The following is a 57671-nucleotide window of genomic DNA, read 5'->3' as shown; positions in this document are numbered from 1 at the left end:
CGGCAGCGTCAGCACGTCTTCAATGCTGATGGCGACGAGGACGCCGTTGATCGGCTGGCGCGACCGGCTTTTCTTCAGGATGTCGAGGAATGCCAGCCAGCTGTCCTTGTCGGCCTTGCTGTTGGAATCCTGGGTGGTGTAGCGGCCGGCGGTATCGATCAGCACCGCTTCCTCGGTAAACCACCAATCGCAGTAGCGGGTCCCACCGACCCCGGCGATCGCCGCCGGCGTCGCCCCGCGCGCGAGCGGAAATTTGAGCCCGGAATTGACCAGCGCCGTGGTCTTGCCGGCGCCGGGCGGACCGATGATGACGTACCAGGGCAGATCGTAGAGATAGCCCGACTTGTTTCCGCTGGCGGTCTTCAGCGTCGCGAGCGCGTCCTTCATGCGCTCCTTGAGCACCGGCTCGTCGCTGACGGGCTGATCCGCACCTGCGATGCCGTTGGCGATCTCCTTGGCATTCTTGCGCCGCTTGAACAGATTGAGGCCAATGATTCCTGCCACGGCCGTGGTGAGCAGCAGAATAGCGATCTGGCGGACGATATGGTTCTCCAGCGGCCGCCAGTCGCCGAACGCGATGAAGGGACCGGCGAAATAGATCACCGCTCCGAGCGAGCTGAGCCCGACTCCGTAGAGAACAATGCGGAGAATGTCCTTGGCGAGCATCTAACGGTACCTGTCGCAAACCGCGTGAACTGGCGGCATCTGCTTATTCGCTGCGTTCGATAAAGATTTCGACGCGCCGGTTCTTGGCGCGTCCCTCAGGTGTCGTATTGCTGGCGATTGGCCCATCGGCTCCCTTGCCCTCGACGTCGACGCGCGAGGCATCGGTCAGGCCAGGCTTCAATGCGGCGGCAACCGCCTTGGCGCGTTCGACCGACAACTCGAAGTTCGAAGGGAACCGCACCGTGCGGATCGGCGAACTGTCGGTATGACCGACGACCCGGATACGTCCCGGCTCCTTGTCGAGGGTTGCGGCGACGCGGACTGCGACCGGCTTGAAGCCGTCGAGGATGGTAGCCTGCCCAGACGCAAACAATGCCAGGTCACAGACCCTGATCACGATGAAGCTCGCGGTCTGGTCCGCCGTCATGGCACAGGCCGTATTCTCCTTCGCCAGCGCGTTGCGGATGCGCTGCAACTGGGTGATGCGGTCCGGTGGCGGCGGTGGTGGTGGCGGAGGCGGTGGCGCAACGACCCGCCGCTTGAGCTCGATCGGGCCGTCCGGATGAAGCGCGAGCGCCACCTCGGCAGCATTCTCCGCCCGGCCGGCGAGCAGCGTCCGCAGGACGAAATAGGACCCGGTCAGCAGCGCGGCGATCACGGCCGCCACCAGCCAGACTGGAACACGCAGACGCTGCCGGCGACCAGCCAGCGCCTGCCCGCGCCAGTTGGGCGACAGGTCGCTCACCGTCTTGGGCCGGACCCGACGCAACAGTTCATAGAGGTTGCGCTGGATCACCTGCAGGTTCGCAAGCCCGCCTGCCGATGTGCGGTGAATGCCCTGAAAGCCGAGCGCCAGGCAGGCGTGCTGAAGCTCGAGCACCGGATAGTTGACCAGCGGATCGGCCTTCAAATGGTCAAGTATCTCGAAGAAGCGGACGCCGCCGACCCGCTCGCCGAAGAACCGGCTCAGCATCGAGTATTGCGTCCAGACGTGGCGCTCCTCGGTCGGGATGTGCTGCACGATATCGTCGGCCGTGGCGCACAGGATGTACTTCGCTGTGTTGGCCTGATGTTCGGAAATGCCCGCTGAACGGATATCCTTTTCAAAAAACTTGATGGCGTCGGCGACCTGCTCCATCAGGCTCGCGAATGACGCACGCATGAGCGCCACCCGCAACCGGCCAAGCAGTTGCAGCAATGGGCCCGCAGCGCGCATCACCGGATTGGCATTTGGCGCGACCAGATCGTCGACGCGCAGCGGCGGACCGGGCGGCAATATCGGCTGCGGCGCCTGGCTTTGCGCCGGCGTCGAGATCCATTCCTCCGCCGGATGGCTGGTCGGCGGGGTGGCGTAACCCGAGCCCTGCGGGATGGGAGAAAAGGATGGCGGCGCGGGCGAAGGCGCGCCGGGAGAAGGAACGGGCGACGGCGAATAGGCCGGACGTGCTGCAGGTCCCTCGCCCGCCGGAAGCTGCGGGGTCGGCGCCGGCGGCAACTTCCCGCCGGGGTTGGGACGGATGATCGTCCGTTCGCCCCGACCGAAAGGATTGACCGGCTTGTCCCTGTCGCTCATGGCCTGTCTTCCAGGATGGCCCAAAGGTACAGCTCAAGCTCCGGCCAGTCGCCAGAGAAATGCATCCCGATTGAGGCCGCCGTGCTGAATTCGGGCCACAGCGGCGACTTGCGGTCGAGATAGAAATACACGTGGTCCGTGATGGCCCGAATGTGCGGCGGCGGCGTCGGCAAATGCACCAACGTCAGACCTGGCAGGTTGGCGTGCACGATCTCGTTCATCTTGGTATTCGGCCCGACCTTGAAAAGGTGCGGGAAATCGTTCTGGATCTCCACGAGCGGCCGCCGTGCGGCAACCTCCAGCACCAAGGTCGCATTTCGGAACAGCGCCCGATCGCGGATCGGCGACACGAACGCATTCTGCGCGCGTTCGATGATCTCGAGGCGAATCGCCCGCCGGCCCAGCCGCGCGCTCAGGAAATCCTGGATATCGCTCACCAAGGGTGTGAAGACATTCTCGAGATCGTCGTGATCGTACGCCGGATAGTTACGCGCGCGCCGTTCCGCCGTGGCAAACGTCGCAAGCTCACCCGCGAACCTCAGCAACTCCTCGTACAGCCGCTCGGGGTGCACGCTGCCGGAACGCTGAAAATGAGTCAGCACGGGAATGGTGCGGTTCAGCACCTGCAGCACCAGATAGTCGACGCTCTGCAAGCCGCCGCCGGACGACGGATCGACCGCATAGCGCGCCAACTCGTCGAGCTTGGTCTCGACCCAGCCGATGATGCGATTGAGCCATCCCTCGATGATCGGATGGGCGGCGCAGACCAGCATCGGCGGCACGAACTTGTCGTCGAACAGGATGTTTTTGTCGCGCACCTCCAGGATGCGCGCGATACCGAGACCCATATATCCGGGCTTGCTGGTCTTGCGCAGTTCGAACGACAACCGCGGATAGGCTATGTCGATCTCTTCTTCGATGCGCAGCGCGGAAGTCGAGTCGATGAAGGTCTCCGAAGTGCGAACATAGCGACTGGCGCTATCGCTGCGGTCCTCGTCGACCTCGCGGGTGTTCGGCGCCGCGACCGGCATCATGAGCCAGACGATCTGGCCTGCGGCCGAATCCGGTACTTCGATCGCTTCAGGAATTGAGCTGTCCGCAGGAATGTCGAACGGCGTTCCGTCCGGCATGACGCCGGACGCGTTGCGCACCGCGAATTTGCTCTGCTCGGTAAGGTCCTTATCGATCTCGAGCTGGGCAAATCCCCAAGGATACGGCGTTGTGTAGCGAACGCGCTTTTCCAGCAAATGTTCGATGTAGCGATCGTTCTGCTGCAGATGATGCGGCCGCAGAAACAGACCTTCTGACCAGAAAACCTTGCTGTACCAAGACATTCCATCCACTCAGCAATTGTCGGCGACTGCGTGGTCGCCGATAGTTCACTTTGACCCGGCCTTGTCGGCGCGGTCGTAATAGTTCGAGAAATGCAACATAAAGGTATCGATCGGCGCGCTGCTGTCGCGGCCTAGATGCGCCTTCCAGCGCGTCAGGAATTCGTCCCAGAGTTTGCTTTTGTTCGTGCCGAGCCAGGAGCTTGCGCCACGCTGAAGCTCGAGCTCGCGTGCCATCAGCGTTGGATCGATACCAGCGATCAGCTCATGGACCGCGTGCTGCATCGCCATGTACGTCTTCAATTGATGTGACTTGAGATCACCGAAGCCCTGTGCGAAGGCGCGTTGCGCGTCGAGGTAGCTACGCGTCGGCGGTCCGAACAGAATGCGCATCGCCTCTTCCGAAGTCGGCGAGAATTTCAACGGATTGTTCTCGATGGCCTGGACTGTGGTCTGACTCGTGCTGCGGGCTAGTTGCTTCGCCTGGGTTCGCGCCTGCAACAGCGCCATCAGATTGTCGACGGTCACCCGCAAGATGATACCAAGCTGTTCAGCGAGTTCGGCATCGGTCTGGTTGGCAAAGAAATTGTCCGGCAATCCGGCAGCGCGCGCCACCAGCAGCGCAAACTCGGTACCGCCGACCGGCATGGCGGTAACCGGTCCCTCGTCTGCCGGCGGCGCCGGGCGGGGCATCTCAGCCCGCGACGGCGATAGCGGCTGGGCAGGCGCCGGTTCATCATCCGTCCACACCGATGGCCGACGCGGGGTCGGCATGGCGGGCGGTCGCTCGACTGGCGGTTTCGGCGCGACGACCGGACCGGCGGCCCAGCTCATGTCATCCCGCACGGACGGCTGGTAGGGAGGCATTGCCGATGAACGTCGAACGGGATCCACGCCCGGGGCCGGGATGCTCGCCGCCCAATCCAGGAACTCCGGATTGACGGGCCGCGCGGCCTCGCGCGGCGTCTTCAAGTGTTGCGGGTCGATCGGCGGCGGCACGTCCCGATCTGCCGCCCAAAGCTCCTGGTAATTCGCATGCTGCCGGACCGGGGGTGCGTGCAGTTGCGCGTCATGGTTGGGGGCGGCCCCCCCAGCCTCATCCTCCAGCGAAACTCCAATGATGTAATGGCCAATGGTAAGCCGATCGCCGTCACGCAGCCGGTGCGGCCCCCGCATACGCTGATCGGCGCCATTGAGAAAAGTCCCGTTCGTCGAGACGTCGTGCAGCCAGTAGCCGCCATCGCGAAAGTGAACCTCGCAATGCTTTCCCGAAATCATGCGCGCCGGATCCGGCAGTGTCCAATCGAGGTGACGGTCCCGGCCAATGTCGATCGAACGCCTGCCGGTGACCGAAAATGACACAGGGCCGCCGTCGGGAAGGTTCGGTTCGTTCTCGATATGAAAGCGAAGCACCATCACATCGTCTCGTTAGCGTGCAGAACGCGGTTCGCCGCGCGCTAATTGAATACCATCCTCTAGGCATGCCGTCATTATCCGGTCCCGGGAGTCACGGGAGAGCCGGCAAAGGCCGATCAGCAGGGCTGCACGCACCGCCCGCGCGGCTTGATCCGGCTTGGCTTCGACCGGCGCAAATTCCGCGGGAACCACGCTTCCACCGGACCAGCCGGCCGCCAGCGCCAGCCACGTCGCCGGCTGCTCGGGGTCGTTGGCATTGCCGACGGCGAGCGCCTTGTTCCGGGATTGCTCATCCGATTGGCGGACCCAGGTCTCCGCGAAATTCAGCGACCTGCTGTCGTTGGCGTCGAAATGGTCGAACATCCGTCGCAACGAGCGGCAGCCCCAGGCAACAGCCACACGCCTAGGCAGAAGATAGGCGCAAAACGATACGGCCTGATGCCAGTTGCGCGCGTCGGTGGCCTGCTCAAGGAAATCCAGTGAAGGCTTCCCGGCATCGGCCTTGCCGACGTCATGGCGCGCCATGGGATAGGCTTGAAGCAGATCCTGAACCGTGGCGAACCGAACCTGACCCATGATCGTCAGCCGACAAGAGTTGGAGTGCCGTGGGCGACCAGCGGACCGCCGGCTGAAAGCGCCATGGCGGCCTGCGCCGTCATGGCGATGGTCGGCGCGTTGATGATGATGCCCCCCGGGGTCAGAATAATCTGGCTCGGACCAACCTGCAGGGTGATGTTGGCATTGGCCGTCAGCGCGATGCTGATGCCCGCGTTGACAGACTGGTCCATGGCCAGCGTGACGTGCTGACCGCCCAATTCGATATCCAGCTTGTCATTGCCGTTCTTGAGCGTGGTCTTCCGGGTGTCACCGCCGAATGCAGCTTCACCGATGGTCCTCGTCTCGGTGTCGCGGACCGTCACGTCGTGGTCCTTCTCGGCATGCACCGTGATCTTCTCGGATCCCTTCTTATCCTCGAAGTTCCACTCGTTGAAGCCGCCGCCACCCTTGGTCGAGTCAGACTTCAATCCGGCAATCGTCTTCTTCGACGGCAGATCGTAGGGTAACTTGTATTCGTCGTTGTACACGGTGCCGATCACCAGGGGTCGGTCCGGATCGCCTTCGAGAAATTCGACGACGACTTCCTGTCCGACGCGCGGAATGATCTGACCGCCCCAGCGCTTGCCGGACCAGACCTGGGCCACGCGCAATCGGCACGATCGCTTCTTCTTGCGATCCCAGAAAAACCGGACATAGATTTCGCCCAACGACTCGACGTCAATTTCCTCGCTCGAATTGTCGTCTTTGGTCACCACCTTTGCCGTCTGGATGCCGTTGATCCTCGGCTTCGGCGTCATCATCGGCGCTCGAAACGGCCGGTCGCTTGGCAGAAACTCGAAGCTACCGAAATAGACATGTTGCCCGGCATCACTGGGACCGCCAGTGCGGTAGGATTCGATCGAGAACGAATGCGTTGCTCGCACCACGAGATATTCGACGTTCTGCGAGTCCTTGGCGTGCTTTTCGAGCTTCGTCAGCCCGCCGGGGAACAGGTTGACGGCGTCGCCGTTGCCGCGGCGCCGCCGATCCATCGCCTGCTCGGCCTGGAGCTGGATCTTCGCGTAGCGCTCGCCGTCGGACTTTTCCTTGAACTTGCCAGGATAGTCGTAAAACTCCATCTCTGACCTGGTGTAATGCTCGGAGCCCTTGGCATCGCTGATCATCTGCGCATTGGGCTTCTGGTAGTTGTAATCGTTGAGCTCGATCTTGCCGGTACGAAACCGACGCTCCGAGACCCATTCGTAGATATGCTGCTCGCCTCGACGGTCGGCACCAGTCAGCGGGATGTAGGGAATCGTGGCAAGCCCGTTGATCGGGCTGTGCGACGACTTGGAGTCCGCAAGCACCAGCGTGTGCTTTCCGCCATCATGCTTGAAGAAATAGTAGATGCCGTGCTGTTCCATCAGCCGGCAAACAAAGTTCAGGTCGGTCTCGCGGTACTGAACGCAATACTCGAGCTTCGGACAGGAGCCCTCTTCGGTCAGCTTGGATTCATAATCTGTGAAGCCGCGCTCATTGAAGACCTCCTTGATGATGTCGGGTGCCTTCTTGTCCTGAAAGATCCGGCAATCGGTGGTGCGCGACAACAGCCACAACCAGGGCCTCAGGACGATCCGGTAGCTGAAATAGTCGTTCTTCACCCCGAGCCACTGGGCTTCCGTAAGGATGCCACTGAACTCGCGTTCCTTTTCATGCAGCTTGATCGTCAGCGTGCACTGCTGGCCGATCGCACGATCGAAGTCGAGGTCGGCATCCTCGCTGAGACACTCGATACGATACTCGAACAGTTCGCTGAGGCCTTCCGAAGCCTCGAACCCGACAAAAACCAGAACGTCCTTGCCGAGAGGCGTCTTGAGTTCGCAGAGGCGGGTATCCTGGGTAAGCTGGCCCATGTGGGCTTAAACTCCCTCCTTCGATCGCATGATCGGCTGCAAGTGCAGATCAGGCGTCATGCAAGAATCGCGGAAGTCCTGCCGCCACTGGCAATGCCGGAAAGTCCGCCCGGGGGCCGCCCCTCCTGACGCGCCACAGCAGCCGTCAAAGGAACCACCCCGGCCCTCAAGTAGTCGGCTCCAAGAGCTTGCCGGTTCACGCGAAAATGTCATGATCGTCCGGAATGAACCGGGACCTGCAAGGGTCTAACCCATAAGTCATCGGATCATGATCCCCCTGCGTGATCCGCCAGATGCCAATGGCTCTGCAGAGGGCCATGGCCGAGGAGATATGGACGATCTCGCATGCTTGATGTCATCGCCCTGACGCAGCCAATAACGGCCAACGATCCCTGCGGGCCGGATCTCGACGCCGTCGGAGACGTCCAATATCTCAACTTCTTCGCATCTGCGGAATCCCTGCTGCCAATGTCGTTCTTCGAAGTCGTCAACGCCAACGGAGAGCGCGGGCGCTTCGATCCGAAGGCGGTCGATTTTGCCGGCCAGTTCGCCGCCGCACAGCCCCTTCTGGCTCGTACCCGCGATCTGCGCCTGAACATGCTGCTCGCCAAGTTCTCCATCCTCAACCGCGATCTCGACGGCTTCCTTAGCTGCCTGAAGGCGACAAATTTGCTGCTGCGCGAGCAATGGGAAGCTGTGCATCCGAGGGGCGAGGACGGCGACTTTGCGCTTCGTGCTGTCACGGTCGAAGCGATCGACGTGTTTCCGACCGTGATTAACCCGCTCCAATTCCTTCCCCTGATCGAAAACCGCAGGCACGGCAGCCTCAACTACCGCGCCTATCAGGTTGCCAACGGCGAAATTTCCGCCGGCGACGCCGATATCGACGGCCCCGATCTCGCGACCATCGAACGCATCGTCAGCGAAACTGACCTCGACACACTCAAGAGCACCAGCACACGGTGCTCCGCGGTCGCCGCTGAAATTGCAGACCTCAAAGCGATCTGGCACGAAAAGTTGAACTCGGGGCAACCCATCAGCCTCGACAGGCTCTCCGCGATGGTTAACGGCATGGCCGCGTGGCTTGCGGGCCTTGTCGCCGCGCGTGATCCGACCGCGATCGCCGCTCCTGCGGGAGAAGATGCGGCTTCCGTCGATGCGCCAGTTCCGCTTGACGCGACCGGCGCACTCGCTTCCTCGGCGCAGGCCTCCGCGGCGCTCGCGGCGGCGGCCGAATATTTTTCGCGAATGGAACCGTCCAACCCGGCGCTGTTGCTGGTGCGACAGGCGCAGGAGATGGTCGGCAAGTCATTCATTGAGGTGATGCGGATGCTGGTGCCCTCACACGTGGAGAGCGCTGCGATCAACATCGGGCGGGACAAGGTTTTCAACCTGCCGATCGAACGGATGGCGGAGCTCGCGACCTCATCTTCGCCCGCGCTCGAGACCGACAATCAAGATATTGTTTTTTCAGTAGAAAACAGAGCGCAGGCTTTGGCCCTGCTGGCGAAGGTCGCGGCGTTTTTCCGCACCGCGGAGCCATCCAGCCCGATCCCGTTCTTGGTCGACCGCGCGCGCGATCTTGCACAGCGAGACTTCCTCAGCCTTTTGAATGACGTCCTGCCCGAGGGCGCGCTGAAAACAATCGACAAATCGCATTGAACCCGCGTTTCCCTCGAAGGGACTAACTGGACATAAGGAAGCTTTGCCGACCGCGAGTTGAAGCACCTTATCAACCTGCGTCGCGCAAGTCGGCCTCTCAAGCGATTTCGTAAAGAGGGAACCCATGGCTACCGATAGCGGTCAAAAATTCATTCGACGCAACCGCGCACCGCGCGTGCACATCACATACGAAGACCCCTACGACGCCGAGCGGCTGATCGAGTTGCCGTTCGTCATGGGCGTCCTCTCTGACCTCTCCGGCAATAACCCCGGCGTCGAGAAGGCGAAGGTCGAGGAACGCAAATTCCTCGAGTTCGACATGGACAATTTCGACAACCGCATGGCGGCAATCCAGCCTGGCGTGACGGCGCGCGTCGCCAATCGTCTCACCGATGGCTCGGACGAAAAACTCTCAATCAACCTGCGCTTCAACAAGATGTCCGACTTCACGCCGGTCGCGGTCGCCCGCCAGGTACCGGCTACGGCCAAGCTTCTCGAGGCGCGCGAACAGCTCGCCAACCTGCTGCGCTACATGGATGGCAAGGTGGCCGCCGAGGATCAGCTGAAGAAACTTCTCGCCGATCCTCAACTAATGGCCGCGCTGCGAGAGCGCGCGACGAGCGGCTCTACCGAGCCCGGCACTGAGAACTAAGGGGAGGAATGGGGACCATGGCAAAGGAAGCTGGTCGTAAAGAGGCCATTACCCAGGTCGGAACCGTCGAGGCGGACGAGTTTGCTGCTCTGCTGAAGCAAAGCTTCAAACCGCGCACCGAGCGTGCGGCGACCGAAGTCGAAAACGCGGTATCCACGCTCGTTCAAGAAGCGTTGAAGGACACCAGCGTCATCAAGTCGGACGTGCTCGACACGATCGAGGAGATGATCGCGCGGATCGACCAGAAGCTGACCGCGCAGATGAACGAGATCATTCACGCACCCGAGTTCCAGGCGATCGAAAGTGCCTGGCGCGGTCTCCACTACCTCGTCTTCAATTCCGAGACCGACGCCAGCCTCAAGATCCGGGTGATGAACGTCTCGAAGAACGAGCTTTATCGGAACCTGCGGCTTTACCCCGATGCGCGCTGGGATCAGAGCCCGCTGTTCAAGCAGATCTACGAGTACGAATTCGGCCAGTTGGGCGGCGAGCCGTTCGGCTGCCTGATCGGCGACTACTATTTCAGCCACCTCCCCACCGACGTGCAGTTGCTGCGCGATCTCAGCAAGATCGCAGGCGCCGCGCACGCCCCGTTCTTCAGCGGCGCCGAGCCGACGCTGATGGGGATGGACTCGTGGACCGAGCTGTCCAACCCGCGCGACATCGGCAAGGTGTTCGACACGCCGGAATATGCCGCATGGAAGGGACTGCGCGATCAGGACGACTCGCGCTATCTCGGCCTGTGCATGCCACGAGCGCTGGGTCGCCTCCCCTACGGCGCCAAATCGGAGCCGGTGGAGGAGTTCGCCTTCGAGGAGGAGACGGACGGTCACACCGGTGACAAATACGGCTGGATCAACGCCGCGTATGCGATGGCAGCCAACATCAACCGCGCCTTCAAAGAGTTTGGCTGGTGCACGCGCATCCGCGGTGTGCAGTCCGGCGGCGAGGTCATCAACTTGCCGACGCACACATTCCCGACCGACGATGGCGGCGTCGACCTGAAATGCCCGACCGAGATCGCGATCAGCGATCGCCGCGAGCACGAACTTGCGAAGGCGGGTCTCATCCCGCTGATCCATCGCAAGAACACCGACAAGGCCGCCTTTATCGGCGCCCAGTCGCTCTACAAGCCGAAGAAATATTTCGGCGAGAAGGGCGTGGATGCAACCGCGTCCGATAACTTGTCGTCACGACTGCCCTATATGTTCGCCGTTTCCCGCTTTGCGCACTATCTGAAGTGCATGGTTCGCGACAAAATCGGATCCATGAAGGAGAAGGATGAGCTGACGGTCTGGCTGCAGACTTGGATCAACGAGTACGTTGATGCCAACCCGGCCCTGTCGTCAGAAGCTCAGAAAGCGCGCAAGCCGCTGGCCGCTGCGAAGGTAGAGGTCATAGCAAACGAGGAGAACCCGGGATATTACAACGCGCGCTTCTTTCTCCGTCCACACTTTCAGTTGGAGGCGATGGACGTCGGCCTCAGTCTGGTTTCACGCCTGCCAGGCCCCAGCTCCTGACGCCGCATCATCGCAACCGTGAACATACAGAAATTTGAGAGGACCACGCTATGGCTGTCGACATTTTCCTGAAACTCGATCCGATCAAGGGCGAGTCGCTGGACGACAAGCACAAAGACGAAATCGATATTTTGAGCTGGTCGTTCGGCGAGAGCCAGACCGGCACTTTCCACAGCGGTTCGGGCGGCGGCGCCGGCAAGGTCAGCGTCCAGGACCTCCACTTCACGCACTTCGTCGACAAGGCCACGCCGGAACTCTTCAAGGTTTGCGCGAACGGCAAGCACATCGACACGGCGATCCTCACCGTCCGCAAGGCGGGCGAACATCCGCTGGAATATCTCAAGATCGAGATGAAGCACGTTCTGGTCACCAGCGTATCGACGGGCGGCTCGCACGGCGAAGAGCGTCTGAGCGAAAACGTGAGCCTGAACTTCGCGAAGGTCAAGATGACCTACAAGACCCAGACGGACAAAGGCGGCGGAGGAACCTCGCCGACGTTCGGCTGGGACGTTCCCGCCAACAAGGAATGGGTCTGATTTTCAGCTCCTCGCCTGGCGCCGGTTGCGGGTAGCGCGAACGGCGCCAAGCGCTGCGATTTTGATCGTACCTCTCGTCCGGCCCGGTCGAGGCCGTCACCTCGGCGACGAACTGGCGCCCTACCGAATTGCGTGCGAGCCGGGCGTCATGGGGACCGTAAATGACCATTACACCCAAGCGGGATCGGCTCTCTCCTCCATTGATGCTGGCGTTTCGCTCAGCTCATGAAGCGCGCGATGCGCGCAAGAAGCTCAATCTGCGCGATGAGTTCGGCGAGCGGATCATTGCCGGGCGACGCAGCGCGGGTCGATTTCCGGTCTCGGAAACGCTGCTCCGGCGCGAGGTTTCCCATGACCTTGAAACGCTCCTCAATACCATCGCTCTGGAATCCACTCTGGATCTCAGCGCCCGGGACTGCGTCCGTACATCGATCCTGAACTTCGGTTTCCCCGATATTGCTCACCGTTCGATCGACGAAGTCACCGACGATGAGCTCACCGACGCGCTGCGCACGACGCTGACGACTTATGAACCAAGGTTGGATCGCAAGACGATCCGGGTCCGCCGCGACGGCTCGGTTGGCCCCGAACAGCTCAAGCTGCGCTTCATCGTTCACGCCGATCTGAAGGCCGAGCCACTCAACGTTCCCGTGGAATTCGTCGCTGACGTCGACCTCGACAGCGGCGACATCCAAATCAACCGACTCTAGCATGAATCGCGAATTCCTGGATTTCTACAATCGTGAACTGTCACTGCTGTACGAGCAGGCAGGAGATTTCGCCGAGGAATATCCCGGCATCGCAGAGCGCCTCGGCGGCCTGATCCGGGATCGCTCGGATCCGATGATCACGGGGCTGCTGGAAGGCGCCGCGTTTCTCGCCGCCCGCGTCCAGCTCAAGCTCAAGCACGAATTCCCGGAATTCACCGCGAACCTGCTCGAGCAACTGGTTCCGAACTACCTTGCCCCTACCCCGTCGGCCATGCTGGTTACGGCGCGGCCACCTTATGCCGACCCTGCGCTACGCGATGGAAGGAAGATTGTGCGCGGCGCCTATTTCGACGCCGCCTACCGCGAGCGAGAGCGAAGTCTTTCCTGCCGATTTCGACTTTGCCGCGATATCGTGCTCTGGCCGTTTGACGTCACCGGCGCCGAGTACTTCTCGACTGCAGGCGCGCTGCAGGCACTTGGGATTCCGGTCGGCGGCGACGTCATCGCCGGGCTGAGGTTGTCGTTGACCCATCGTACCGCGGCCCGGCTCGACGAGGAATTGCCGGACGCAGAGGCCCGAGCCAAACCGGAACTCTGGTTTGCAGGCTGCCGCGTGAGCGAACTCCCGATCTACCTCTCCGGCGCGGAATCCGACGCCATCGCGCTTTACGAACAATTGATCTCGAATTGCAAGGGCGTTTACTTCCGCCATCTCGACGACTTCGGCGACCCGGTGGTCACTCGTGCCCCCTATGACTGCGTGCAGCAAGTCGGCTTCGACGAGAACGAGTCTCTGTTTCCCAACGACAACAGGATCTTTCGCGGCTCGGAGCTGTTGCGGGAATATTTCATGTTTCCACGCAAGTTCCTCGGTATCAACCTGACGGGACTTCGAGCCGTGATGCCACGGCTGCGCAGCAAATCGATCGATATCGTCTTCGCCTTCGACGAACACGATTCGCGGCTTGCCGCCTCGGTACGCCCCGATACCTTCAGGCTCTATACTGCGCCGGCGATCAACCTGTTCGAGAAGACGAGCGATCGCATTCCCGTCAAGTCTAATACCCATGAGTACCATGTGGTGCCCGATCGCAGCCGCTATCTCGAGTACGAACCGCACCAGGTGCTCGAAGTCTACGCCCACTTTCCGGCAGAGAAGGACAAGCGACCGGTACGCCCGCTGTATTCGGCTGCTGTCGATCGGACCAGCGGATCGGTCGAGGGGCTTTATTTCACGATCCGCCGCTTGCCCCGGCGCCGCACAGTGGAAGAGAAGACGTACGGCGCATCCTCCGACTACACCGGGACGGATATGTTCCTGTCGCTGCTCGAGCCCGGCGAACTGAGCGGCGAAGGATCCGTTGCCGAACTCAGCGTGAAGGCACTGTGCTCCAACCGACACCTCACCGAGCACTTGCCGGTCGGCCAGGGCGGCGCCGACTTCCGCCTGCTGGACGATACCTCCCTTGATTTGATGTGCGTTGCTGGTCCCACCCGGCCGCGAGAGCCAGTGGTGGCCCAGATGCGGAGCCGCAGCGAGATCGCCAACAGCGGGATTGTCAGCTGGCGGCTGATCAACATGCTGAACCTGAACTATCTTGGCCTCGTCGAGCGCGGCGGCGGCAAGAACGCCGGAGCGCTGCGCGAGATGCTGTCCTTGTTCGCCGACCAGTTCGACGACGCCACGGAGCGCAAGATTCGCGGCGTACGCAGCATAGAGAGCCGCCCTGTCGTGCGCCGGGTGCGCGAGCGCACCGGCAGCGGCGCAGCGCGCGGCCTGGAGATCACCATCACGCTCGACGAGAAAGCATTCGAGGGCAGCGGCGTGTTCTTGCTCGGGGCTGTGCTGGAGCGTTTCTTCGCCGACTATTCGGGCTTCAACACCTTCACCCAGACGGTCATCTCGACGCCGGAGCGCGGCGAGATCATGCGGTGGCCGCCGCGTATGGGCACGCGGAGACCGCTGTGACGCTGATCGAGCAGATGAAGGCCGAGCCCTGGAGGTTCGATTTCTTCAATACGATGCGCCAGCTCGAGCGGGCCAACCCGGATCGGCCGCGGATCGGTGACAGTGCCGCACGCCGCGAGGAGTATATCGACCTCGGCCAAGTGCCCTATCTGGAGTTCCCCGCCTCCAACCTCGCGGCGGTCGACGACCAGAACGGCCGGCTCAGGATACTCGTCAAATTTCTCGGTCTCCTGGGGCCGCAGGGCGCGCTACCGCTAGCCACCACCGATGAAAGTCTCGGCTGGTGGCTGATGCGGGATGATGCCTTCCCGCGCTTTCTCGACCTCCTCAACGGACGCTTCCTGCAACTCTTCTTTCGCGCCTGGGCTGACGCGCGGCCAATCGCGCAGCATGACCGTCCGGCGGAGGATCGGTTCGTCGCCTATGTCGGCTCCTTCACTGGCCTGGGCTCCGACGTTTTCGCCGATCGAGACACTGTGCCGGACATGGCGAAGCTCAGCTTCGCCGGACTGATCGCACCCAGGGCGAAATGTGCGTCGCGGCTGACGCGATTCCTCCAGGGCCTGTTCGACGTCAAAGTCGAGATCGACGAATTTGTCGGCACCTGGCTCCTGTTCGACCCAAGTCACTGCAGCCGGCTTGGCGGGACGCATTCCCGGCTCGGCCGAGACGCTCTTCTAGGTTCACGCGTGTTCAGCGTCGAGGACAAGATCAGGGTTCGAGTCTTCGTCAAGAATTTTGCCCAGTACCAGCAGTTCCTGCCGACCGAAACCCCAAACCTGTCGGAGCCACTGGCGGATGCCATCTACTTCTATATCGGCGACGAACTGGAATGGGAGGTGGAGCTCGCCATTCCAGCAGGAGAGGTGGTCCCGGTCAGGCTCGGACAGAGCGGACGACTTGGATGGACCACCTGGGTCTCGCCGAACTGGACCTCTACGGAAGAATATCGCCGCGATGCCCGCTTTCAGCTCGGCGAGCGCTTGAGGACCCGTCGGAGCGCCGCAGCGAATCCTGCGGTGATTTGAACCTATCTACTACGCCGATCGCCTAACACTATGGGATTCGAAGCAGTTTCCTCTTGGTGCCAAGCATCTTGAGCAGGAGGGGCCACCGTGGCCGACATCAGCCTTGAAGCGGTAACAGGCAAGCTGAACCGGGCCGGCTACGATGCTTTCATACAGGCCCTGCGCCACGCCAAGAGCGCCGGTAACCGCAACGTCGAGCTCGCGCACTGGCTGTTTCATATCCTGCAGCAGGAGCGTACGGACCTCAGCCTTTCGGTGGATCATTACAAGCTCGACCGGTCACGGTTGTTGTCGGACCTCGCCGGAGTCATCAATGGGTTTCGCAAGAACGAGACCGACATGCCGGGCGTCGCCAATCCGGTCATCGATCTCCTCGATCGCGGCTGGCACTATGCGACGCTCTTCTTCGGCGAGACCCAGATCCGCACCGGCCATCTGCTGGTGGCAGGTCTGAAATCGAACGATATCCGTCGCACGCTGAACAACCTCTCGCAGGAATTCGCTAAGGTCAACGTCGACGCACTGGCCGCGGAGCGCCGCGCTGTCTGGGCCGGCTCCGACGAGGAGACCATGCGGCCGATGGACGGCTCGGGATTGGTCGGCGCCGGCACGGAGGGCGCGGACCAGGCCGGTCCCAAAGGAACGACACCGCTCGACCGGTTCTCCCAGGATCTCACCGCCAAGGCCAGGTCGGGTCAGATGGACCCAATTCTCGGTCGGGATGAAGAAATCCGTCAACTGATCGACGTGCTGATGCGCCGGCGACAGAACAATCCAATCCTTACTGGCGAGGCCGGCGTCGGCAAGACCGCCGTGGTCGAGGGCTTCGCCCAGCGTATCGCCGCCGGCGACGTGCCACCGCCATTGCGCAATGTAAGACTGTGCGCGCTTGACATCGGCCTGATGCAGGCCGGCGCCTCCATGAAGGGCGAGTTCGAGCAGCGCTTGCGCTCGGTGATCGATGAGGTCCAGAGCTCACCTTCTCCCATCATCCTGTTCATCGACGAAGCACACACGCTGATAGGTGCCGGCGGCGCGGCCGGTACCGGCGATGCGGCCAATCTCCTGAAACCTCCCCTCGCCCGTGGCACGCTGCGTACGATCGCCGCCACCACATGGGCGGAATATCGCCAGTATATCGAGAAGGACCCCGCGCTCACGCGACGCTTCCAGCCGATCCAGATCGATGAACCCAATGTCGAGACCTGCTGCGTCATGTTGCGCGGGCTACTCGGCCCGATGGAAAAGCACCACGGTGTTCGCATCTCCGATGCCGCAATCGTTGCAGCAGTCAACCTGTCGCACCGCTACATTCCTTCGAGGCAGTTGCCGGACAAGGCGGTCAGCCTGCTTGACACCGCATCGGCACGCGTCGCCATCAGCCAGAGCGCGACGCCGGCCCTCATCGAGGACGCCCGCGTCGCGATTACCGCTCGTGAGGCGGAAAAAACTGCGCTCGTCGCCGACGGCGATCTGGGGATCGAGGACAGCGAGCGCATTCTCGCGATCGACAACGACATCGTAGCACTGAAGCACAAGTTGGCGAGCCTCGAAGCCGATTGGGCCGCGGAACAGGAGCTCGTCAAGGACATCCGCAGCATTCGTGAGATCCTGTCCGAGCCCCACGAAGGCGAGGATCCGGCTGTCAGGCGCGAGGAGCTGCGTGGCAAGTTCGAAACGCTGGAGGGCATAAACCCGGAAAAGCGGATGGTCTATGCCCATGTGGACCAGCAGTCAGTGGCGTCCGTCGTGTCCGACTGGACCGGCATCCCGGTCGGCCGGATGATGCGGGACGAGATCGAAACCGTGCTGAAGCTGCCGGAGATTCTCAACCGCCGCGTCGTCGGCCAGTCCCACGGGCTGACAATGATCGCGAAGCGAATTGAGACCAGCCGCGCCAAACTGGACAACCCGTCGAAGCCCATCGGCGTGTTCATGCTGGCAGGACCGTCCGGCGTTGGCAAAACCGAAACCGCCCTGGCGCTTGCCGAGACCCTCTACGGCGGCGAGCAGAATATGATCACGATTAACATGTCGGAGTTCCAGGAGGCCCACACCGTTTCGACCTTGAAGGGTGCGCCTCCCGGCTATGTCGGTTATGGCGAAGGCGGCCGCCTCACCGAGGCGGTGCGGCGCAAGCCCTACAGCGTCATCCTGCTCGACGAGGTGGAGAAGGCCCATCCCGACGTCCATGAAATCTTCTTCCAGGTGTTCGATAAGGGAACCATGGAGGACGGCAACGGGCGGCGGATCGACTTCAAGAACACCCTGATCATTTTGACCACCAACGTCGGCACTGATCTGATCATGGGCCTGTCGCGCGACCCGAAGTATCGCAACGAGCCGGAAGAGCTCGCCAAAATGCTCAGGCCAGAATTGCTGAAGGTGTTTCCGGCCGCATTGCTCGGACGCATCGTCTCGATCCCCTACTTCCCGCTATCGGACGAGATGCTCGCCGGGATCGTCCGGTTGCAGCTCGACCGGATCGGGCGACGCCTCCGCGACAATCACAATGCGGCCTTCAGCTACGACGATGCTGTCGTGGAGCACATTGTGTCACGTTGCAACGATCCGGATTCCGGCGGACGCATGGTTGACAACATCATCACCAACACTTTGCTGCCTGAGCTGTCGCGCGAATTCCTCAGCAAGTCGCTTGCCAAGGAGGAAGTGAAGCAAGCACGGGTCTCGGTCGAGAACGACAAGTTCGCATATTCGTGGAATTGAGGACGATGAACATTCAAGCCGAGCATCGCCGCCCGACCACCGGCCCCACACCATATGACGAGGTTTACTACCCCGGTCACGTCTATGGGCTTACTCACCCCAACCACCTCGCAACCATTGCTGCCGTTTACGGTATGCAACCGGCTCCGGTCGAGCGCTGCCGAGTGCTGGAACTGGGCTGCGGCGTTGGCGGCAACCTGTTGCCCATGGCCTTTCAATATCTGGACAGCGAATTCGTCGGTGTCGACCTGAGCGGCGTGACGATCGAGCGCGGCCAGCGAAATATCGCGACATTGGGCCTGAGTAACATCAAGCTCCTGCATTGCGACATCATGAATGTCGACGCAAGTTTCGGGCAGTTCGACTACATCATCGCGCACGGCGTGTATTCATGGGTGCCACCGGCGGTGCGCGAGAAGATGATGACGATCTTCAAGCAGAATCTGGCGCCAAGCGGGATCTGCTACGTCAGCTACAACGCGCACCCGTTCTCTCATCTTCGCGACATGGTCCGCGACATGATGCGGTATCACACCCGCCGCCTCACCAGCATGAAGGAGAAGGTGGGACAGGCCCGCGCGATCCTGAAGTTCCTGAGCGAAGGCTCGAAGGCCAACTCGGTGCACGGCGCGGTGATGCGCGACCAGTGCAACCGCGTCCTCAAGGCCCCCGACGAGCTGCTGTTTCACGACGATCTCGACGAGAGTGCCGAAGCCTTCCTGCTGCACGAGGTCGTCGAGGACGCGGGCCGCCATGGTCTGCAATATCTGAGCGACGCTGATTTTTCCCGACGCTATCTCGCCGGCTATTCCGAGGAGGTTCGCGCAACGCTGCAACGCTTCCCGGAGAGCGAGTTCATGGCGCGTGATCAGTATCAAGACTTTGTCGACGGTAACGGGTTCCGTCGGACCTTGCTATGCCACGACAGCCTTTCGCTCTCACGCCGGATCGACGTCGATTTCGTCACCCGGTTCCATGTGCTGAGCACCACCAGCCCGGTTGATCCCGACGCCTGCGTGACTGACGATTCCGCGATGGAGTTCGAGAACCAGGACGGCAGCAGGGTCACGGCGACCAATCCACTCTTGAAAGCTGCGCACGTATGTCTCGGCCGGGCCTGGCCGTGCGCGTTGTCCTTTGACGAGCTGCTTGATGGCGCCCGTGCGCTTCTGGACGGCCGGCGGGCAGATGACGACCAGAAAGTGCTGACGGAGGCGATGTTCATCCTGGTCTGCAGCGGCGAGGTCTCCTTCCTGCTATCACGACCCTTTCTGTTGAAGGAAGCCACCGACCATCCGCAGGCGAGCCTGCTCGCGCGTAGACAGGCGCAAACGGGTCCCTTGGTCACCAACCTCCTCCACCAAACCGTGCAGTTGGAGGACGATCGAACCCGGGATTTCCTGCAGTTGCTCGACGGTGCCCGAACCATCGACCAGATCACTGCCGAGATGACCGAAAGATTCGGCCCTACCATCCGGGTGGACCAGAAGGACATCGCCGGGCAGCCCGCCGAGCCGTTACTGCTGTCAACGCGAGAAAGCGTTCAACGTTCGCTTGCGATGGTCGGTAAGCTTGGCTTGCTGGTCGCCTGACGGGTTCAATTGCATCGACCTGAAGCGAAGAAGTGGCAGCAAGGAGCCGCCTCTTGGAATGGAGACGGTTTCGGCGGATCAGCCATCGTGGGTGTATTGCTGGCCGAGGAGCCAACCGGTGACAATGCCGCCGGGGCCGCTGGCATAGACCGGATCAAAGCCGACACCTGCGCGCAGCATCCGCCATTCATGCTCGCCGACCCAGGGAATTCCGGGATCGCCCTTCTGATATTGCGACAGCAGCGTTCGGGCCACCTCTGCGGCATTGGCGTAGATCGGACCGTTGGCCCAACGAGGTCGCGGTAGGCCTGTCATGCGGCAATAGAGCGCTGTGCAGACGTAGGCGGACGCCTCTTCCGCATTGCCGTCAAGGCCGGTGCGCAACAGGTCGTAGGCGGCATGCAGGGCCTCGTGGACGATATAGGCCTCGTCCATCCGTCCCCTCGCCGACACGACCTCGAGCGTATTCGCTGCGACCGCTGTGCCGTCCGCTCGGGTTCGCGCGACATCGTTATATTGCGCTGCAACGCCTGCCGCGAGATCGGTCGGAATCCTCACGGTGACCTGTCCCAACCTGATCGCGCGTGCAACGTGATGGAAGGTTTGCGGCGCAATCGTCACGTGGCTGCCGCGGATCGGAAACCGGAAGCGGATGCGCGCGACCGCCGGGCCATTGAGTACGTCCAGCACCCTGCTCCGCAGTGACATTGGATGGTCCTCGCTGCTGACACCACCTCACGCATGTTTGTCGGCGTTTCTCGTTGGGGGGTTCAAGCGAATCTGCGCCGGCCCCCGAGATGATTTAGGCGAGGCCAGCGGCACCGTTCAGCGAGTCAGTTTTGAACCCGGCCTCCGCCGGGCCAGACCAATTGGAGACTAGGCTTGACTCGGAGGCGGCCCGCGATGACCACCAGTCCGACGACGACCGACACGTACCGGAAGATCGCGGCGCGGCTCACCATGTTTCGGCCGCAGATCGATCTCACGAATTACTTCGCGGGATCCAACCCGGATGTGCGCCTTTATGACGAAAAGCCCTACATCCGGCACCAGCTCCAGAAGTACGGTGTCGCGGCCGCAACGAACACGCTCGACGGCGTTACCTTCCTGCCGAAAAACTGGGAAGACCTGATCAAGAAGCTGCGCATTGCCAAGACGCCGGACGGATTCGACGCCTTCGCCGAAGGCAAAAGCCCGGAGAAGCCGTCGCATTGGGCCCTGGATCTGTCGATGGCCGCGACGATCGGCATCGGGTTTCGGGAGATCTGGCGCCCAAAGCTGTCCGAGAGGCCACTCTCAACACGAGACCTCCCAGGCCGCCACGGCTTTGGGCTCGGACGCCACCGCGGGCAGTGGAGCGACGCCTACAGTTCGCAGTTCGGTAAGGAACCGCAGCCGCAAGACATCACGTCGCTGCATTTCGCAGTAGCACCCGATCGGGTGAACGTTCACATCGACGAAACGGGCTTCGTGTTCGAGGGCGCGAACGGTGCACTCACGGTCGGGCCGAATTTCGCGCACCACGCCGGCAATGAGCTGTTCTGGAAGACCAGCCTACCACTGCCGCGCTGGGCGGCCGAACACATCGACCTGATCCTGCCGAACAGCGCGAATGACTTTTCGCGCCTGGGCATTTCGGTCGACATCTACCGGCGCAAGGACTTGCGCGTGACAGTCACCGGCTCCTGCGGAATTTTCGGCGGATTCGAGTGCTCGGGAACGGTGAGCATCAGCGGGACGCACAACCTGTTCGGTTCGAAGCCGAAGGGCGCGCGCTGAAGCGGAACGGGATTTGCGAGCTTTCGGACAGCTAGCGGCACTGCGAAGGATTCGCACTGCCAGCTCGGAACACTTGCTTACATTCCCTGTAGGAAGATTATGTGTCGCGATGATGAAAGAGGGGCGACCGCCTCTCTCGGGATACGGCAGGTAGGTGACGCAGAGACGCATGTCCCTGCGAGGCGCCATGGCGCCGACTAGACGAAGCTGGCAAAGGCGTCCCGTTGCGCCGTCGTCAGACGCAAGCCATGCTTGGTGCGCCGATCCAGGAAATCGCCGGGCCTTTTGGCCCATTCGGTCTCGCGCAGAAACGCGGCCTCACGTTCGTAGAAGTCTCCTCCGAAATGCCGGCCGAGATCAGCCGAAACGCGGGCCGGACCCAGCAGCTCGCGCGCCCGCGTGCCGTACAGGCGGGCGTAGTGGTGGACCAGCTTGCGCGGCAGATCGGGATATTCGCGGGCCAGCTGGACGATGAAGGCATCGAAGTCGCTGCCGATATCACCCCCCGGCAACGGCCGTCCCGCCGTCCAGGCCTGCGCCATCGTCGGGAACCACGGCTTGAGACGCTGCAACGCCTGCTCTGCGAGCCGACGATAGGTCGTGATCTTGCCGCCGAAGATCGAGAGCAGCGGCGGCGCCTCTGGCCCACCATGAACCTCGAAAACATAGTCGCGCGTCACCGCCGACGGATTGGCGGCATTGTCATCGTAAAGCGGCCGGACGCCGGAAAAGGCATGGACGATCTGCCGCTGGTCCGGGGGGACGCGAAAGTAGCGGCGCAACACGCCGAGCAAATAGGCGACCTCGCCGTCGTCGATCGCGACATCCTCCGCACGGCCGTCATAGGGGATGTCCGTCGTGCCGATCAGCGCCAGATCTTTCTCGTAGGGATTGACGAAGATGACGCGCTGGTCCTCGTTCTGAAGCAGATAGGCCTGCGCTCCGCTCCAGAATTTCGGCACCACGATATGGCTGCCCTTGACCATCCGCACATTGTGCGAGGAGTTCAGCCCCACGACATCCTGGACGACATCCTGGACCCACGGCCCGGCTGCATTGATCAGCGCGCGCGCCCTGACGATCTGCACCCCGCCGTCATCACCCTGCATCTCCAGCTGCCATGCGTCCCCTTCCAGGCGCGCGCGCAAGGCGCGGGTGCGAGGCAGGACGATCGTGCCGTTGCGCGCGGCATCGACCAGATTGAGGATCACGAGCCGGGCGTCATCGACCCAGCAATCCGAATATTCGAAGCCGCGGCGAAATTCGGGACGCAGCGGCGCGCCCTCAGGCGCATGCGTGAGATCGAGACCACGGCTCGGCGGCAGAAGCTTGCGGCCGCCGAGGTGATCGTAAAGAAACAGGCCGGCTCGAATGAGCCAGGCCGGCCGCTGCTTCGGCGAATGCGGCAGCACGAAACGCATCGGCCAGATGATGTGCGGCGCGGAGGCGAGCAGGACCTCGCGCTCGATTAAGGCCTCGCGCACGAGGCGGAACTCGTAATATTCGAGATAGCGCAGCCCGCCGTGAACGAGCTTGCCCGAGCGCGACGAGGTGCCCCCGCCCAGATCGCCCTTCTCGCAAAGCAGGACCTTCAGGCCGCGCCCCGCCGCATCGCGCGCGATGCCGGCCCCGTTGATGCCACCGCCGATAATCGCGATATCGACCAGCTCGTGATCCCTGCCCGCGTGCGGCGCAGTCTCGGTCATCACGTCCTGCTGCGCTTCTTCTCGACCCGTTGCCGCGCTGCCGCCTTTGCCGATGCGCCTGCCCTGCCCGGCTTCGGCTTGGATGCCTTGGGCTGCTGGAGCCCGTAGGTCGAAAATCCCTTCGCGGTGTCGGCGATCTCGGCTTCGCTGAGAATGTGCGGCGATCCCAAGGCAAGCGAGAGATAATATTGGCGAGCGATGGTCTCGAGCTCGACCGCCAGCCACATCGCCTTGTCGAGGTTGGCGCCAACCGCGATCATGCCGTGATTGGCCAGAAGGCAGCCGTTGCGGCCCTCGAGCGCAGCGAGCGCCAGCTCGGACAATTCCGCCGTGCCGTAGCGGGCGTAGCCGGCGCAGCGAATGTCATTGCCGCCGAACGCGGCCATCATGTAGTGGCAGGCCGGGATCGGCTTGCGTGCGATCGCAAGCACGGTCGCATAGGTCGAATGGGTGTGGACGACGCTGCCGACATCGGGGCGGCCGCGCATGATGTCGAGATGGAAGCGCCATTCGGTCGACGGCTGCAACGGTCCCTCCCAGGAGCCGTCATCGCGCGCGATCGGCATCGCGGCGATCATCTCCGGCTTCATCGCGTCATAGGGTGTCGCAGAGGGCGTGATCAGCATCCGATCCTCGTAGCGGGCGGAGATGTTGCCCGACGTGCCCTGATTGAGGCTCGATGCGTTCATCCACCGGCACTTGGCGATGATCGCCTCGCGCAACTGTCGTTCCTCGCGGGTCATGGCAAGATCCCTTTCGTCTTCAGCACGGATTGAGTGGCGGCTCGCCGGCAAGATAGCGGCGAACTTCTTCCGCCGCCTGATCGGCGGCAATGGTGACGGTGCGCAGCGAGGCCCCCGCAATATGGGGCGTCAGCGTGACATTGGGCAGTTGCAGGAGCGGCCAGTCGGCCGGCACAGGCTCCACGGCAAACGTGTCGAGCATAGCCCCGCCGAGCCGCCCGGCAGACAGCGCCTCGAACAGCGCCTGGTAGTCGACCAGGGGCCCACGCGCCGTATTGATGAAGATGGCGCCCGACTTGACCTGCGCCAGCGCCGCGCGATCGATGAAGCCGGTGGTCTCGGCGGTCACGCGCGCATGCAGGCTGATAACGTCGGCGCGCGCCAGGAGTTCGCTCAAACCAACATGCTCGACGCCGTCATTGCGATCCTGCGCGCTGAGCTGGACGTAGGGGTCCGTCACCAGGATCTTGCAGCCGAACGCCTTGAGCAGCTTAACCACGCGGGTGCCGATCGCGCCATAGCCGACGATGCCGACGGTCATCTCGCCGAGCTCGCGCCCGGTGCGATCGGCGCGATAGAGGTCGCCGCGCCATTCGCCGCCACGCAGGGATTCATGTCCGCTGCGGATCAGGCGCGTTTCGGCGAGAATGGCGCCGATGGTAAACTCGGCCACTGCGCTGGCATTGCGGCCGGGCGTGTTGACCACCAGCACCTTGTGATCGCGCGCGGCCTGCATGTCGATATTGACCGGGCCGCCGCGCGAGACCGCGATGAATTTGAGGTTCGGCAGACGCTGGAGCATCGATCGTGAGATCGGCGCAAGATGCGTCACCAGCAGCGCGGCGTCGCCAATGAAGTCGACGACCTCGTCGGGATCGCCCATGAACTCCTTCAGTCCATCGAGCTTGGATCCGGCATAGCCATGCTCCATCGGCTCGTCCGGCCATGGCTGCTCCAGAACGCGGAGGTCGATGGCATCGCCGCAGGCCGCCGTGATCCGTTCGGCAAAGACCTTCGGTAGCATGAAGCGGTCCCCGACGATGGCAATCTTGCTAGGCATGACCGGCTCCCGCACGCACGGCCGCGAGTTGCTTCCAGACCGGCCGCGCCGCGAGCCTGGCGTCCAGATAGGCCGGAAACAGCCGCCCATAATGCGATGCCAGTGCCGCGTCCGGCGTTTGCGGCGTCGCAAGATATGGCCGCACCCACACATCCGCGCAGGCCGTCATGTCCGGATAGAGGCCGGTCGCCACCGCCGCGATCATGGCGGCGCCCGCAGCCCCCGCCTCGCCGCGGCTACAGACGCGCACGTTGCATTCGAGCGCAGCGCCGAGGATCGCGCCGAGCGCGCGGCTGCGCGCTGCGCCGCCGGTGATGCGCACATCGCGCGGCAGAGCGCCCATGGCGGCGTAGCAATCGCGGGCGGCGAAGGCGAGCCCTTCCATGACTGCGCGCATCAGATCCCAATAGCCGTGACGGGTGCGCAGGCCCAGGAATTGCGCGCAGGCCTCGTGCGCGACGAAGGGGCCGCGCTCGCCGGCATCGGAGATGAAGGGATGAAAAAGCAGCTCGCCGGGATGCGCCTGCATGACCCGCTCATCGAGCCTCCCGATCAGGTCGGCGCGCGAGCGCGCGATACCCTCGGCGGCGAGCAGGTCGCGTGCGAGGTCCAGCAGCCAGTCGATGTTCAGCGTCGCCGCCATGTTGGATTGCATCTGAGCGTAGTGACCGGGGACCGGAAACGGCATGGTGTAGCCAGTCGCCTCGGCATTGAGGACTACCGCATCGGCGCTTGGCGCGAGGCGCATATGCATGCCGGTCGAGCCGATGATGGTGCAGCCGACGTCCGGCGCCGGATCGTAGAGGCCCGCGCCCAGCGCATTGCAGATCACGTCGACATAGCCGAGCGAGACCGGGACACCTTGCGGCAGGCCGATCTCGCGCGCTGCACCGGCATCGAGCGGATGCGTGGCCACGACGCCGTCGACGACGTCGGGAAACATGGCCATGCAATCGGCGATCCCGATCAGGCGGGCGGTTTCGGCGTCGAACCGGCGCTTGCGGAAATCGCCGCAGGAGAAGGTCGCCTCCGACGGATCGGTCGCGCGCTCGCCGGTGAGCAGGAAGTAGAGCCAGTCCTTGCAGTGGAAGGCGGTGCGGGCGCGCGACAGACTTTCCGGCGCGTGGGCCTGCAGCCATGCCAGTTGAGGCCCCTGCTGGCAGGCATTAAGGCCCGAGCCGGTTCGCCGATAGAGTACCTCGTTGCGTTCGCTGTCGCGGATCCGCTCGACGAGGCCGGCCGCGCGCGAATCCAGCCAAAGCAAGGCCGGTGCGACGGGACGGCCGTCGTCGTCGATCAGCCAGGTGCCGTCGCCCTGCCCGGTCACGGCGATCGCCGCGAGCCGCGACGCGAGATCGGGGACCGCCGCCACCAGGCCGCGCAGCGCGGCAACGGTGTCATTCCAGGTCCGCGCCATGTCCTGCTCGACATGCCCGCCGGCTGATGTCGTGTAGCTGTTCGGCAGTGCGTATTCGCCAAGCTGCCGGCCGTCGTGCGTGAACGCGACCGTCTTGATCAGGGACGTGCCGGCATCAATGCCGATGATGACGTCGCGGTTCGGCGAGGTACGCATGATCAGGCCGCCTCCGCGTGGCGAATGCAGGTGCCGTCGGCGCCGAACAGGTGGAGGTGCCGCGCCTCGAGTCCAAAGGGAATGATGTCCCCCGGCCGCGCCGCGATCTTGTTCGGCGTCACCGCGATGAGGAGACGGCCATCATATTCGCCCGCGACATGCGATTGGTCGCCCAGCCACTGGTTGGAGACGACACGCACGCGCACGCCGCCGCTGCCGACGGTAATCTTCTGCGGCCGGATGCCGACGCGGACACGTGCGGTCCGCTCGAGCATCTGCCGCGCGGTCTGCTCCAGCGTTCGCCCCTCGATCTGGCACGTCACATCCGCGCCGACCGACAGGCGGATGCCGCCGTCGGCGCTGCTGACCTCGGTCTCGAGAAGATTCATCGGCGGCTCACCGATAAAGCTCGCGACGAACAGGTTGGCGGGACGCTCCTTCAATTCCCTTTCGCTCGCGAATTGCTGAAGCACACCGTCCTCCATGACCGCGATGCGATCGGCGAGCGCGCTCGCCTCGGTCTGGTCGTGGGTGACGAAGATTGCCGTCATCCCGCGCTCGGCGAGCAACCCCTTGATCCGCCCGCGCAGCACCGCGCGGAGCTGGGGCTCAAGCTGCCCCATCGGCTCGTCGAGCAGATAGAGATCGGCGTCGCGCACCAGGGCCCGTGCCAGGGAAACGCGCTGCTGCTGCCCGCCGGAGATCGAGCGTGGATAACTGTCGAGAATGTCCTCGATTTCCACCAGCCGCGCGATCGCATCGACGCGGCGCGAGACCTCACCATGCGAGAGTTGCTGCGCCTTCAAGGCAAAGGCGATGTTCTCGCGAACGGTGAGCGGCGGGTAGAGCGAATAGCCTTCGAAGGCCATCGCCACCTTGCGCCGCGCTGGCGGCAACTCGTCGATCCGTCGCTGCCCTAGCGTAATCGCGCCCGATGTGACGCTCTCGAAGCCCGCGATCATCCGCAGGGTCGAGGTCTTGCCGCAGCCGGACGAGCCCAGAAGCGCGACGATCTCGCCCTTCCCGACCTTCATATCGAGCGCACGCACGGCATGGACCGGCGGCTTGCCGCGGCTCTGGTAGACCTTGTCCACGTTCCTGATCTCGAGCATGTCCATAGTCATCTTGCTCTTTTCACGCCGCCTGCCGCCGGTGCGGTAGGCCGACGCGCAGGCCCGTCGCACGGTCGAAGAGGAGAGCGGCTTCCGGCGCGAAGCGAACGAACACGCCGTCCTCGGCGCTCGCCATGGCTGAGTTCTGCGGCAGGGCCGCCAGCCATTCGGAGCCGTCGGAAAAGCGCAATAGCAGCACGGCCTTCTCATGCATCGGCGTGATTGCGACAACGCGCGCAGGGATCGCGTTCTCGCCCGCCTGGCGGGAGATGAGCAGATCGTCCGGACGAACGCCAAGCCAGCACGGACCATGATCCGCAACCTGGCGATCGGCGGCATCGAGGCGAACGGGCGTCCCCGCAACCTCTGCATTGAGAGATCCTTGCCCGGCGACCGGCTCGACCTCGGCGAGATTGATGCTTGGATCGCCGAACAGACGCGCAACGGCAACGGATGCCGGCCTTGCATAGATCTCCTCGGGACGCGCGACCTGCACCAGACGGCCGCCGATAAGGACCGCGATCCTGTCGGCGATCGCCATCGCCTCGCGGTAGTCCTGGGTGACATAGAGCACCGCAGCCGAACTCCGCCGCAACAGGCTCGGCAATTCCAGGCGCATCTCGTAGCGAAGCTTGGCATCGACGTTGCGCAAGGGATCGTCGAGCAGCAGCACCTCCGGATTTCCGATCAGCGCACGCGCGAGCGCGGTGCGCTGCTTCTGCCCGTTCGACAGCTCGCGGGGCATGTGACCGAGCACGTGCTCGATCTTCAGGAGCCGGCTGATCGACTTGACCCGGGCGGCGACCTCTCCGGCAGCCGCCCTCGCGCGCAGGCCGCTCGCGATGTTGTCCTGCGCGCTCATATGCGGAAACAAAGCAAAATTCTGGAAGGCCATGCCGATCCCGCGCCGCTCCGGCGGAGCGCCCACGATCGATTGGCCACCGACCAGGATGTCTCCTTCGTCGGGCTCGAACATGCCGGCAATCATGCGCAGGAGCACGGTCTTGCCGCTGCCGGACGGGCCGAACACCGCGACGATTTCGCCGGGCTCGACGGCCAGCGACAGATCCTCGGCGCAGCGGACCGGACCGAACGACTTGCCGACGGCGTTGAGTTCGAGACGCGCCATAGTTTTCAGCCTTTCACCGCACCGAGCGACAGGCCTTCGACCAGATAGCGCTGCGCGTATAACGCGAGCAACAGGGTCGGCGTGACCGAGAGCACGATCGCAGCTGCGATCTGGCCGTACTGAATGCCGGACGCGGTGACGAATGCCAGCGCTCCCACCGTGACCGGCTGCTTGTCGGCCGAGGCCAGGATCAGTGCGAACACGAAGTTGTTCCAGCAGAAGATGAAGGAGAGCAGGCCGGCGGCCGCGATGCCGGGGCCGGCGAGCGGCACCGCAATCCGCGTGAACGCCTCGCGCCAAGTGTGGCCGGCCAGACGATAGGCATGCTCAATGTCGGGACTGATGTCCTCGAAATAGCCGCGCACGATCCACAGGATCAACGGTAGCGCAATGAGCTGGTAGACCCAGACGATGCCGAAATAGGTATCGTTGAGACCGAGCTGCTGGTAGTAGAGCGACAGCGGCAGCAGCACGAGCAGCGGCGGGGCGAAGCGGAACGAGAGCAGCGTAAACGCGATGGTCTCACCGAGCCGGAACTTAAACCGCGCAAAGGCGTAGGCCGCGGGCACGCCAAGCAGCAAGGCCAGGAATACGGCCGCGCTCGACAGCGCAAAACTGTTTATGAGGTTGCGCATGAACGAGATTTCGAGATTGCCGGCCGCTGTCCTGAGCTGCCCCGAGATCAAGGCCTGGTAGTTCGCAAGCGTCGGCTCGAACAGGATATGCGGCGGGATCCGCAATATCTGCTCGTTGGTCTGGAACGACATCAGGAAGATCCAGACGATCGGAAACATGAAGAAGGCGAGCACGAGCGCAAGCGCGACGCCACGGAAGATGCGCCCTGCGAGACTGGAGTGATCCATCTCCGCCTCTCCTCCCTTAGGCGTGGCCGTGGGCGCGCGCCCGCAGCCGCAACCAGTTCTTGATGAAGATGTTCGACAGGATATTGGTGATCAGCCACAGGATCATCAGTAACGCCGCCGAACGGCCGACATTGGTGTACTGGAAGAATTCGAGGTAGGCTTGGACTTGGAACACCATGAGCCGATCGCCCGGGCCGCCCTGTGTCATCGCGTAGATGATGTCGAATTGCTGGATTGAATCGAGCAAGCGGAACAGCGAGGCCGTGATGATGTAGGGCGCGAGCATCGGCAGCGTGATGCGGAAAAACACGAAACTTGAAGGCACGCCATCGAGCGCCGCCGCCTCGAACGGCTGCCGCGGCAGCGAGCGCAACCCAGCGAGAAGCAGGATCATGATGAAGGGCGTGTAGACCCACATGTCGACCAGAACCACGGTGAACAACGCGCTGGACGGATCGGATGCCCATTTGAAGTCATGCACGCCGAACAGGCTCACGAGATAGGACAGGATGCCGAAGCTCGGGTTGGTCATGAGCTTCCACATCAGCGCGGCGATGGCAGGTGCGGTCATCAGCGGCAGAAGCAGGACGATCGACACTGCATTGTGAAATCGGGTCGGACGCCGCAGCAGCAAAGCTATGCCGAGGCCGAGCAGCAGTTCGAGAACCACCGTCAGCGCGGTATAGGTGAGCGAGATGCGAAGCGTGTTCCAAAAGGCGGGGTCGGAGAGGAAGTCGATGTAATTGTCGACCCCGATGAAGCCGCGCAGGTACGGCAGATTCAGCCGGTAGCGCTGGAGCGAATAGACCGCCGCGGTCACGAAAGGGACGAGGATGGCGATGCAGACGAGCAGAGCCGGCAGGCTCAGCAGGTAAGGCAGCATGCGCCCGCGCAGCCTCGTCGTGCGGCGCGGAAGCACATTTGTCTGGGATAGCTGGACCATGCTCATGATGATACGGGATCACGCGTTGGCTTCAACACCGCCGGCCCGGATCGGGTAGGCGTTCCGAACCGGCGGGTTGGCGTGGCGCGGAGGAATCGGCGCCACGCAAGGCGTCATGCGAGGCAGTCTAACCGAGGCCTGCCTGCTTGAGCTGGCGGTTGATGCTGTCGGCGAGCTTGTCGAGCCCCTCGTCGACGCTAACCTCTTTGGCCACCATCTTCTGCAGCGAGGCGGCCCATTCCGTCGTCAGGTCGAAGAACAGGGGCTGGGCCGTGAAGTAGATCTTGGCGCCCGGCGACGACACATCATGCTGTTCGAGATAGCCCGGATAGGATTTCGCGATGCGGTCGCGGAATTCGCTGTCCTTCCACACCGACGCGCGCACCGGATTGACGAAGTCCATCTTGCGGGCCCCGAAAAGATCGTGCTCGGTCGAAGCCGCCCACTGCATGAACAGCCAGGCCGCGTCCTTCTGCTTGGAGAAGCTGGAGAGAGCGAGCGACCAGATCCAGACATTGGGCGTCGGTGCCTTGGCGGCCGGGTTCGCGGCAAACGGCGCATAGCCGAGATGGCCCCTCTCCTTGTTCTCGCCGCCGTTCATGAAGTAGCCGAGAATATCGGCGTCGAAGATCATGCCGGAAGCGCCGGCGCCGAGATCCGTGCCGACCTGATACCAGGTGTAGGTCGACCAGTTCTTCGGACCCGAAGCCTGGATCATCTTGACCCATTTCTCGTGGAACTCCTTCGAGGCCTTGGTGTTCATGGCGGCCTTCAGCTTGCCGCCCTCCATCACGAAGTCCTTCTGGCCGAAATTCGAGTAGGCCGAGAGGAAGCCGGGATGGATCGTGGCCCAGGATCGCGAGCCGCGAACGCCGACGCCGTAAGGCCCGCCCGCGTCCTTGGTAATCTTCGCGGCCACATCCAGCATCTCGTCGAGATTCTTCGGCGGCTTGACGCCGACCTTGTCGAAGATGTTGCGGTTGTAGGCGATGTTGTTGAGTTCATATCCCCACGGGATGCACCACTGCTTGGCCTTGCCCGAGCCGAGCTCGGAGCCGGCAACGCCGTCCCATGCCGTCGAGGAACGAAGGCCTGGCAGCACGTCGTCCCAGGCAAAGGCGGGGTTGGTCTTGGCAGGATCCTTGATGTAGGCGTTGAGATCCTCGATCCAGCCGGCCGGACCGTAGGTCCAGGTCATGTAGGCGCCGGTCATGAAGGCGTCGTACTGGTCCGATTTCGAGGAGAGCGCCGCCGTCACCTTGTCGAAATAGACGTCCTCCGGGAAGATGTCGTAGGCAACGTTCATCCCCGTGAGCGTCTTGAAGGCTTCGATATCGCCGATCATCGCATCGACGTACGGATGCTTGTTCAACAGCAGCTTGACGGTCTTGCCGCTATAGGCCTTCCAGTTGAAGTCCGCCGCCATGGCCCGCGACATCGCGGCGACGTAGGCCGAGTTGGCGGCAACGCCGGCGATGCCGAGCTTGGCGGCACCATCCAGCAGATCACGCCGGCTAATGCGTTTGGCGGCGTAGGAGTCGAACAGATTCTTCTCGCGATCGTACATGGGTTACCTCCCGTTATGCGCGTTTACTTCCCTTCTGACCCTTATTCTTGGTCTTGTTGTTCTTGTCCCTGCCGGATGTCACCTCCGGCTTGTCCGTTGCGAGGGCCTGAGCGGTCACCTCGTCGATGATGAGACCGTGCAGGAGACGGCTGCGCAGCACCGCGCGCAGCGCCGTCACCTTGGCGAGCCCGCCGCCGATGGCGACGATGCGGTGTTTCCTGAGCTCTGCCGCCTCCATCGAGGTCGCGCGCGCCGACAGATCGATGTCCAGCAGCTCACCATCGGCGTTGAAGAAATGTCCGAGCAGGTCGGCGCAGGCACCGGCGCGCTTCAGTTCGACGACCTCGTCCGGCCTGATCATGCCGCTCGAGACCAAGAAGCCCTCGGCATGGATCTGCCCGATGCCGACGAACAGGAGCGAAGCCTTGCGCGCGAGCGCGAACACGTCCGCGATGCCGTATTGCTGCATCAGCACGGCGCGGTCGGCGACCGAATTGGCGAACACCGGCACGGGCAGCAGATAGGCCTCCGCCCCGGTGCGTTCCGCCAGCCGGTGAATGACGTCGAACGGATTGGCGGCAAATTTCCGCGTCAAGCCGCCGAGCAAAGAAACGAATTGCACCCCGCGCGCCGGCGTCTGCGGCAACTGCTCGACCACCGCCGCCAGCGTGCGGCCATGGCCGACGCCGATGATCTTGTCCTCGCCGCGCTCAAGGATCTGCCGCAGGAAGCTCGCGCCTTCGAGGGCCAGGGCCCTGAGCGGCAGGTCGCCCTCGCCGAGATCGGGCGCGACGCGGCAGAAGGCAAGGCCGTAGCGCTCGACCAGCGTGTTCTCCAGCGCGACGCATTCAGCCACCGGCCCTTCGACGAAGACGCGGATCATGCCCTCGCGGCTCGCCCGCGCGATCAGCCGATGCGCCTTGGTGCTCTGGATGTTGAGGCGGTCGGCGACCTCGGACTGGGTCAGCCCTGCGGCGAAATACAGCCACGCCGCGCGCGTTGCGAGCGACGCCTCACCGTCAACCATCGGCAGCCTGTCGGAAGGTATCGCCACGCCGGAAAAGCCCGCTTGCAATTTTCTTCACGTCTTGCAAAAAATTGCAGAGGCGGATTGGAACGTCAATCCCCCAAACGTGCTGCGGTGCAATCTTGCTGCGCGCGTGTCGCTGACGCTGTGGAGGTCGAATGGCAGGCGTGTTCCTCGGCATCGACGTTGGAACCGGCGGCGTACGCGCCTGCGCCGTCGATGCACGCGGCATGCTCGGAATGGAATCGGCGCCCCTTCCCCCGCCCCGGCAAGACGGCAACGCCATCGATCAGGATCCGGAACTCTGGTGGGATGCGACGGCGATCGCTATCCGCAAGCTCGGCTGCGGTGTCGATCTCCGGGCGGTCGATCGCGTTTGCGTCGACGGCACGTCAGGCACCCTCCTGATGATTGATGCCGCGGGCCGGCCCTGCACGCCGGGTCTTATGTACAATGACGCGCGCGCGGCAACAGAGGCCGCACGCATTGCGGCGGTGGCGCCGGCGCATAGCGGAGCGCATGGCGCGAGCAGCGCGCTGGCGAAGCTGCTGTATCTGTCCGGTCGCAGCGAGGCCAGCCGAGCGCGCTTCGCCGTGCATCAGGCCGACTGGATCGCCGGTCGCCTGGCCGGACATCACGGCATCAGCGACGAGAATAATGTCCTGAAGCTCGGCTACGATCCGGTGACACGCGCCTGGCCGACCTGGCTCGACGATCTCGGCGTGTCTCGCGAGTTGCTGCCGACGGTGCTGGTGCCGGGAACACCCTTTGCGGATATCGACCAGAAGATTGCAGCGACGCTTGGCCTGTGCCCAGCAGCGCGCATCGCTGCCGGCACCACCGACGGTGTCGCCGCCTTCATTGCGACGCGCGCCGATACGCCCGGCGATGCCGTCACCTCGCTCGGCACGACGCTGGTCGTGAAACTGCTCACGACAGGGCCGATCTTCGCCGCAAATCAAGGCGTCTATTCGCACCGACTTGGCGAACGTTGGCTCGCGGGCGGCGCCTCCAATTCTGGCGGTGGAGCGCTGCTGGCCCATTTCACGGCCGGCGACATGGAGCGGCTGACGCCGCAATTGCGCCCGGAAACGCCGACCGGGCTCGACTACTATCCCCTGCCCAAACCCGGCGAGCGCTTTCCGATTGCCGATCCGGCATTGCCGGCAAGGGTCACGCCACGCCCGGCGGACGACCATCGCTTCTTCCAGGGGCTCCTCGAAGGCATCGCGGGGGTCGAAGCGCTTGCCTATCGGCGGCTCGCCGAGCTCGGAGCGCCGACGTTACGGCGCGTCATCAGCATCGGCGGCGGTGCGAAGAACGCGGCCTGGACCGAGATCAGGCGGCGCGCGCTCAACGTTCCCGTGACCGTCGCCGAGGAGACGGAGGCAAGCTACGGTACTGCGCTATTGGCCTTGCGAGGTGGCCCGCCATGATGCCCGACACGGTCGATATCGACGGTCTCGGCGCGATCGCAGGCCGCTTCGATCACGTACTGCTCGATCAATGGGGCACGCTGCACGAAGGCCAGGCGATATTTCCGCTGGCGCGCGACTGCGTCGCGCGGCTGCGCCAGGCCGGCAAGCGCGTCCTTGTCCTCTCCAACTCCGGCAAGCGCGCGAGCAGCAATGCGGTGCGGCTTACCTCGCTCGGCCTTCCACCGCACGCCTATGACGGCATCCTGACGTCGGGCGAGGTCACCTGGCGCGGCCTGAAAGCGCGCGCGCAGAAGCCATTTACCGCGCTCGGCCACACCTGCCTGCTGATCGCACGTGGCGGCGACCATGCGATCGTCGATGGGCTCGACCTCGCTGTCGTGACCGATTTCGGGACGGCCGACTTCATCCTGCTCGCGGGCCTCGACGATGCCGTCGCCGAGCCGGAACACTGGCGCGCCCGCCTGACGGACGCCTCGGCGCGTGGACTGCCGATGCTGTGCGCAAATCCCGACCTCGCGATGTTCGGCGTCTCCGGATTGATCCCTGCGCCCGGTGCGTTGGCCCGCTTCTACGAGACGCTGGGCGGTCATGTGGCCTATGTCGGCAAGCCGCACGCGCCTATCTTTGCAGCGGCGCTCGAACGGCTGGGGCAGCCGGACCCGGCGCGCGTCCTGATGATCGGCGACAGCCTTGACCATGACGTTGCAGGCGCCCGTCGTGCGGGCATGCTGACGCTTCTGCTCAGGTCCGGCGTGCACCGGGACGAGACGCGGACTGGCCCCGGTGAATTGGTACGAAGACCGCCCGGCGCGGATGTGCCGACGCCGCACTGGACGATGGACCATCTGGCCTGGTGAGAGGCGTGCGATGCAACAGCAACTTGCCTTGCTCCACGAGCTTCGTCGTATGTCGGCGCGCGTCGGCCGCAACATTCTGCTGGTGCAGGGCGCCGGCGGCAACTCCTCGATCAAGCAGGATGACCTGCTCTGGGTAAAGGCCTCCGGCACCTGGCTTGCGGATGCCGAGCACAAGGACATCTTCGTGCCGGTATCGCTCGGCGCGGCGCGCGCGGCGCTCGCGCAAGGCGACGAACGAGTTCCCCTCGCGCCCGGCGCGGCCACGGCCTTGCGCGCCTCGATCGAGACCTCGCTACACGCGCTGATGCCGCACACAGTCGTGCTGCATGTGCATTCGGTCAACACCATTGCATGGGCCGTGCGGAGCGATGCGCAGGAGGAATTTGCGAAGCGACTGGAGGGACTGGCCTGGCGCTGGCTGGACTATCACCATCCGGGACTGCCGCTGGCCAAGGTCGTGAACGACGCGCTGGCACAGGACAAGGTGGATGTGCTGGTCCTCGGCAATCACGGGCTGGTGGTCGGCGCCGAGACCAGCGCTGCGGCGGAGGCGCTGGTGGACGAGGTCGAGAGGCGCCTTGCGCTTGCGCCACGCTCCACAATTCCCCCGGATCAAGGCGCGCTTCGCTCAATCTGCGCTGGCACGGCGTATCGCCTGCCAAAGGACCCGCAATGCCATAGCGTCGCTATCGATCCTTACAGCCGCGCGATTGCGACCAGCGGTTCGCTCTATCCGGATCATGTGGTCTTCCTCGGTCCGGGCTTACCCGTGCTGGAACGAGGCGAGGATCTTCGCGCCCTGACATCGCGAGCGCGGACGGACGGGCCGCCGCACCCGGCCGCGCTACTCATTCCAGGCCTTGGTTGCGTCGTTCGCAAGGATGCAGGCGACGGCGCCGAGGCGATGCTGAGCTGTCTCGCCCTGGTGACCTGCCGTTTGCCTCTCACTGCGCAGGTCCGCTACCTAACTCAGAACAATGAGTCCGCGTTGGTGAATTGGGATGCCGAGTGGTATCGCCAGCAACTGACCGCAAATCGCGGAACCGACTGACCCACGGAGGATCAGGTCGCCACAGCCGGTCTGCCAGTACACGTCCAGCGCCGAAATGTTCGGTCCGAGCTCAATGCGGCCGCCGAAATTTGTTGGCCTTGACCGCCAAGTTCTGGTCACCCGGGTCGAACTTGACGATGTTGGTGTCTCCGGATGCGGCGCACCAGTGTCGGGACCGAGCCTGTCCAATCCACATTGAACCTACCTCAATGCCGACAGCAGGCGCAGGCTTCGTTACGTCCTGCGATCATGCTTAGGGTGACGCGCTCTTGCGTTCACTCACTGGCGCGCTTGCGGCCATCCTGAAAACGAGGGATCACTTCCCTAGACGATGCCTGCCGACGTTCCGCCGACGATGGGACGTTCCCTCGCCTTTCGCGCCCGATAGCTGGATGCGCGATAGGCCGCGATTGGTGCGATCGCCCCGCCGGCCCGCATGCGGGCGACGGCGAGGAGCGGCGAGACGTCGGTGGTGAAGGCGCGTTTCAATTCGAGATGCGCAGCGAGCGCGTCATTCGCCTCTTGCGCCGCTTCAAGCGCTGCGCGATCAACGATTAGCGCCTGCGCATAGGCGCGCTGCAACTCGATCGCCGATTGCACTAAACTCTCGATCGGATCGGTCACATTGTGCGACTGGTCAATCATATAGGCTGGCGCGAAACCTTCCGCCTTGCGGCGGTCAGCGTCGATCAACTCGTTGAAGACCAGAAACAGCCGGAACGGCTCGACTGAGCCGCTGTCGAGATCGTCGTCGCCATATTTAGAATCGTTGAAATGGAAGCCCGCGAGCTTTTTGAAGCGAACGAGCCGGGCCACGATCTGCTCGATATTCACGTTCGGCGCATGATGGCCGAGATCGATGAGGCAATACGCCTTGGGCCCGAGCTCCTGCGCGACCGCAAAACTCGTGCCCCAGTCCGAGATCACGGTCGAGTAGAACGCCGGCTCGTAAAGCTTGTGCTCAAGGAACACCCGCCAGTCGGTGGGCAGCGCAGCGACGATCTCGCGCATCGAGCCGATATAGCGGTCGAGCGCTTTGGTCAGATTCGATTGGCCGGCAAAGTTCGAGCCGTCGGCGATCCAGACGGTCAGTGCCTTGGAGCCGAGTTTGCGGCCGATCTCAATACATTCGACGTTGTGGGCGATGGCCTGCGTGCGCACACTCGCATCGGTATGCGACAGCGAGCCGAACTTGTACGAAAGCTCTTGCCCCGGCTGATCCTGGAACGTGTTGGAGTTGACCGCGTCGAAAGCAAGCCCCTGCGCCGCGGCCTGTTCGCGCAAGGCGGTATAGTCGTCGACCTTGTCCCAGGGAATGTGCGGCGAGATCGTCGGGGTTGCTCGCGCCAACCGCTGGATCACGGCGCAATCATCGACCTTCTCGAAGACGTTGCGCGGCTCACCCGGCCCCGGAAAGCGGGCAAATCGCGTACCTCCGGTGCCGACGCCCCAGGTCGGAATTGCCACGCCAAAGGCCATGACCTTCTCCACCAGGACCTCCGCGTCGATCCCCTGTCGCGCCAGTGCGCGCTTCAGGGCGTCGTAGTCTTCGGTGGTCGCGTTTTCGAGCGGCGCGTTGTGGTCGGCGATGAAATCCGCGCTGATCGTGAACGGCGTGCTCATCGCGTGAAGGCCTGGGCGTTGCCGGCGTCCACATTGAGGATGTTGCCGGTCGATTTGGCCGAAAGGTCGGAGGCGAAGAAGTAGACACCTTCGGCAATATCCTCGGGGAACACCGACAGTTTGAGCATCGAGCGCTGGCGGTAGACTTCTTCGAGCTGGTCTACGGTCACCTTGTTGGACACCGCACGCTGCTGGCGCCACTCGCCTTCCCAGATCTTCGAGCCGCGCAGCACCGCGTCCGGATTGACCGTGTTGACGCGGATGCCATGCGCCGCGCCTTCCAGCGCCAGGCAGCGGGCGAGATGGATCTCAGACGCCTTCGCGGCGCAATAGGCCGAAGCGCCAGCCGAAGCTGCGAGACCGTTCTTCGAGGCGACGAAGATGATGGCGCCACCGATGTCCTGACGCTGCATCAGCCGGAACGCCTCGCGCGAGACGAGGAAATAACCCGTGGCCAGAATGTCCATGTTCTTCTGCCACAGTCCGAGACTCGTGTCCTCGACCGGCGAGGCCGACGCGATTCCGGCATTCGAGACGACGATGTCGACACCGCCAAAGGCGCGCGCGGCCTCTTCGAACGAAGCGACCACCGCCGCCTCGTCGGTCACATCGAGCTTCACGCCAATCGCAGCATCCCGCCCATGGCGTTTCGTGATCGCCTCGACCCGCTCGTTCAGCGCCTTCTCGTCGATATCGGCAATGACGAGGCAGGCGCCCTCACCGAGCAGCCGCTGCGCAGTCGCCCCGCCAATGCCGCCGGCACCGCCCGTCACATAGGCGATCCGCCCGGCGAGCGATTTCGGCTTGGGCATGCGCTGGAGCTTGGCCTCTTCCAGCAGCCAGTATTCGATATTGAAGGCCTCCTGCTCGGCGAGGCCGACATAGGCACTGACGCCCGATGCGCCACGCATGACATTGATCGCATTAACATAGAATTCGGCCGCAATGCGCGCCGTCGCCTTGTCCTTGGCAAACGTGAACATGCCGATCCCCGGCACGAGATACACGACCGCGTTCGGATCGCGCATGGCTGGTGAGTTCGGATGTTTGCAGCGCTCGTAGTAGACAGTGTAGTCGCGCCGGTAAGCGGCGAGGACGTCGTCAAGGCCGGCGATCACCTCGTCGATATTGTCGCGCACGGGATCGTAGGGCAGCAGCAGCGGCCGGATCTTGGTGCGAAGAAAGTGATCCGGACAGGAGGTGCCGAGCGGCGCGAGCTTCGTCAGCGCGCTGGAGTTGACGAATTCGAGTACCTCCGGAGCCTCGGTGAAATGGCCGATCTTGCGCTCGTCGGAGGAGATCTTGCCGCGGATCAGCGGCATCAGCCTGGCCGCGATCGCGCGGCGCTTTTCCGGAGTGGCCGTTTGGACCTTGACGCCGCCGAAGGCCAGCTTTTGCTCATGCGCAGCAAGCCAGTCGGCAGCCTGCTGGATCACGCGCAAAGTCATCTCGTAGCAAGCTTTCGACGTGTCGGCCCAGGTGAAGAGCCCGTGGCCGCCGAGAACCACGCCGACATGGTCGGGGCGGCGCGCGGCCATCTCCCCGAGCTTCAGACCGAGATCGAACCCCGGCCGCTGCCACGGCAGGAACCCGAGTTTGCCGCCGAAAACCTCGCGGGTCAGACGCTCAGCGTCGGCCGAGGCGGCAATGGCGATAACCGCGTCGGCATGGACGTGGTCAACATGCCGGTGCGGCACGAAGGCGTGCAAGGGCGTATCGATCGAAGTCGCGCGCGGATTGAGATCGAAGGTGCAATGATTGAACAAGGCGACCATCTCGTCCTCGTGGGCGGGGCCGCGATAGAGGCCCTTGAGGCTCTCGAGCTTATCGAGGTACAGCGTCGCGAAGCCGTCGCGCTTCATGGAGCCGAGGTCGCCGCCTGACCCCTTGACCCAGAGCACGCGGACGTTCTCACGCGTCAGCGGGTCCTTCATCTCGATCTTGGCCGAGGTATTGCCGCCGCCGAAATTGGTGATGCGCAGATCGGCTCCGAGCAGGTTCGAGCGATAGAGCAATTGACCTGCTTCATCGAGCCCGGCGGCGAGCGCCTCGTCCCATAGATTTGGCAGGGGCGTGGCCGCGACCTCGCTCATTAGGCGTTCTCCCTGTGCTTTGAATCTCAAAGGAGCTTAGGCCATCGATTCAATCAAGGTCAATCACGGACACTCACGACTGCGACGCAATATGATTGATGCAGCGCGATATTGAGCGAATTTGACGGTTTGCCGTTGACCGCCGCTCGAGAGCGTGAACTATTTGACGGCAAAAGGGAGAGCGACGTGCACGAGCGGGAACGCTGGCAAGTCATCAAGGCGCTCTTACGTGCGCGGCCGCTGGTGCGCATCGCCGACGCTTGTCGCGCGACCGGCGTCTCCGAAGCCACGATACGGCGCGATTTTGCCAGGCTCGCCGAGCAAGGTGTCGCGATCAGGGTGCACGGCGGACTAGAAGCTCTGCCCGAAACCGCCAACGCCTCCGGCGACGTCCTCTCCCTTGCCACCCGCTCCTTCGACATCAGCCAGACGCTCAATATCGACGCCAAGCGCGCCATCGCGAAGGCGGCAGTGGCCCTCTGCGCCGATGGCGAGACGGTCATCATCAATGGCGGCACGACCACGTATCAGATGGGCGAGTACCTGCGCGAGCGCCGCCTGAAGGTGTTGACCAATTCGTACCTACTTGCCGACGCGCTGATCCACACGTCGAAATGCCGCGTCGCCTTGCCAGGCGGCGAGGTCTATCGTGAGCAGGGCATGATCGTCTCGCCCTTTGAAGAGGATGCGATCCAGCATTATTCGGCGACGCGGATGTTCATGAGTGCGATCTCGATCGGACCGCTCGGGGTGATCGAGGGCGATCCCCTGCTCGCCCGCGCCGAATCCAAACTGCTAAAACGTGCCGACAAGCTGATCGTGCTCGCCGATTCCTCGAAATTCGTCTCGCGCGGCAGCCTTGTCGTCTGTCCGCTCGCACGCATCGACACGCTGATCACCGATGCCGACGCGCCGAGCGACGCACTTGACATGCTCCGCGCGCACGGTGTCCGCATCGTGACCGTCGACGCTGGCGCTCAAACCAATGCCGCGGCGTGACATGACAACGCACCCGCACGGTGAAGCTCCTGCAACACCGCTTCTGTCGGTGCGCGCGATCGAGAAGTCCTTTCCAGGCGTGCGGGCGCTGTCCGGCGTCTCGTTCGACGCCGCCAGCGGCGAAGTCCACGCCTTGCTCGGCGAGAACGGCGCCGGCAAATCTACGCTGATCAAGATCGTTTCCGGCGTGTTCCCGCCCGATCGCGGCGAGGTGCTTGTGAACGGCAAGCCGGTCGACCTCGCGCGGCCGGACGATGCGAGGCGCGCCGGGGTAGCCACGATCTATCAGGAGCTCCTGCTGTTTCCGGAACTCACCGTCGCCGAGAATATCTTCATGGGGCACGCGCCGCGCGCCGGCCTCCGCCGGATCGACTGGCGGGCGATGCACGACAAGACGAATGCGCTGCTCGCCTCACTCGAGATTCATGACCTGGAGGCCGACCGTATCGTCGGCTCGCTCAGCGTCGGCAATCGCCAGCGCGTCGAAATCCTGCGCGCGCTGTCGCAGGACGCGCGCATCCTGATCATGGACGAGCCGACCGCGGCCCTGACCGAGTACGACGTGACGCGGCTCTTCGATATCGTGCGCAAGCTGAAAGCCCGCGGGGTCGCCGTGATCTATATCAGCCATCGCCTCGATGAGATTTTCGCGATCGCCGATCGCGTCACGGTGCTGCGCGATGGCGCGCACGTCGCGACCAAACCCGTCACTGAGACGGACGCAGCCGGGCTCGTGCAATTGATGGTCGGCCGCAGGATCGAGAGCCTGTTCCCGAAGATCACGGTTCCGATCGGCAAGCCGGTGCTGGAGGTGAAGGACCTCGAACGGCGGCCGCTGACGAGAAACGTCTCGCTCACGGTGCGCGCCGGCGAGATCGTCGGCCTTGCCGGCCTCGTCGGCTCGGGTCGTAGCGAACTGGCGCAAACCATCTTCGGCGTCACGCCGGCCGATGCCGGCGAAATCCGGATCGCCGGACAGAAGGTCGACATCCGCTCGCCGGCACGGGCACGGTCTTTGGGCGTCGCCTATGTTCCTGAGGATCGCGGCACGCAAGGCCTGGTGCGGCCGATGACGGTACGCGAGAATTTCAGCCTCGCCGCGCTCGGCAAGGTCGCATTCGGGGGCTTCATCGATCGCGGCGCCGAGCGCAAGCTCGCCGGCGATGGCGTGAAGCGCTTTGCGGTCAAGGCGAGTTCGCTCGAGCAGATCGCGGGCAAGCTCTCCGGCGGCAATCAGCAGAAGATCGTGCTGGGCAAATGGCTCGCCAACGGGCCGAAGCTATTGATCCTCGATGAGCCGACACGCGGCATCGATGTGGGCGCCAAGGCGGAGATCCATCGGCTGATGGGCGAGCTGGCGGCCCAGGGGCTGGCCATCCTTATGATTTCGAGCGAGCTGCCGGAGGTGCTCGGCATGAGCGACCGCGTGCTCGTGATGCGCGAAGGCCGTATCGTTGCCGAATTCGCGCGCGAACAAGCAACCCAGGAGTCGATCGGTGCAGCGATGATGGGCAGTCATGAAAACGCGGAGAAAGTGGCATGACGACGGCAACCTTAGCCGGCGCCGAGGCTAATCCGCGGCGGCGGCTGAAGGTGCTTGCCTCGCAGGAAGCCTTGCTCGCGATCGCGGTGATCGGCCTCGCCATCGCCGTCGGCCTTTACAATCCGCGCTTTCTGGCGGCGCGCAATCTTTCCGACGTACTGCTCGGCAATGCCTATATCGCCGTCGCCGCGGTCGGCATGTCGATGGTGATCGTTTCCGGAAACATCGACATATCCGTTGGCGCACTGATCGGCGTCCTGGCGACGATCAGCGGCACTCTGGCGGTGAACGGCGCACCGATCGTGGTCGCCTGGCTGGCAGCACTCGTTGCTGGCGTCCTCGTGATGGCGTTGCAGGGCGTCATCATCGCCTATCTGCGCATTCCGGCGATCGTGGTGACGCTCGGCATGCTGTCGATCCTCAAGGGCGGCCTGATCAGCGTCACCGGGGGCAAATGGATCACCGACCTGCCCCACAGCTTCCATCTCGCCGATATCGAACTGTTCGGTGTGCTGCCGTTTCCGGTTTTTCTCATGATCGTGGTGACGATCCTGGCAGCGTTGTGGATGCGCTATTCGGCCTCGGGCCGCGCCATCTACGCCGTCGGCGGCAACGCCGAAGCGGCGCGCCTCTGCGGTATTTCGCAGCCGCGCACGATCGTCATGGTCTTCGCGCTGCACGGCTTCTTCGCCGGAGCGGCCGCCCTGCTCTATGCGACGCAGCTCCGCGTCATCCAGTCGACCGTACCGCCCAATCTCGAGCTGACGATCATCACCGCCTCGGTCGTCGGAGGCGTCAGCATTCTCGGCGGCGTCGGCACAGTGATCGGCTCGACGCTTGCCGCCGTCCTGATCGCCGAAATTGCCAGCGCGCTCGTCTTCACCGACGTCTCGCCCTACTGGATCCGCGCGGTCCAGGGCGTGCTCATTCTCGTGACCGTGATCGCCGATATCTTGCGGCGCCGGCGCATGGCCGGAGCCTGAGCGTCATGAGCGAAATCCCTCTCCCCCAGGCAGCCAAGCGCGTCGTGCCCTGGTGGCTGCTGCGCCACGAGACCATGCTCGCAGTGATCCTGCTCATTGCGTTGATCGTGCTCGGTGGCTTGAACAGCCGCTTCCTCACGCTCGACAATCTGCTCAATCAAGGCAGGCTGACGACCGAGGTCGGGCTGATCGCACTGCCGATGACCTTTATCATCATCACCGGCGGCATCGATCTTTCGGTCGGCTCGATCGTCGGGCTCTGTGCGATTCTGCTCGGCTATTCCTGGAAGGTTTTCGGCTTTCCCCTGCCGCTGGCGATCGGCTTCTCGCTGCTCGTCGGCGCCGCGGCGGGCTTTCTCAACGGCATCGTCATCACCAGGGTGAAAGTGCCGCCGCTGATCATGACGATCGCGACCCTCGCCCTCTACCGCGGGCTTGCCGAGGGCATCAGCCAGGCGCGCTCGGTGCGCGGCTACCCGGAATGGTTCTACTTCATCGGACAGGAAAACCTCTTCGGCGTGCCGGCGCAGCTCTGGCTCCTGCTGATCGCGATCGTGATCTCGGCAATCGTTCTTGACCGCACCACTTTCGGCCGGACCCTCTATGCGATCGGCAACAACGAGACAGCCGCGCGCTTTTCAGGCTTGCCGGTCGATCGCGTCAAGCTGATCATCTACACGCTATCGGGCTTGATGGCCGGCCTTTCCGCCTGTGTTCTCGTCTCGCGCGTGACCACGACCCGCTCGGACATGGGGATCGGCTATGAGCTCGACGTGATCGCGGCGGTGGTGCTCGGCGGCACCAGCATATTCGGAGGCGTCGGCACGATCTGGGGCACGGTGGTTGGCCTGGCGATGATCCAGCTCCTGAAGAACGGGCTGGCCCTGACCGGCGTCAAGGGCGATGCGACGATCGTGGTCATCGGCGCAGTGCTCATCTTTTCAACTCTTGTGGCGAGTTCGCTCCAGCGGCGCCGCGACGGCGTTTGATGGAGTGTATGATCGCAAAAACAGCGGCTTAAACATGGGAGGACGACAAGATGAAGCTAGGATTAGCCTTTGCGTTTCTAAGCGCGACGCTGCTGGCCGGAACGGCCTCCGCAGCGGACAAGAGGTGGGACGGCGCGGATGACCTGCCGGTCAATCCACTTGCCTGTTCAGCTGGCGAGGCCAATGCTGCACCCGCGGCCAAGCCTTATGACGGTGGCAAGCCGACAAATGCAACCGACAAGGCCAGCAAGCCGATCACGCTGGTCGACGTGCCGAAGCTGATCGGCATCGGTTATTTCAACGCGACGTCGAAAGGCATGCAGGAGGCCGCCAAGGCGCTCGGCAACGTCACCGTGAAGACCGACGGCCCGACCGAGGCCAAGATCGACGAGCAGATCAAGTTCATCGACAACTACATCACCAGCGGCGTCGACGGCATTCTCTTCGCCGCCAACGATCCGGTGGCGATCGCACCGGTGCTGAAGAAGGCGCTGTCGAAGGGCATCCATGTCGTTGGCTATGATGCCAACTCGACACCGGATGCGCGCGAATGGTTCGTCAACCAAGCCGAGTTCAACGGCATCGCCAAGGCGATGATCGACTCGATGGCCAAGGAGGCCGGCGAGGACAAGAGCTTCGCGATCGTCACCTCGACCTTCACGACGCCGAACCAGGCACGCTGGATCGCCGAGATGTGGGCCTATGCGCAGAAGTGCCATCCCAAGCTGAAATGGCTCGAGACAGTCGAGGCGCAAGAGGACAATAACCTGTCCTTCAACCAGGCGACCACGCTGATCAACAAGCATGGCGACAAGCTCGCCGGCCTGTTCGGCATGACCTCGGTCGCAACGCCCGCTTCGGCGGAAGCCGTGACCAAGGCCAAGCTCTGCGGCAAGGTGGCGGTGGTCGGTCTTGCCACGCCGAACGCGATGAAGCCGTATGTCAACGCGGACTGCGTCAAATCGGTCGTGCTGTGGAATCCGGTCGATCTCGGCTATGCCGCGACCTACGTGATGCGCGCCGTGGTCGATGGCAGCCTGAAGCCCGGCGCGACCTCGGTGGACGCGGGCAAGCTCGGCAAGCTGAACGTGGTCAATGGCAGTGAGATCCTCCTCGGCTCGCCCTTCATCTTCACGAAGCAGAACATCAAGGACTTCGATTTCTGATTTGAACCGGTCGCCCGGCTGCTGAACGCGGCCGGGCCTTCGTTGTCATGGCCACGACAAATCGGCCGTGACACTCGTGATGATGCTTGTTGAGATTTAGCTTGACGATGAGCCAGACGGTCGCAGTGCTCGACATCGGCAAGACCAATGTAAAGCTTGCCCTGTTCGACGAAGGCCGACTTCTCTGGGAACAGGCGGCGCCCAACTGCATTCGGTCGGGTCCGCCCTATCCCCATGAAGATGTTGAGAGCTCGTGGAACTTCTTCCTCGATGCGCTTCGCGAGGCCGCACGCTCGCATCAGATCGGTGCGATCGTTCCGACCGCGCATGGCGCAGCCGGCGCCTTGATCGGCGAGCGCGAGCTCGCCGCTCCGGTCATGGACTACGAATTCACCGGCGTAGACGAGATCGAGCCCGACTATGTCAAGCTGCGGCCGCCCTTTTCGGTGAGCCTGTCGCCGAAACTGCCAGCCGGCCTCAATCTCGGTCGGCAGCTCGCCTATCAGAAATGGCGCTGTCCGGACCTTTTCGCCAAAGCGAGGTATTTCGTTGGCTATCCGCAATATTGGACCTGGCGTCTGACCGGCGTCGCTGTCTCTGAAGTTACGACCCTCGGTGCACATACTGATCTCTGGGTGCCGCGGCGGGGACAGATCTCGAGCCTCGTCGAAGCCCTCGACATCGACCACTTGCTGCCGCCGCTGCGCCGCGCCTTCGATCCGCTCGGTCCGATCAAGCCTGAAATCGCCGCCGTAACCGGGCTCGCGCCTGAAACGCGGGTCTTTTGTGGGATCCACGATTCCAACGCTTCACTTCTGCCCTACCTCGTCTCGCGCCAGGCGCCGTTCACCGTGCTGTCGACCGGCACGTGGGTGATCCTGATGAGCGTCGGCCTTTCGCTCGATCAGCTCGATCCTCGCGACGACACGCTCGCCAACGTCGACGTGCTAGGCCGACCGATCGCCTGCGGACGCTTCATGGGTGGACGCGAATACGCCATCATCGCGGGCGGCAGCGGCAATCCTGATCTGGACGCGATGGAGCGTGTCATTGCTTCGGGTGCGATGGCCCTGCCCTGCTTCTCCGGTCAGGGTGGACCTTATGCGAAGGCCAAGGGCGTGATCCGCGGCGAAGTCGCAGCGCGCGATCGCCCTGCACTTGCGACGCTCTATTGCGCTCTGGTCAGCGATCTGATGCTGACGCACATGGGAGCGACCGGTGGAGATCTCATCGTCGAAGGAACCTTCGCCGGCAATCCTCTGTTCTGCAGGACGCTCGGCGCGTTGCGGCCGACACAGCGCGTCTTTGCGGCGGAAGACGCCGCAGGCACGGCACGCGGCGCCGCAATGCTGGCGCAATGGCCGCCCTCTTACCATATCGCGGAGCCCGTCCCCGTCGATCCGATTTCGATTGCCGGCCTTGATTCTTATCGCAAGGCCTGGACGGCAGCAGTCGACATGATCGCTCGGTGAGCCAGACGCCGAACGGGCGATCAGCGCTCGCGTCGTATACGTACCTCTGCTTGCGACTTACCCGCACCATCTAGCCGTTCGCAACATCCTCAAGATCGCGCCTCCGGGCAATCGGTTTGCGAATCGCGGCCATCAAGAGAGAGCAACACCGATCACAAATACCGCAATCAGAACAAGCCTCATCCCGCGCGGGCGGCACGGATGGTCCAACACATCAACAGAGAGTAAGCAGCCCGCTCACATTGGACAAGGCTTGCAATGGGCCGCGCGACCCGATGCTCGGCGACGCCGGATCGAAAACAGGCGCTGGTGTCGTTGCGGGTTCACCTCGCACCTCTCGAGCGAGGCTTCGGCGGTCAGCAAGAAAATCTCGATACAGAAACCGAATTCGAGGTGTTCGTACCCTGCCCTAGATCACCCTCACCTGGTTCGGGTTGCGGGCGGGGTCGCCCCAGAAAGCATCGTTCTCGTACTTGCGCCAGAGATCGCCCGGCAGCACGGTTTTACGACCCGGGGATTCCACACGTTTGCCGACCCTGTGGAGACCCGGCGTACCAATCCTGCGGTCGAATTCCTCGGCATCGAACTCGATGTTCTGGAAATCATGGGCGAACGGCTTCTCGCCGATGAACTCGTAAACGGCCGCGATCGCCCGCTCCGGCTGGGTCGTCAGCGTCTCATAGGTCAACGCCAGCAGGCAGGCGGACTGCTCACCGCAAAACGCTTCGCGCAGCGCATTCCAGGCAAAGCCAACCATGCCGTTGGGAGCGGCCAACCCTTCGACGCGCGAATACACCGTGCCACCCGGCTCGAAGTTGAAGATGCCCGACGGCTGATACTTGTTCTTTCGGATGAGCCGCTCGACCGAATCCAGGATCCAGGGAATGTGGCGTACGCAGCAGATCACCTTGGCGCGTGGGAACAGCTCGGTGATCAGCGGCAGCCGCGCGCACCAATTGCGGTTGGTGTCGAACACCACATGCGCTTTCGGCAGGTCGGCGTAGTAGGTCGAGAAGATCGCCTTGATGAGGTCCCGGCGCTGCTGGTCGGTGATGAAGATCGCGGTCTCGTTGCTCATGCTCATGTTGCGCAGCATGCCGTCGACCAGCGAGCCGACCGGCCCGGTCATCCCGGCGCGAAAGCGCGGGTTCTGCCGCAAAATGGCCGACAGCAGCGTCGAGCCCGCACGCGGAAGTCCGGAAATGAAGTGAATATCGCCTTGCATGATCCTGCAAACCTGACCGGGGAATCGTGACTAGACTACCAGAAAATCCCGCTGCTGCAGCAGGTTCGGGTTGACACCATACAGCGTGACCGAGTGAAGGGCGTCGAGCGCGATGGTGGTGTCGGCCGGGTTTCCGGCATTGTGGGGATCGGCGGCGATCGCCGCCAGCGCTGCCGCCGCGTCGGCGTAGACGGACTGGCTGAGCTGCAGAACGTCATGCGCCACGTCGAAATTACCGATGGTAGCCGTGGCCGCCACCTGCGAATTGAACTGGAACACGAACGTATCGTTCGCCGCTGACGCCGTCAGCGCGGCGTTGTCCCCCTGCACCGTGACCGTGTGCGATCCATCATTGTTGGTGACATCCTGCGCGACGACCGAGCCATCGGCAGCATGGCTGACCAGAGACTTGGCGTAAGGCGGATTGGCGCCGAGATAGAAACTTGCAACCGTCTCGTTCACCGTCGACGGCGTCAGCAGCGTGTTCAAATGCGCATCATCCGTCGGCGTCGTGTTCTGGAATTCGATCTGCAGCGCCCCCGAACCAACGCCCTGTAGCAGAATGTGCGCCGTTCCGCCGGCGACGGAAATCGCGATGTCGGTGTCGTGGCCGCCATTGACGGTCGAGACCGACACCGTATTGGGATCGACGCCTTCGATATGGATGCGGTCGTGCTCGTTGCTGGCGGTTGCCCAGGAGAAGTCGGTTATCTTGTCGGTGACGCCCGCGGCAAGATCGCTGCCGCGGAAGAAGAACACATCGTCGCCCGTCCCGCCGGTGAGACTATGCGCGCCGGCGCCGTAATGGATCACGTCGTTGCCCGATCGATCCGGCCCCGCCGTAATGATCGTGGTGTTGGCCGCAGAGTCGTAGGCGAAATGGAAGTCCGACAGCGAGGCGATGTCATCGCCGCTCACCGTAAGGCTGACCGATCCGCTTGCGCCGCTCAGAACCAGAACGCCATCAACGAACGTTTCGCTCGTGGCGTGGAAGCCGTCGACGATGATCTGGTCGCGCGTGCCGAAATGCTCGATCGCGTTGACAGGCGCGTTCGCGGCTCTGAATTCCAGCGCGGCATGGCCCGCCGCCGAGAAGTCGATCGCGCCAGAGCCGGCCGCGCCGCTCGCGGTGAGGTCGAGCGTGCCGTTCTCGATCGTGATGCCGCCTGTGAACGTGTTCGCCGTTCCCAGCACCAGTGTTCCCTCGCCATCGAGCACCAGATGTCCCGCTCCGGTCTGGCCGCTGGCGTCGTGCGAGCCGGTCATGTCGGCGATCACGTCGCTGATCGAGATGATGTGCGCCGCGTCGGGGGCGAAGGTGATGGTCTGGTTGCCCTGGAGGAAGATGCCGCTGCCGAGGCCCGATCCGGAATTGTGGCCGACATTCGAGCCCGAACCACCGGCGACGCTGTTGTCATGGGTGCCACCGCTGCCCCCGAAGGTCAGCGAGCCGCCTTCCTGGACGAAGATCGCACCGCCGGCACCGAGGCCGCCGCCGCCCGCCTGATTGTTGCCTTGCCCGCCGCCGAAACCGCCGGCGCCGTTCGCGTAGCCCAAGTAGCCGGCACCACCGCCACCGCCACCGCCGAACCCGCCGGTGCCGCCCGCGCCCCGCAGCCCAGCGCCGCCACCACCGCCGAACCCGCCGGCACCTCCGGCGCTGCCCGTGAAATCCACAGGGTTGGCGACACCGCCGCCGCCGCCGCCGCCAAAACCGCCCGCGCCGCCCGACGTGGCAGTACCCACGCTGCCACCGATGCCGCCACCGGCGCCGCCGGCATAGCCGTAGCGACCGCCGCCAGACGCACTGGTGCCAGTGACGCCGCCGCCACCATCGGCACCTCCAGCACCGCCACCGGCCGCCGCGCCGATAACGATGCCGCGACCGGGTGCGTAACCAAAATAGGACCCGCCCGACGCAGCAAGGCCGACGCCGCCGCCGCCATTGATATTGCCAGCGCCGCCCATGCCGCCGCCGCCGCTGGCGGAATAGCCGTTGAAATAGCTTCCGTTGCCGCCGACCGCCCGATCGAGTGCAAAGCTGACATTGTCGAGGGTGACCGCGCCGCCGGAGGCGATGAAGAGGCCGCCGCCAAGTCCCGCGCCGCCGCCGCCGCCGCTGGTGGAGTCGCCACCTTTGGCAACCGCATTGATGACGCTGAGATTGTCGATGTCGATCGTGCCGGAATAGACGAACAGGCCGGGAAGTCCGTGGGCGTCGAGCGTGTGGCCGTTGCCGTGGATGGTCAGCGTATCGCCCGATGCGAGATTGAACGCCGCGAGCTGCGTGCTCAGGACGAGGTCGCCGACGATGTTGAACGTGTAGTGCGTGTTGGCGTGTGAATAGGCGCCGGTCAGGTCGATCGCCGCGATGTCGGCGGCGAGATCTGCCGCCGAGGTGATCGTGAAGCTGGTGGCGGTCGTCGCAACGTTCACATTGGAGGCCGTCGATGCGGCGCTGGTCGCCGAGCCCGCGCCGTTCACCAGCGTTTGTGTCGCCGTGATCGTGTGAGCGCCGTCGCCGAGCGCGAGGCCGTTGGTCGAATAGATAGCGAAATGGCCGGTCTGGTCCACCGTGCCGGAGCCGATCGCAGTCGTGCCGCCATCCGCATACAGCGTGATGATGTCGCCGGCCTTGCCGGTGCCGAAGGCCTCGACGCGTCCACCGGGATCATCGACCGAAACCACCGATGTGATGACCGGCGCGACCGGCGCAACCGTGGCCACGAAGCCCGATGCGCTGCTGGTGAGATGAGCCGCATTGGTCTCTGTCACCGACACGGCCTGGACGCCGGGGTTCAGGCCGGAAATAGTCGTGATGTCGAAATGCCCGGTGGCATCGACGATTCCGGAACCGATGGTGACGCCGCTGAGGGTGATCGTCACGATGTTGCCGACTTCGCCCGTGCCGACGAACTCGAGCGCCCCGCCCTCCACTGTTGTTCCGATCTGCGCCGTGATCGTCGGCGCGATCGGGTTGACGTTGACGGTGAATGCCGGCGACAGGGCGCTGGCGATGCCGTCGTCCGTCTCCGTCGCGGTGAAAATGTGCACGGCGTCTGCGAACGTCACGGTGGTCGTGATCGAGAACGTGCCGTTGGCGGCGACCGTGCCGGTGCCGACCGCTGTCATGCCGCCATCGGCGTAAAGCGTGATGGTGCCGCCGACGTGCTGGGCGGTTCCCTTCACGGTCACGGTGGTGCCGTTGATGGGCTGGCCGACCAGCGCGGTAATGGCCGGCGCGTTGGGCGTGACATTGACCGACACGCCGGAGGAGATCACGCTGACCAGGTTGGCGGCGTTGGTTTCGGTGGCGCGGATGGTGTGCGCGCCGCCGAGAATATCGGCGAAGATGTCGAAATGACCTGTCGCGTCGACCACGCCGGTGGCCAGCACGGTCGTACTGCCGTCGGCGAACAGCTTGATGGTCTCGCCGACCTCGCCGGTGCCCTGCACCTCGATGCGCTGCGAGGTGCCGGAAACGGGAAGCACCGCCGAGATGACCGGCGTGTCCGGGATCACGTTGACGGTGAATTGCGACGACACCGGGCTGACGAGGTTCGCGGCATCGGTCGCCGTCGCGGTCAGGCGATGGACGCCGTCGGGAAAGGTCAGCGTCGTCGTGATGTCGAAGTGTCCGGTAGCGTCGATGACACCGGTGCCGACCGACGTCGCGCCACCATCGGCATAGAGTGTGACGGTCTGGTTCGGCTGGCCCGTGCCCTTGACCTCGATGGTGCCGTCATTGTCGGGCTGGCCGACCAGCGTGGTGATAACCGGCGCCGACGGAACGACAGTGACGGAGAAACTGTTCGATGCCGTGCTTGGCAGGTTCGACACCAAGGCGACCGCCGTCAGCGTGTGGACCCCATTGCTCAGGCCCGCCGAGGTCACGATGTCGAACTGGCCGCTGGCATTTGTGGTGCCGGTGCCGATCACCGTCGTACCACCGTCGGCAAAGATCTGGATGATGTGGTTGGGTTCGCCCGTGCCCTTCACCTCGATCGGCCCGCCATTGAAGGGGTTGTTGACCAGCGCGGTGATCGTGGGTGCCGTCGGATTGACGTTGACGATGAAGCCGGCCGACAGCGGGCTTACCAGGCCCAGGCTGTCGGTCTCGGTTGCCCGGATAGTATGGATGCCGTCGGTCAGCGCCGGCGTGACGATGTCGAAATTGCCGTTGGCATCGGCGACGCCGGTCGCGAACACGGTCGAGCTGCCGTCGAGATACAGCTTGATCGTCTGGTTGGGCAGCGCAGTGCCCTTCAGCTCCACGGTGTCGCCGTTGAGCGGATGGCCAATCTGCGTCGTGATCACCGGTGCGCTCGGAAGGACCGTTACCGCGAATCCGGCGGAGATCTGCGACGACGTTCCCGTCTGCGAAACCGCCTGGAAGGTGTAGAAGCCGTCGGCGAGCGGCGAGGTGATGAGATCGAAATTGCCGTTGCCGTCGACAATGCCGGTGCCGAGCACGGTCGTGCCGCCATTGGCGATGATCGTGACCGTGGTGCCCGGAGCGGCCGTGCCGCGCAGTTCGACGCCGCTGCCGTAGACCGGCTGGCCGACCACGCCGGTAATTGCGAACGGCACGCGATCCGTCACCATCACGCCGCCGCTATAGGCGGTGACGTCGAACGTGAACAGCGAGAAATTGAGACCGGGATTGAGATGCAGGTCGATCGAATGGACCCCGTCGGTAACGGTCAGGACGTTGCCCGCGCCCATCGTTGCCGTCGCATTTGCGGCAAAGCCGACCAGCTTGATCGTATCGCCCGGATTGAAGCCGTTGATCTGGTTGGACACCGTCACCCCGGCTTCGATGATCAGGGTCGCGCCCGAATTGGGCACGAAGGTGATGATGCCGCTGCCGATCGAATTCACCGAGGTGAGATCGATGGTGCTGTTGCCACTCAGCACCATGCCACCAGTCAACAGGTTCATGCCGGTGATCGTGAGCACCGACGTTCCGGAGGCACTGATGGTGCCGCCGCCCGTGATCTTGTTCGCCAGCGTGTAGTGCGCCGAGCCCGACAGCGAGAAGGAATCGTTGACGAGATCGCCCGCCGTCAGCGACACCGTGCCGGTGTTGGAGATGTCGATCGTCGTGCCGGTGATGGCGCCCGACAGCGTGACGTTGCCGGCTCCCGCGATATGGACGACGCCGACGCCTGCACCCGCGATCGCATCCGAGACAGTCAGCGTGTCGCCCAGCTGCGGCGCAAACGTAATGTTCTGCGAGATCGTGAAGAGGCCCGAACCGATGCCCTGCCCGTCTCCGCCCGCAGCGGTTGTCGATGCACCGCCGAGACCGCCGACCACGGTATTGCCGCCGATCGAACCACTCTGGATCGTCAGTGATCCGCCGGACGCAACGAAAACGCCGCCGCCAAGACCGGCGCCGCCACCGCCACCACCGGACGGGACCCTTACCCCGCCGCCGCCGCCGCTGCCCGCGCCATAACCGCCGCTGCCGCCGAGGCCTGCATAAAGGTCGCCACCGAAGAAAGGTGGACTACGGGGGATAACCCTGTAAACGCTGGCCCCGCCACCACCGCCGCCGCCAAATGAGCCGGCCAGACCGTTGCTTCGCGAGTGCGCGTAGAAGGCCGGCTGACGTCCCCAACCGCCCGCGCCGCCGATGCCGAATCCACTCACAGGGCTCCCCGGCCCGCCGCCGCCGACGTAGCCATTGTAGCCTCCGGCGGCGCCGCCATTGCCACCGGAGCCACCGATCGCAGAGTTGCCGGTGAACGCCACGCCGTCGAGCGTCGCGGACGCACCTGCACCAATGAAGAGGCCACCGCCCGCACCGAGACCACCGCCGCCGGCGCCGGCATAGGCGTGGGCAACGGACCCGCCGTCGTGACCATGGGCAAGGGTGCCTTCGATCGTCAGCTGGCTGAGCACCAGATTGCCGGATTCAAGATCGAACCCGGAATAGGTCGCCGTGCCATTGACCGAACCGTCGATCGTGTGGCCGCCGCCCTTGATGGTGAGCGTGTCGCCGGCGGCAAGAAAAAGGGCCGCCATGTTACCGGTCAGCTTCAGATCGGCGGTCAGGTCGATCTCGTAGTCGATGTTCGTGCCGTAGTAGAAGCCGCCGGGATTGATGGCCGCGAGCGCCGCATTGAATTCCGCAATCGTGCCGACGGTGAAGGTCGCGATGGGATGGCCGGTGAACGCCGGCGTGCCCATGGACGCGCCGGTCGCAAAGGTGAAAGCCGGACCATTGCCGTTGACGGCGCCATTGAGCGTGTGTCCGGCGGTGTTGATGGTGAGCGTATCGCCGGCGGCAAGGTTGAGCATTCCCGCCGACAAGCTGCCAAGCGGGACATCTCCCCCGAGATTGATGACGTAGTTGATGTTCGGGGAGGAGAACAAGCCTCCGACATTGATGGTGTTGAACGCCGTCACCAGCTCCGACAGGTTTGCGACGTCAAATGTCGGAATTGCATTGCCGAGCAGCACGGCACCGCCGCCGGACGCAGTCGCCGTGAAACTGAACCCGCCGCCGGCGCCGTTGACGGCGCCGTCCAGCGTATGTCCCGCGGTGTTGATGGTGACCGTGTCGCCGGCGGCGAGGTTGAACTTCGGCATTCCCGCGGTCAGCGCAGTGTCCGCCGTCAGATCGATCTCATGGGTATGAACGCGAGCGATCGACAGCTTGCCCCCGATATTGACGTCGGTGATCGCGGTGACGAGGTCGCCGGCGGATGCAACATGGGCAACCGGCAGCGTCAGCGAACCCGTTCCCGTGTAGTTGATGGTTTCGTTGCCCGTGATCGGGCCCTGCAGGACCACGTTGCCGGATCCCGCGACGTTGATGATCTCGCTGCCCGTGATCGAGCCGGTCACGGTCACATCGCCTGATCCGGTGATGTTGATGATCTCGCTGCCCGTGATCGGACCGGCCAGGGTCACGTCGCCCGAGCCGGAGATATTGATGGTCTGGCTGCCGGAGATCGCGCCCGAGAAAACGAAGTCGCCGGCGCCTGTGAGGTCCAGAATGCCGGTGCCGGCGATGGAGTCGCCGATGTTGAGCGTCTTGCCCGCGGACGACGCAAGGACGATCTCGCTGCCATTGTTGAAGAACGCGCCACCAAGGCCCTGGCCTGCGCTTCCGCTGTTGCCGCCGAAACCGCCGGCGCCGCCGATCGCGTTGTTGCCTGAAAGATTGCCGTTGCTGACGGACAGCGAACCACCGGCCATGACGAAGATGGCGCCGCCGAGACCAGCACCGCCACCGCCGCCGGCGCCGAAGCTGCCGGGCCAATTCCCGTTGCCGCCGGTGCCAGCACCATAGCCCCCGATGGCACCGTTCTGGCCAGACGAGTGAAAACCAGACGGGTTGTTGCTGAAAAAACTGGCTCCGCCGCCGCCGCCAGCACCGAAGCCGCCATTGCTTGAACCAATAAAGCCGTTGCTGCCTCTCCCGCCGGTACCGAAGCCGCCATAGCCATTGTTGTAGTTGTAGCGCCCTTCAAACAAGCCACCGCGGCCGATATCGGTATCCACGGGCGGGACTGCGTTGTAGCCTCTGCCACCGTTGCCGCCGATGGCCCGGTCGCCGGTGAAGCTGACATTGTCGAGCATCGCCGAAGCGCCTGCGCCGACGAACAGGCCGCCGCCGGCGCCGAGACCGCCGCCCCCGGCCCCGTTCCTCGAATGAGGATCGCCGGTGCCGTCGCCGCCACGCTGAATGGTGTTCTGGATGGTCAGGTCCGACACCGCGAGACTGCCCGAACGAAGATACAGTCCTGAATATGTCGCAACACCGTTCACCGCGCCGTCGATGGTGTGTCCGAGGCCGTGGATGGTCAAGGTATCGCCGGAAGCCATATCGATCGCGGTGATGAAAGCGGTCACCGACAGGTTGGCGTGAATGTTGATCGTATAGGCGGTGTTGGCGGCCGAATTGATGCCGCCATCCTTGATCGACGTCAGAGCGGCCTGGAAATCGGCGAACGTGGAGATTTCGAAAACGGTCTGGATGCCGTTGAGCACGACGTAAGTGCCGCCGTTGCCATCAGGCACGACCCGGAAGCCGGTCGAGACCAGATCCGCCTGCGCGGGATCGAAGTTCAGCGTTCCTACGACGGCGCCGCCTGCACCGGTCAACGTGAGTATGCCGTTGACATACGAACCGACGCCGGTCGCTGCCACTGCCTTGAGGTCGATCACATCGCCGACACCGAAGCCGCGAATAACGGGCGTGGGCGCACCGCTGTTGAAAGCCAGCGTGGTCCATCCGCTGCCGAACGTGATCGTTCCCGATCCCGAGATGGCTGAGGCAAAAGTATAGGTCTCGGACCCGTCAAGGAGGACGTCGTTGTTGTCGACAACGGCATTCGCCACCGTTGTCGCGTGGATGAGGTGCAGCGTGCCGTTGTTGGTGACGGCGCCCGTGCCCAGCGAGCCGGCGGCCCCGAGTTGCAGCGTGGCGCCAGCCTCGATCGTCGTTCCGCCCGAATAGGTGTTGGCAGCGTCGAGCTCGACGATGCCCGTTCCCTTGATGTCGACCGCACCGCGGCCGCCATTGCCACCCTGGTCGGCGATCACGTCGGCGACCGTCACCGTCGCACCGGAGGCCGGCGCGAACGTCAGCGTTTCGTTACCCTGGAGGAAGATGCCGCTGCCGAGCCCCTGCCCGGCGCCGGGCATAGAGTACACCTGATGAGCCGGCTGGATGGGGCCCGCAGCCCCTCCCGCCACGGAGCCGCCGGACAGCGATCCGCTTTCGAGGATCAGCGTGCCCCCCTCCTGGACGAAGATGCCACCGCCCGCACCAAGCCCGCCGCCACCGACATTGCCGATCTTTGCCTGGTAAGACCCGTCAGCGCGATAGGCGAAGGAGACGCCGCCGTTGCCAGCGCCAAATCCCCCGATGCCGAAGTGAC

Annotated in this window: 41 protein-coding genes (1 of these 41 running past the window's edge); 20 read left to right on the top strand and 21 right to left on the bottom strand. The window is 63.6% G+C overall.

Going from position 1 to position 57671, the window contains the following annotated elements; translation table 11 throughout:
• The 6 genes in view from tssM to GPL20_RS23565 are tightly spaced (at most 45 nt apart) and all read right to left on the bottom strand, a layout consistent with a single transcriptional unit that may run on beyond the window.
• Positions 1-666: the 5' portion of a type VI secretion system membrane subunit TssM gene (tssM, locus tag GPL20_RS23590; protein WP_157332088.1), read on the bottom strand. The gene continues 2871 nt to the left of window position 1, outside the view; 666 of the gene's 3537 nt are visible here — the first part of the coding sequence; its start codon is at positions 664-666; its stop codon lies off the left edge, out of view.
• Between the two features lie 43 nt (positions 667-709).
• Positions 710-2239, bottom strand: coding sequence for a type VI secretion system protein TssL, long form (gene tssL, locus GPL20_RS23585; RefSeq protein ID WP_157332086.1), 1530 nt, complete (start codon positions 2237-2239; stop codon positions 710-712).
• Positions 2236-3573, bottom strand: a complete 1338-nt coding sequence (gene tssK / locus GPL20_RS23580; RefSeq protein WP_157332084.1) for a type VI secretion system baseplate subunit TssK — start codon at positions 3571-3573, stop codon at positions 2236-2238. Before tssK ends, tssL begins: the two co-directional genes overlap by 4 nt.
• A 45-nt stretch (positions 3574-3618) precedes the next feature.
• Positions 3619-4986: a type VI secretion system-associated FHA domain protein TagH gene (gene tagH / locus GPL20_RS23575; protein ID WP_157332082.1), complete on the bottom strand. Its 1368-nt coding sequence runs from the start codon at positions 4984-4986 to the stop codon at positions 3619-3621.
• 12 nt (positions 4987-4998) lie between these two features.
• On the bottom strand, positions 4999-5562 hold the full coding sequence (locus GPL20_RS23570; protein WP_157332080.1) for a DUF6931 family protein: 564 nt from the start codon (positions 5560-5562) through the stop codon (positions 4999-5001).
• 5 nt (positions 5563-5567) lie between these two features.
• Positions 5568-7436, bottom strand: coding sequence for a type VI secretion system Vgr family protein (locus tag GPL20_RS23565; protein WP_157332078.1), 1869 nt, complete (start codon positions 7434-7436; stop codon positions 5568-5570).
• Positions 7437-7781: 345 nt separating this feature from the next.
• Here GPL20_RS23565 and GPL20_RS23560 point away from each other — a divergent pair, with 345 nt between their 5' ends.
• The 9 genes from GPL20_RS23560 to GPL20_RS23520 all read left to right on the top strand — a co-directional run bounded on the left by GPL20_RS23560 (position 7782) and on the right by GPL20_RS23520 (position 19832).
• On the top strand, positions 7782-9098 hold the full coding sequence (locus GPL20_RS23560) for a type VI secretion system protein TssA (RefSeq protein WP_157332076.1): 1317 nt from the start codon (positions 7782-7784) through the stop codon (positions 9096-9098).
• 124 nt (positions 9099-9222) lie between these two features.
• Positions 9223-9750: a type VI secretion system contractile sheath small subunit gene (tssB, locus tag GPL20_RS23555; protein WP_157332074.1), complete on the top strand. Its 528-nt coding sequence runs from the start codon at positions 9223-9225 to the stop codon at positions 9748-9750.
• Positions 9751-9767: 17 nt separating this feature from the next.
• The gene (gene tssC, locus GPL20_RS23550; RefSeq protein WP_167533174.1) at positions 9768-11270 is read left to right on the top strand and encodes a type VI secretion system contractile sheath large subunit; all 1503 of its coding nucleotides are present in this window, start codon (positions 9768-9770) and stop codon (positions 11268-11270) included.
• Positions 11271-11320: 50 nt separating this feature from the next.
• Positions 11321-11806, top strand: coding sequence for an Hcp family type VI secretion system effector (locus tag GPL20_RS23545; protein WP_157332070.1), 486 nt, complete (start codon positions 11321-11323; stop codon positions 11804-11806).
• Positions 11807-11967: 161 nt separating this feature from the next.
• Positions 11968-12516 (top strand): type VI secretion system baseplate subunit TssE, encoded by a 549-nt coding sequence (gene tssE, locus GPL20_RS23540; RefSeq protein ID WP_157332068.1) that lies wholly within the window; start codon positions 11968-11970, stop codon positions 12514-12516.
• Position 12517: 1 nt separating this feature from the next.
• Positions 12518-14485, top strand: a complete 1968-nt coding sequence (gene tssF, locus GPL20_RS23535; protein WP_157332066.1) for a type VI secretion system baseplate subunit TssF — start codon at positions 12518-12520, stop codon at positions 14483-14485.
• Positions 14449-15513 (top strand): type VI secretion system baseplate subunit TssG, encoded by a 1065-nt coding sequence (gene tssG / locus GPL20_RS23530; RefSeq protein ID WP_254125136.1) that lies wholly within the window; start codon positions 14449-14451, stop codon positions 15511-15513. Before tssF ends, tssG begins: the two co-directional genes overlap by 37 nt.
• A gap of 87 nt (positions 15514-15600) precedes the next feature.
• A complete protein-coding gene (tssH, locus tag GPL20_RS23525; RefSeq protein WP_254125138.1) occupies positions 15601-18240 on the top strand; it encodes a type VI secretion system ATPase TssH in 2640 nt (879 codons plus the stop codon).
• Between the two features lie 5 nt (positions 18241-18245).
• A complete protein-coding gene (locus GPL20_RS23520; protein ID WP_157332064.1) occupies positions 18246-19832 on the top strand; it encodes a class I SAM-dependent methyltransferase in 1587 nt (528 codons plus the stop codon).
• Positions 19833-19910: 78 nt separating this feature from the next.
• Here GPL20_RS23520 and GPL20_RS23515 read toward each other — a convergent pair whose 3' ends face one another.
• Positions 19911-20540, bottom strand: coding sequence for a hypothetical protein (locus GPL20_RS23515; protein ID WP_157332062.1), 630 nt, complete (start codon positions 20538-20540; stop codon positions 19911-19913).
• Between the two features lie 195 nt (positions 20541-20735).
• Between GPL20_RS23515 and GPL20_RS23510 the strand changes: the two genes are divergently transcribed.
• Complete coding sequence (locus tag GPL20_RS23510; protein ID WP_167533173.1) at positions 20736-21611, top strand: hypothetical protein; 876 nt, start codon at positions 20736-20738, stop codon at positions 21609-21611.
• A 197-nt stretch (positions 21612-21808) separates the two neighbouring features.
• On the opposite strand, the gene GPL20_RS23505 is transcribed toward GPL20_RS23510, so the two are convergent.
• The 10 genes from GPL20_RS23505 to GPL20_RS23460 form a co-directional block, all read right to left on the bottom strand.
• A complete protein-coding gene (locus GPL20_RS23505) occupies positions 21809-23317 on the bottom strand; it encodes a glycerol-3-phosphate dehydrogenase (protein WP_157332060.1) in 1509 nt (502 codons plus the stop codon).
• The gene (locus tag GPL20_RS23500; protein WP_157332058.1) at positions 23317-24060 is read right to left on the bottom strand and encodes a class II aldolase/adducin family protein; all 744 of its coding nucleotides are present in this window, start codon (positions 24058-24060) and stop codon (positions 23317-23319) included. Before GPL20_RS23500 ends, GPL20_RS23505 begins: the two co-directional genes overlap by 1 nt.
• Positions 24061-24079: 19 nt before the next feature.
• Positions 24080-25120 (bottom strand): 2-hydroxyacid dehydrogenase, encoded by a 1041-nt coding sequence (locus GPL20_RS23495; protein ID WP_157332056.1) that lies wholly within the window; start codon positions 25118-25120, stop codon positions 24080-24082.
• Positions 25113-26693 carry an FGGY-family carbohydrate kinase gene (locus tag GPL20_RS23490; protein WP_157332053.1) on the bottom strand — a complete coding sequence of 527 codons (1581 nt, stop codon included), beginning with the start codon at positions 26691-26693 and terminating at the stop codon, positions 25113-25115. The genes GPL20_RS23495 and GPL20_RS23490 overlap by 8 nt, the downstream gene beginning before the upstream one ends.
• A gap of 2 nt (positions 26694-26695) precedes the next feature.
• The gene (locus tag GPL20_RS23485; protein WP_157332231.1) at positions 26696-27805 is read right to left on the bottom strand and encodes an ABC transporter ATP-binding protein; all 1110 of its coding nucleotides are present in this window, start codon (positions 27803-27805) and stop codon (positions 26696-26698) included.
• Between the two features lie 22 nt (positions 27806-27827).
• The gene (locus tag GPL20_RS23480; RefSeq protein ID WP_157332051.1) at positions 27828-28934 is read right to left on the bottom strand and encodes an ABC transporter ATP-binding protein; all 1107 of its coding nucleotides are present in this window, start codon (positions 28932-28934) and stop codon (positions 27828-27830) included.
• A 5-nt stretch (positions 28935-28939) separates the two neighbouring features.
• A complete protein-coding gene (locus tag GPL20_RS23475) occupies positions 28940-29797 on the bottom strand; it encodes a carbohydrate ABC transporter permease (RefSeq protein ID WP_157332049.1) in 858 nt (285 codons plus the stop codon).
• A gap of 16 nt (positions 29798-29813) precedes the next feature.
• The gene (locus tag GPL20_RS23470; RefSeq protein ID WP_205751197.1) at positions 29814-30740 is read right to left on the bottom strand and encodes a carbohydrate ABC transporter permease; all 927 of its coding nucleotides are present in this window, start codon (positions 30738-30740) and stop codon (positions 29814-29816) included.
• Positions 30741-30867: 127 nt separating this feature from the next.
• Entirely contained in the window at positions 30868-32307 is a 1440-nt protein-coding gene (locus GPL20_RS23465) for an extracellular solute-binding protein (protein WP_157332045.1), read from the bottom strand.
• A gap of 13 nt (positions 32308-32320) precedes the next feature.
• Positions 32321-33334, bottom strand: coding sequence for a sugar-binding transcriptional regulator (locus GPL20_RS23460; protein ID WP_157332043.1), 1014 nt, complete (start codon positions 33332-33334; stop codon positions 32321-32323).
• Between the two features lie 158 nt (positions 33335-33492).
• On the opposite strand from GPL20_RS23460, the gene GPL20_RS23455 reads away from it, so the two are divergent.
• The 3 genes from GPL20_RS23455 to GPL20_RS23445 are packed head-to-tail and all read left to right on the top strand — an operon-like array spanning position 33493 to position 36681.
• On the top strand, positions 33493-34770 hold the full coding sequence (locus tag GPL20_RS23455) for an FGGY-family carbohydrate kinase (protein WP_157332041.1): 1278 nt from the start codon (positions 33493-33495) through the stop codon (positions 34768-34770).
• Positions 34767-35630 (top strand): TIGR01459 family HAD-type hydrolase, encoded by an 864-nt coding sequence (locus tag GPL20_RS23450; protein ID WP_157332039.1) that lies wholly within the window; start codon positions 34767-34769, stop codon positions 35628-35630. The genes GPL20_RS23455 and GPL20_RS23450 overlap by 4 nt, the downstream gene beginning before the upstream one ends.
• A gap of 10 nt (positions 35631-35640) precedes the next feature.
• Complete coding sequence (locus tag GPL20_RS23445) at positions 35641-36681, top strand: class II aldolase/adducin family protein (protein WP_157332037.1); 1041 nt, start codon at positions 35641-35643, stop codon at positions 36679-36681.
• A 324-nt stretch (positions 36682-37005) separates the two neighbouring features.
• On the opposite strand, the gene rhaI is transcribed toward GPL20_RS23445, so the two are convergent.
• Positions 37006-38304, bottom strand: a complete 1299-nt coding sequence (gene rhaI, locus GPL20_RS23440) for an L-rhamnose catabolism isomerase (RefSeq protein ID WP_157332035.1) — start codon at positions 38302-38304, stop codon at positions 37006-37008.
• Positions 38301-40397, bottom strand: a complete 2097-nt coding sequence (locus GPL20_RS23435) for a bifunctional rhamnulose-1-phosphate aldolase/short-chain dehydrogenase (protein ID WP_157332033.1) — start codon at positions 40395-40397, stop codon at positions 38301-38303. The genes rhaI and GPL20_RS23435 overlap by 4 nt, the downstream gene beginning before the upstream one ends.
• Before the next feature lie 186 nt (positions 40398-40583).
• Here GPL20_RS23435 and GPL20_RS23430 point away from each other — a divergent pair, with 186 nt between their 5' ends.
• The 6 genes from GPL20_RS23430 (at position 40584) to GPL20_RS23405 (ending at position 47549) form a co-directional block, all read left to right on the top strand.
• Positions 40584-41396 carry a DeoR/GlpR family DNA-binding transcription regulator gene (locus tag GPL20_RS23430; protein WP_254125140.1) on the top strand — a complete coding sequence of 271 codons (813 nt, stop codon included), beginning with the start codon at positions 40584-40586 and terminating at the stop codon, positions 41394-41396.
• A 1-nt stretch (position 41397) separates the two neighbouring features.
• Positions 41398-42939, top strand: coding sequence for a sugar ABC transporter ATP-binding protein (locus GPL20_RS23425; protein WP_157332029.1), 1542 nt, complete (start codon positions 41398-41400; stop codon positions 42937-42939).
• On the top strand, positions 42936-43922 hold the full coding sequence (locus tag GPL20_RS23420) for an ABC transporter permease (protein ID WP_157332028.1): 987 nt from the start codon (positions 42936-42938) through the stop codon (positions 43920-43922). The genes GPL20_RS23425 and GPL20_RS23420 overlap by 4 nt, the downstream gene beginning before the upstream one ends.
• Before the next feature lie 5 nt (positions 43923-43927).
• Positions 43928-44911: an ABC transporter permease gene (locus GPL20_RS23415; protein WP_167533172.1), complete on the top strand. Its 984-nt coding sequence runs from the start codon at positions 43928-43930 to the stop codon at positions 44909-44911.
• Between the two features lie 50 nt (positions 44912-44961).
• Positions 44962-46077, top strand: a complete 1116-nt coding sequence (locus GPL20_RS23410) for an autoinducer 2 ABC transporter substrate-binding protein (protein ID WP_157332026.1) — start codon at positions 44962-44964, stop codon at positions 46075-46077.
• Positions 46078-46184: 107 nt separating this feature from the next.
• The gene (locus GPL20_RS23405) at positions 46185-47549 is read left to right on the top strand and encodes an FGGY-family carbohydrate kinase (RefSeq protein WP_157332024.1); all 1365 of its coding nucleotides are present in this window, start codon (positions 46185-46187) and stop codon (positions 47547-47549) included.
• Positions 47550-47958: 409 nt separating this feature from the next.
• Here the strand turns inward: GPL20_RS23405 and GPL20_RS23400 are convergent, their stop codons facing one another.
• Together GPL20_RS23400 and GPL20_RS23395 are read right to left on the bottom strand one after the other, a co-directional pair.
• Positions 47959-48774, bottom strand: coding sequence for a sulfotransferase family protein (locus tag GPL20_RS23400; protein WP_157332022.1), 816 nt, complete (start codon positions 48772-48774; stop codon positions 47959-47961).
• A 30-nt stretch (positions 48775-48804) separates the two neighbouring features.
• A complete protein-coding gene (locus tag GPL20_RS23395) occupies positions 48805-57435 on the bottom strand; it encodes a beta strand repeat-containing protein (protein WP_205751196.1) in 8631 nt (2876 codons plus the stop codon).
• 12 nt (positions 57436-57447) lie between these two features.
• Here GPL20_RS23395 and GPL20_RS39185 point away from each other — a divergent pair.
• The coding region (locus GPL20_RS39185) for a hypothetical protein (protein WP_205751195.1) at positions 57448-57671 on the top strand (224 nt) is incomplete at its 3' end.

The sequence above is a fragment of the Bradyrhizobium cajani genome (assembly GCF_009759665.1).
Lineage (GTDB): Bacteria > Pseudomonadota > Alphaproteobacteria > Rhizobiales > Xanthobacteraceae > Bradyrhizobium > Bradyrhizobium cajani.
Note: the sequence above shows the minus strand (reverse complement) of the source record. Positions and strands in the feature narration are given on the sequence as shown.

Coding starts and splice junctions, on each gene's coding strand:
- tssL (WP_157332086.1), bottom strand. CDS start 2,239: ATGAGCGACAGGGACAAGCCGGTCAATCCTTTCGGTCGGGGCGAACGG.
- tssK (WP_157332084.1), bottom strand. CDS start 3,573: ATGTCTTGGTACAGCAAGGTTTTCTGGTCAGAAGGTCTGTTTCTGCGG.
- tagH (WP_157332082.1), bottom strand. CDS start 4,986: ATGGTGCTTCGCTTTCATATCGAGAACGAACCGAACCTTCCCGACGGC.
- GPL20_RS23570 (WP_157332080.1), bottom strand. CDS start 5,562: ATGGGTCAGGTTCGGTTCGCCACGGTTCAGGATCTGCTTCAAGCCTAT.
- GPL20_RS23565 (WP_157332078.1), bottom strand. CDS start 7,436: ATGGGCCAGCTTACCCAGGATACCCGCCTCTGCGAACTCAAGACGCCT.
- GPL20_RS23560 (WP_157332076.1), top strand. CDS start 7,782: ATGCTTGATGTCATCGCCCTGACGCAGCCAATAACGGCCAACGATCCC.
- tssB (WP_157332074.1), top strand. CDS start 9,223: ATGGCTACCGATAGCGGTCAAAAATTCATTCGACGCAACCGCGCACCG.
- tssC (WP_167533174.1), top strand. CDS start 9,768: ATGGCAAAGGAAGCTGGTCGTAAAGAGGCCATTACCCAGGTCGGAACC.
- GPL20_RS23545 (WP_157332070.1), top strand. CDS start 11,321: ATGGCTGTCGACATTTTCCTGAAACTCGATCCGATCAAGGGCGAGTCG.
- tssE (WP_157332068.1), top strand. CDS start 11,968: ATGACCATTACACCCAAGCGGGATCGGCTCTCTCCTCCATTGATGCTG.
- tssF (WP_157332066.1), top strand. CDS start 12,518: ATGAATCGCGAATTCCTGGATTTCTACAATCGTGAACTGTCACTGCTG.
- GPL20_RS23520 (WP_157332064.1), top strand. CDS start 18,246: ATGAACATTCAAGCCGAGCATCGCCGCCCGACCACCGGCCCCACACCA.
- GPL20_RS23515 (WP_157332062.1), bottom strand. CDS start 20,540: ATGTCACTGCGGAGCAGGGTGCTGGACGTACTCAATGGCCCGGCGGTC.
- GPL20_RS23510 (WP_167533173.1), top strand. CDS start 20,736: ATGACCACCAGTCCGACGACGACCGACACGTACCGGAAGATCGCGGCG.
- GPL20_RS23505 (WP_157332060.1), bottom strand. CDS start 23,317: ATGACCGAGACTGCGCCGCACGCGGGCAGGGATCACGAGCTGGTCGAT.
- GPL20_RS23500 (WP_157332058.1), bottom strand. CDS start 24,060: ATGACCCGCGAGGAACGACAGTTGCGCGAGGCGATCATCGCCAAGTGC.
- GPL20_RS23495 (WP_157332056.1), bottom strand. CDS start 25,120: ATGCCTAGCAAGATTGCCATCGTCGGGGACCGCTTCATGCTACCGAAG.
- GPL20_RS23490 (WP_157332053.1), bottom strand. CDS start 26,693: ATGCGTACCTCGCCGAACCGCGACGTCATCATCGGCATTGATGCCGGC.
- GPL20_RS23485 (WP_157332231.1), bottom strand. CDS start 27,805: ATGCTCGAGATCAGGAACGTGGACAAGGTCTACCAGAGCCGCGGCAAG.
- GPL20_RS23480 (WP_157332051.1), bottom strand. CDS start 28,934: ATGGCGCGTCTCGAACTCAACGCCGTCGGCAAGTCGTTCGGTCCGGTC.
- GPL20_RS23475 (WP_157332049.1), bottom strand. CDS start 29,797: ATGGATCACTCCAGTCTCGCAGGGCGCATCTTCCGTGGCGTCGCGCTT.
- GPL20_RS23470 (WP_205751197.1), bottom strand. CDS start 30,740: ATGGTCCAGCTATCCCAGACAAATGTGCTTCCGCGCCGCACGACGAGG.
- GPL20_RS23465 (WP_157332045.1), bottom strand. CDS start 32,307: ATGTACGATCGCGAGAAGAATCTGTTCGACTCCTACGCCGCCAAACGC.
- GPL20_RS23460 (WP_157332043.1), bottom strand. CDS start 33,334: ATGGTTGACGGTGAGGCGTCGCTCGCAACGCGCGCGGCGTGGCTGTAT.
- GPL20_RS23455 (WP_157332041.1), top strand. CDS start 33,493: ATGGCAGGCGTGTTCCTCGGCATCGACGTTGGAACCGGCGGCGTACGC.
- GPL20_RS23450 (WP_157332039.1), top strand. CDS start 34,767: ATGATGCCCGACACGGTCGATATCGACGGTCTCGGCGCGATCGCAGGC.
- GPL20_RS23445 (WP_157332037.1), top strand. CDS start 35,641: ATGCAACAGCAACTTGCCTTGCTCCACGAGCTTCGTCGTATGTCGGCG.
- rhaI (WP_157332035.1), bottom strand. CDS start 38,304: ATGAGCACGCCGTTCACGATCAGCGCGGATTTCATCGCCGACCACAAC.
- GPL20_RS23435 (WP_157332033.1), bottom strand. CDS start 40,397: ATGAGCGAGGTCGCGGCCACGCCCCTGCCAAATCTATGGGACGAGGCG.
- GPL20_RS23425 (WP_157332029.1), top strand. CDS start 41,398: ATGACAACGCACCCGCACGGTGAAGCTCCTGCAACACCGCTTCTGTCG.
- GPL20_RS23420 (WP_157332028.1), top strand. CDS start 42,936: ATGACGACGGCAACCTTAGCCGGCGCCGAGGCTAATCCGCGGCGGCGG.
- GPL20_RS23415 (WP_167533172.1), top strand. CDS start 43,928: ATGAGCGAAATCCCTCTCCCCCAGGCAGCCAAGCGCGTCGTGCCCTGG.
- GPL20_RS23410 (WP_157332026.1), top strand. CDS start 44,962: ATGAAGCTAGGATTAGCCTTTGCGTTTCTAAGCGCGACGCTGCTGGCC.
- GPL20_RS23405 (WP_157332024.1), top strand. CDS start 46,185: ATGAGCCAGACGGTCGCAGTGCTCGACATCGGCAAGACCAATGTAAAG.
- GPL20_RS23400 (WP_157332022.1), bottom strand. CDS start 48,774: ATGCAAGGCGATATTCACTTCATTTCCGGACTTCCGCGTGCGGGCTCG.
- GPL20_RS23395 (WP_205751196.1), bottom strand. CDS start 57,435: ATGCCCGGCGCCGGGCAGGGGCTCGGCAGCGGCATCTTCCTCCAGGGT.